This window comes from Polaromonas sp. P1_F6 (assembly GCF_056405695.1).
In genome coordinates this window covers 1187599-1244272 of the sequence record NZ_JBFUBQ010000001.1, presented here as the reverse complement: position 1 = coordinate 1244272, position 56674 = coordinate 1187599, and the positions used below count along the sequence as shown (strand labels likewise).

The window sequence follows — 56674 nt, the reverse complement described above, 5'->3', positions numbered from 1 at the left end:
GCTGAGGATGTCGCGCACGCCGTCGAGCACGGCTTGCACGGTGGTGAAGTCGTCACCGCTTTCGTTCTTTTCGGCCTTCACAAAGGCCGCGGCTTCGTCGGCAGGTACCAGCGACGGGTCGGCAAACAGCTTGTCGGCCAGCGGCTCGATGCCGGCTTCACGCGCAATCTGACCCTTGGTGCGGCGCCTGGGCTTGAAGGGCAGGTAAAGATCTTCGAGGTCCTGCTTGGTGGCGGCAAACTCTATGGCTGCACGCAACTCGGGCGTGAGCTTGCCCTGCTCTTCAATGCTTTTGAGCACGGCTTCGCGTCGCTCTTCCAGCTCGCGCAGGTACCCCAGCCGGTATTCCAGCTCGCGCAACTGGATGTCGTCCAGCCCGCCGGTGGCTTCCTTGCGGTAGCGCGCGATGAAGGGAACCGTGGCGCCGCCGTCAAGCAGCTCGACGGCTGCCTTGATCTGGTGTTCCTGGACTTTAATTTCTGCCGCGATCTGGCGGATGATTTTCTGCATATTGAAAGAGATGTTCGAAAAAGCTCGGAAAAAGAAGCAAAAGAAGGTCGATAAAGGGGCAAATGCCCGCCCGGCGATGCAGCCTGCCCTGGCAGAGAGCCGTTATCGGTGCGCCGAGTACAAACTGACGCCAAGGGTCGGCATTGTCCCACAGCACCAGCGCTGTTTTGCTTCTGATAATGGCCCTTGGCTTAAAGCAATTTCTTACATTTTCAGGGGAGACACACATGCGGACTCGCACGATTTTTTTGGTGGTGGCCATGCTGCTGCTGGCGGGCTTTGTGGCCCTCAATGTCGATGAATTCAGCCGTGTGAGCATGCTCAGCCTGGGCTTTACCACCGTGGAGGTGTCGCTGGGCTTCGTGATGCTGCTCTTGCTGGTGGTTGCCACGGTGGTGTTTCTGGCCTCCACGCTCTACATGCAAAGCACCAACTTGCTGGAAACCCGGCGCTACGCACGCGAGCTGAACACGCAGCGTGAGCTGGCTGACAAGGCCGAGGCCTCGCGTTTTACCGAACTGCGGAGCTACCTGGAGGTGCAGGCCCTGGCCGCACAGCACCGGGAAGCCGCCGCCGCCACTGTGCTGGCCGAACGCTTCTCGCAGCAGCAACAGGCATTGCTGGCGCGGCTGGAGCAGTCGGACAACACCATGGCCGCCCACATGGGCCAGCTCCAGGACAGGCTTGAGCGGCATGGCGGCATTCCGCACCTGGAAAAAGACTCGGAGACCATGCCGCTGGTTTAAGTGCCTGAATACCGGTTGTGCCGCGTCTTTGTTAACCAAGCCCGGCAGGTGTAAGAACCGGCGAAGTCCATCGACCAATGGGGGTCTGCAAATCCACGGAGACCCTCATGCTGCACACCGCGCCCCCACGGCCTTCCCGCCGCAACACCCCGCTGATCATCGCAATCGTCCTGATGGCATCGACGTCCAGCGCGTTGTCCGCACAAAACGCTTGTGCCATCAGCTCAGGGCCGACCATCACGCCGGTTGTTGAGCTGTATACCTCTGAGGGCTGCAGCTCCTGCCCGCCCGCTGACAAATGGGCATCGTCGCTGAAAGGCAGTGGGGCCGTGGTGCAAGCCTTTCATGTCGGCTACTGGGACTACATCGGCTGGGTTGACCGTTTTGCCGCGCCCGCCTACACCAGCCGGCAACGCGAAATAGCGTCCAGGAGCAATCTGCGCAGCATCTATACACCGCAGGCCGTACTCAACGGCAAAGACTGGCCTCGCTGGGGTGGCAGGCCTGCCGACAGCAAGGAACCCGCGCGCGCCAGCATCGTACTCAGGCAACTCGGGCCGGGCCAGTTTGAAGCCAGTGTCACCCCGGTGCCCGCACCGCAGGTGTCACCGTCCTGGTCAGCCTACTGGACCGTCACCGAGCATGGGCACAATTCCAGGGTGAAAGCCGGCGAAAACGCCGGCGAAGTTCTCCAACACGACTTCGTGGTGCGCCAGTACACCCAGGCAGGGGAATACAAAAGCAGTGGAACCGGGCCGCAAAAACTGGCCTTTCGCAGCATAGCCGCGACCCAGGGCCATGAGCGCCAGGTGAATCTCGTGGTGTTCGACCCTCAAACCGGCAAGACCCTGCAGGCCGTCAGCCTTCAATGTGCCGCGTAAAGCACGGCCACTGAAGGACTACCGCCTGGCGCACCGTATAGGCGGGGCAACGCGAGGCCTCGGGCTTGCCGCACAATGGCGCCATGGATTCCCCGCAATCACCGCCCTGCGCTCCTTCGCTGGCCTTGCGGCCGCCCGGGGCCGCCGACTATGCGGCGCTGGCCACCTGGGTCCAGGACGCCAGCACCTGTCTGCGCTGGGCCGGCCCCAAGCTGAAGTTTCCGTTTGAGCCCGAGCGACTCCCGGTACTGCTGGCTGAACCCGGCGCCTTCAGCTTTGTCATAAGCCGGGGGCCGGCAGAGGCGCTGGGCTTTGGGCAGTTCTGGGTGCGTGAGGCAGGTGTTGCCCATCTGGCCCGCATCATCCTGGCGCCCCACGCGCGCGGCCAGGGCCTGGGTTCAATGTTGTGCAGGCTGCTAATGGCCCAAGCGGCTCGTAACACCGGTGCCACAGCTTTCACACTACGCGTGTACCGTGACAACCACCCTGCGCTGACCGTCTACGAAGGCCTCGGCTTTGCAGTGGTGCCTGAGCTTTCGAACGACAGCATTTTTTCCATGCGCAGGGAAGCGCTGAACGGCATGCAGGCGATACAGGCCGAGGGGCGTCCATAGTGCCCTTCGATAAACTGTGGGTCCGTGCTGTTGCGGCCACGTCCCTGCATTCTTTTTTCTTTTCGATCGATGCTTTCACTTTTTCTTAAATGCCTGCTGGGTGCGCTTGCCGTGCTGGTTATTGCCCTTCTTTCCCGGTCGCGCAGCTTTTTCATCGCCGGGCTGGTGCCGCTGTTTCCCACCTTTGCATTGATTGCGCACTACATCGTGGGCAGCGAACGCTCCGCGGCTGACCTTCGTACCACGGCACTGTTTGGCCTGTGGTCGCTCATCCCCTATGCGGTTTATCTGCTGGTGGTGTATTGGCTCAGCGTGCGCGCGACACTGCCCGTCACGCTCGCCTGCGCCACACTGGCCTGGGTGCTTGCAGCGGGTGTGCTGCTGCTCGGCTGGAGCCGTGCCTACCCTTCGGCGCTTTAAGGAAAACAGATATGGGCAAATTCAAAAAAGTGCTGCGGGTCGTTTTGCTTGCGCCTGTCGCGCTGTTTTTGCTGTTTGAAGAATGGGGCTGGGAGCCGCTGGCCGCCGGCTTTGCAGCACTGGGGCGCCTGCCCTGGTGGGGGCGGCTGGAGCGCTGGATCATCCGCTTGCCGCCCTGGGCTGCCCTGCTCGCCTTCAGCGTGCCGGTGCTGGCGCTGATACCGGTGAAGCTGCTGGCGCTTTACCTGTTCGGCCTGGGGCATGTGACTGTCGGCCTGGCGCTGATACTGGCGGCCAAACTCACCGGAACCGCGCTGGCCGCACGCCTCTTTCAGCTGACCCAGCCTGCACTCATGCAAATGCCGTGGTTCGCGCGGCTCTACACCCCCTGGAAAGCCTGGAAGGACAAAATCATGGCCCAGGCCAGGGCGTCGTTGCCATGGCGCATGGCCCGTCGTTTCAAGATGCGGGTCAAGCTGGCAGCTGCGCGGCTCCTGGCCGCGCTGAAAGCCGTATTGTCATGAGCACCAGGCTCACTGAATTCAACCGCCGCCCTTGACCATGTTCGACTTCATCAAGCCACCTTTGTACATTCGCCTGTCGCCTTACCGGCTGACGGTGCGCAATGTGAAAACGGGCGCTTTCATTTCCGAAGTGCCCGAAATTGCGATTTCCCGCAGCCCCAAGCCCAAAGTGCTGGGTGCGGGCAATGACGCTGCCCTGCATAAATCGAGCAAGTCGGCACAGGTCATCAATCCTTTCAGCCACCCGCGCTCCATGGTGTCCGACTTCACCCACGGTGAGCAGGTACTGAAGGCATTCGTCCGGAAACTTCAGGCCAGCCACGTGCTGGCTCCCGCGCCCCGCATGGTGTTCCATCCTCTAGGGGAGCCCGCGGGTGGTTTCACCCAGGTGGAAATACGGGCCCTCCATGAGATGGCCCTGGGGGCCGGCGCTTCAGAAGTCACCATGTGGCAGGGCCCGGAATTGACAGACGAGCAGGTGCTGTCGCGCAGCTACCCTTCCGCGGGACAGGTACTGGAATGACAGCCACCGCCGGCACGGGCATCAGTGACCTGCGCACGCTCACCCGGCAATTCCCCCACCAAGGGCGGCTTGAGCAGATTTTGCTGAGGCCCGCCCGCCGCAGCCCGGTGCTCCGCGTGGCAACTGTGACGGCGCTGGCCGGCCGTGGGCTGGAAGGCGACCGGAGCGCTGCGGCGCCCGCCATTCGCCCGGAAAGCAGCAAGCGCCAGGTCACCCTGATCCAGGCCGAGCACCTGCCTGTGCTGGCGGCGCTGATGCGGCTTGGCACGGTGGATACCGCGAGCCTTAGGCGCAACCTGGTGGTGTCGGGCCTGAACCTGCTGGCTGCGAAATCGCTCTTCAGGGACCAACCCATGGCGCTGCGCATCGGCGATGTGGTGCTGGAAATCACCGGCCCGTGCGAACCCTGTTCGCGCATGGAGGAAGTGCTGGGCCCGGGCGGCTACAACGCCATGCGCGGCCACGGCGGGCTGACGGCGCGTGTGTTGCAGGGCGGTTTACTGCGCGTGGGGGATGCTGTTGCCTGTGAACCCGCCGAACCCGATCAGGAGCCCCAGACCCAGCCGCTATTGATTTAATAGCTGCTTGCGCACGTCCAGTAAGGTCTGCGGGCATTTTTGGCATTATTCGAGGCCTCGAATCCCGCCGCCCAACCGCGCACCAGCACGGGTATTTCGCTTCCCTCATACTTGCTCCTCATCCACTTCTTGGCGCAGCGGCTTTCCATGAACAAAACTTCGGTCGACAAGCAAAAAATCAAATTCCTGTTGCTCGAGGGCATTCACCCCTCCGCAGTGGAAGTTCTCAAGGCGGCAGGCTACTCGCAGATCGAAAGCCTGGCCGGCGCGCTGCCCGATGACGAACTCAAGGCAAAAATCGCCGACGCGCATTTTGTCGGCATCCGTTCCCGCACCCAGCTCACTGCCGATGTGTTTGCCCAGGCCGGCAAGCTGGCGGCGGTCGGCTGCTTTTGCATCGGCACCAACCAGGTCGACCTGAACGCCGCCCGCGAACGCGGCATTGCGGTGTTCAACGCGCCTTTTTCCAACACCCGCTCCGTGGCTGAGCTGGTACTGGCCGAGGCCATTTTGCTGCTGCGCGGCGTGCCCGAGAAAAGCGCCGTGGCGCACCGCGGCGGCTGGCTCAAGTCGGCCGAAAACGCTTACGAAATCCGCGGCAAAACGCTGGGCATCGTGGGCTACGGCTCCATCGGAACGCAGCTGTCAGTGCTGGCCGAAGCGCTGGGCATGCAGGTCGTGTTTTTTGACGTGGTGACCAAGCTGCCGCTGGGTAACGCCCGGCAGGTGGCTCAACTCAAGGATCTGTTGGCCCAGTCCGACGTGGTGAGCCTGCACGTGCCCGAAACCCAGGCCACGCAATGGATGATGGGCGCGGCCGAGATTGCCGCGATGAAGCCCGGCAGCGTGCTGATCAATGCCTCACGCGGCACGGTGGTGGAGATCGAACCGCTGGCCGAGGCGCTGAAGCAGAAAAAGCTGCTGGGTGCGGCGATCGACGTGTTTCCGGTGGAGCCGCGCAGCAACAAGGACATTTTTGAATCACCCCTGCGCGGCCTCGACAACGTGATCTTGACGCCGCACGTGGGCGGCTCGACCATGGAAGCGCAGGAAAACATCGGCATCGAGGTGGCCGAAAAGCTGGTGAAGTACAGCGACAACGGCACCTCGACGTCTTCCGTCAACTTTCCTGAAGTGGCGCTGCCGGCCCACCCAGGCAAGCACCGCCTGCTGCACATTCACCGCAACGTGCCGGGCGTGCTGTCGGAAATCAACAAGGTGTTTGCGGCCAACGGCATCAACATCGCGTCGCAGTACCTGCAGACCAACGAGGCAGTGGGTTACGTGGTGATCGACATCGACGCAGCGCACTCCGATATCGCGCTGGCCAAGCTGGCAGAGGTGCCGGGAACCATCCGCAGCCGGGTTCTGTTTTGAACCGGGCCTGAGCCACGGCGCGCAACCGCTATCAAATATATAGCTGGTTGCGCCCGTCTCTATTGCGTTTCAGCCACTTTTTTCGAGGAAAAGACCAGATTACTGCGCTGCCGGCGGCTGTAAACCCAGCAAGGTGGCCAGAGCCGCCGTTGGCAATGAACCTTCATGTGACACCGTGGCGCCGGTCTGCGCGTGGGTTCCGACGATGGTGGGGATCGAAGCGAAACCCAGTCTGGTCATCAGCTCGGTGTTTTTGGCGACGGCTTCTTTTTGCGCGTCGATATTGCTGGCCGCACTGATGCCGCCGCGCCGGGCCTGCAGCGACGTTTCATGCGCGTCCATGGCAGCCACCGGGTCGCCGGCCGCCAGCAGGGTTGCCCCCTGGGCCGTACTGGCGGCGTTGAGCATGCCAACCGGGATCCAGACAAACCTGGCCTGGGACTTCAGCGGTTTTGCCGCTTCCCACAGGGCGCCGCAGTGCGGGCATTGCGCATCAAAAAACACATACACCGTGCGCTTGCTCATTAAAGCGCCGGCCGAAAAGCCTTTGGCGCCGGCTTCGATGGCAGCCACGGATACCGGTTCGGCGGCAGCCTTTGCCGACGGGCTGCCGGGCGCGGTGCCCGGCGCATCGTTACAGCCGGCAAGCAGCAAGCCAGCCGCGACAACGGCAGCCAGGGAAAGGCGGTTCAGGAATTTGGACATCATCAAAAGCGTTGAATGAAGGAGCGGCAAGGATAGCGCAGCGGCGCTATTTCGACAGCCTGTCGGCCAATTCCCCGGCCAGCATGAAGAACTCCGGCGCGCGCTGCACCGACACGTGGGTGGCGTTCATCGCATACGTGACCCGGGTTTTGACGCCGCGCGCCTGTAGCGCCCTGACATAGGCCTCGCTGAACTGGGGCAAGGTGTTCTCGTCCTTGTTGCCCGCCACCACGCTGATCTGCGTATCCGGGTTGATTTTTTCCGCTTCGGCCAGCGGTGAAAGGCTGCGGCTCCAGGCACCGGACTTGCCCGCAGAGCTGTTGCGCCATTGCCGCCATGCCGGCACATCGCAGGGGCAGGCGGCCAGCAAATAGGCATCAGCGCTGCCCGGAAAACGGCTGGCCAGCAAGGCCGCCATGGCCGCGCCGCCCGAATGGCCGACCAAGAGGATTTTTTTGCCGGGGTTGAGGCTGCGCAGGCTGCCCAGCGCGGCAGCAATGATTTCGGCGTTGCGGGGTGTGTAGTCGTCGTCCCCGGGGCCGGACTCGCCGTCCGATACGCCCAGATCGCTGCGGTAGCCGGGCCGCTGCATCGCCACGGTGACGGCCTGGAGCTTTTCGGCAAGCAAGGCTGCTGTGCCGCTGTCCGCTTTCAACTCCGTGCGCCCGCCATTGTCGCCGTGCAGAAAGACGACCAGTACCTTGGGCGTGATGCGGGACGTCTGGCCAGGCGCCAGCTTGCGGATGACAAGGCATTGCCGGGCGTCCCCTGCCCGTTCAATGCCGTCGGCAAGTTTTCCGTCGGGGCACTTCACCGGTTGTGCCAACGCGCCTGCCCCCGCCAGCCCAAGCAGCAGGCCGGCCCAAGCAAGGCAGCCGCGGCGCATCAGGCTCCGCGCAACGCGGCTTTCAGTTGCTGGCCAATTTCGGGCTTGTCGGCAAACGGATCCGTCGGGTTGCGTGCCTGCAGCACGTCTTCAAGCCGTGTCTGCACGGAGTTGATGGCTTTGGGGTGGCTGTAGATATAGAACCGGTTGGCTGCAATGGCGTCAAACACCAGTTTCGCCACATCGGCGGCGCTCACCTTGCCGGAGCCGACCGCCTTGCCTGTCATGGCCTGCTGGATCATCTGGCTCCTGGTGGGCTTTTCCGCGCCGAGTTCAGCCGGCCGGTTGCGGTGGCTCATGCCGATGCCGGTGGCCACAAAAAACGGGCACAGCACCGAGGCGCCAACCTGATCGGTCACAAGGCCCAGGTCCTGGTACAGGGTTTCGCTGAGCGCCACCACGGCATGTTTGCTCACGTTGTAGACGCCCATGTTCGGCGGGTTCAGCAGCCCGGCCATGCTGGCGGTGTTGACGATGTGGCCTTGCCAGGATGGGTCTTTGGCGGCTGCTTCCAGCATCATCGGCGTGAAGATGCGTACGCCGTGGACCACGCCCATGACGTTGACGCCCAGCACCCATTCCCAGTCTTTGACGCTGTTTTCCCAGATCAGGCCGCCGGATCCGACGCCGGCGTTGTTGAAGACGAAATGCGGCGCGCCGAAGCGCTCGAACACGGCCTTGCCCATGGCCTCCATCTGCGCGGCGCTGGAGACGTCAAGTTTGAAGGACAGCACCTGGGCGCCGGCGGCCTTCATCTCCTCGGTGGCCTTGTCCAACGCGTCCTGCTGCACGTCGACCAGCACCAGGTTCATGCCCAGTTTGGCGCCCAGGCGCGCGCATTCCAGGCCGAAGCCCGAGCCCGCGCCGGTCAGCACTGCGGTTTTACCTTTGAAGTCCGTGATCATTTTGGGGAGTCCTTGATGGCTGGAATGGGAAAATTGTCCGTGAGGCAAGGCGTCTCAGCTGTCACTCTGGGAACTTGAGGCAACTGTTCAGGCAATCCGCAACATCTCGATGTGCGGTATGCCGTCCTCGATGTAGGGCTGGCCGGTATTGGAAAAACCGTGCTGCAGGTAGAACTGCTCAAGCCGTGCCTGTGCGCCTATGCGAATGGGTTGCGGGCCCCAGTGCTGCTGTAAACGGCCAACGGCCTCTTTCATCAGCACATGGCCAACGCCGCCGCCGCGTGCCGAGGCATGCGTGACCACGCGGCCTATGCTGGCCTCCGCAAACTTCACGCCCGCGGCAAAGCAGCGCGCATAGGCCACCAGCCGCCCTTCGCTTGTGCCCAGCAAATGCATGGCCTCCATGTCGGCGCCGTCCATGTCCTGGAAGCTGCAGGCCTGCTCGACCACAAACACCTCGCTGCGAAGCTGCAAGATCTCGTAAAGCTCACGTGTGGTCAGCGCGCCAAAGGGAAGAAAACGCCAGGAAATACCGGTGTTGCTGCTCATGCCGGAGTTGCCGCTTTCAGGGTGTAGCCGATGCGGGGGAAATGCACATGCACGGTGCCGGCACGCGCATCGGTACGGCGCAGCGTGTAATGCATGCGGGTAGCGGCGATCAGCTCGCCCTCGGTGGGCTCCGGTCCAAAACTCTCGCCGCTGACCAGCACCTGGCTGCCCAAGGGAATGCCGTGTTCGTCCTGGAACAGATCGCCCGGCAGCGGCGCAGGGGTGGACGCGGCGGCCAGCGCCACAGCCTCGGCAGAGCTGAATTTTTCAATGCCGCCATGGCCGATGGCGGCCATGCGGTCCATCCATTCCAGCACGGCCGGCGTGAGGTTCAGGATGCCCGCGAGCACCGGTGTTTGCACCCGCGTGAACCACAGCGGGTGGTACATCGCGAAGTCGGCGATGCAGGGAACATCGCCCAATAGAAAAGGCCGATCGTCGAGCATGTCCGAAATCCGCCGCAGATAGGACTTGTAAGCCGCGGCGGCGTCGCTGGCGCGCAGGCGCGGCATGCCGGTGCTCATGGCCTTGCGGTCTTCGCCGAAGGCGCGGGCGGCTTCAGGTGGCGCCTTTTCAAAAATCTGGGCCACGCCCTTGGGCTGCGTGTTGTAGGCCATGGAGGTCCAGAACAGCGTGTTGTCGGCCCAATGCGCCAGCGTGCGCGCCAGGCCCTTGCTGGGTTCCGGGTACACCGAAGGCTCGGGTTGCAGGTGTTCCAGCACGTCGCTGATCAAGGCAGTGTCGCAATAAATGTCGGCGCCGATTTGCAGGATGGGCGTCTTGCGGTAGCCGCCGGTAAGCGCCACCACGTCGGGCTTGGGCATGATCATCGGGATGATGACGGACTTCCAGGGCAGGTTTTTGTAACCCAGCATCAGGCGGGTTTTTTCGGCAAATGGCGATGTGGGGTAGTGGTGAAGAATCAGCTCGCTCATGGGTGTCTCCGGGTGTTCTGGGTGTCTGGAAATTCAGCGGGGCATGGCCCGCGCGATGAGGGTGTCGAAATCGGTACCGGCGCCCAGCGTACCGAAAGCATGGCCCCAGTTGCCTGCAATGCGCGAGTCGCAAAAAGCGCTGAAGACGGCAGCGGGCGCGGTCTGGTACAGCAAGGCGGCCTGCACCGCCAGCGCGACGTCCTGCGCGAGCCGCCGTGCCTCCACTTCAGTCGCCATTTCTTCCACACGTGTGGGCAAGGCAGCGGCCAGCCGGTCCAGCGCCGGGTGCGCGCCTTTTGCGGCGGCCAGTTCCTGGTTCAGGGCCGCCACGGCGTCGGCTTTGCGCAGCGCGCGCAAAAGGTCCAGCGCCATGATGTTGCCCGCGCCTTCCCAGATCGAATTGAGCGGCATTTCGCGGTAAACACGGGCCATGACGCCCTCGCCGCCCTCCTCCACATAACCGTTGCCGCCCAGGCATTCCATCGCCTCCTGGGCGAAATGGCTACCGCGCTTGCAGATCCAGAACTTGGCGACGGGTGTCAACAGGCGCGCCATGGCAGCCTCGTGGGCATCGCCCGTGTGGTCGAAAGCCCGGGCCAGGCGCATTGCAAGCGCGGTCGCGGCTTCGGATTCAAGCGCGAGGTCGGACAGCACGTTCCGCATCAGCGGCTGGTCGATGAGCAGCTTGCCAAAAGCTTTTCGCTGCGAGGTGTGGTTCAGCGCCAGGGCCAGTGCCTGCCGCATCAACCCGCTGGTGCCCAGCGCGCAGTCCAGCCGGGTCATGGTGCCCATTTCGAGGATCTGCGGAATACCGCGGCCTTCGCCCCCGACCAGCCAGGCCTGGGCATCTTCAAATTCCACTTCAGAACTTGCGTTGGCCTTGTTGCCCAGCTTGTCTTTGAGGCGCTGGATGCGTATGGCATTGAGGCCGCCGTCGGGCAGCACGCGTGGCAGGAAAAAGCAGGAAAGGCCACTTTGGGTTTGGGCCAGTACCAGGAAGGCATCGCACATGGGCGCCGAGAAAAACCATTTGTGGCCGGTGATGGCATAACGTTCGCCCCAGCCGTCGCGGCCTGCGGGCTCAGCGCGCGTGGTGTTGGCCCGCACATCGGAGCCGCCCTGCTTTTCCGTCATGCCCATGCCCATGGTGAGGCCGGCCTTGGCCTGCCACAGCTTGAGTTCGGGGTCATAGGCACGGCTCGCCAGCTTGGGGCCCCAGTCGGCGTAGATGGCCGTGTTGCCGCGCAACGCGGGCGTGGCCGCGTAGCTCATGGAGATGGGGCACAGGATGGAGGGCTCGAGCTCGGTGAAGAGCATGAAGCCTGCTGCGCGCTGGACATGAGGAGATGGATTTTCTTCAGACCACGGAGAGCCATGCAGGCCCGAGCCCGTCGCGAGTTTCATGAGCTCGTGATAACTCGGGTGAAACTCCACCTGGTCCACACGACGGCCAAAACGATCATGGCTGTGCAGCGCCGGCCCATGCACATTGGCCAGGCGCGCGTGGGTCTGCATGGCCGTGCTGCCCAGCTTCGCACCGAGCTGCCTCAGCTCGTGCGTGTCCAGCGCTGGCGCATTAAATTTCAGCGCGTCGCGCAGCGGGCGATTGGTGTCAAACAGGTTGTAGTCCGACAGCGCTGCGGGCTGGTTGAAGACTTCATGCGTCATGTCCACCTCCTTTTGACCGCGCCGTGGTCGGGTCAGATCAGCTTGACCAACTGCTTGCCGAAGTTTTTGCCTTTGAGCAACCCGAGGAATGCTTCGGGCGCCGATTCAATCCCCTGCGCCACGCTTTCACGCGGGCGCAGCTTGCCGGTGCCCACCAGCGTGCCGAGTTCCTTGAGCGCTTCGGGCCAGACTTCCATGTGCTCGGCCACGATAAAGCCCTGCAGCTTGAGGCGGCTGGTCAAAATCAGCGCCGGGTAGGCCAACGGCATGGGCCGGCCGTCGTAGCCGGCGATCATGCCGCACAGCGCGATGCGGCCGAAAGCGTTCATGCGCGGCAGCACGGCGTCCAGCACCATGCCGCCCACGTTTTCAAAGTAGCCATCAATGCCATCCGGGCAGGCGTCCTTGAGAGCCTTGGTCAGCGAAGCGGCATCGGCGTGCACTTTGTAATCAATGCAGGCGTCAAAGCCGAGTTCATCGACGGCATATTTGCATTTATCGGGGCCACCGGCAATGCCGACGGCGCGGCAGCCGCGTGCCTTGGCGAGTGCGCCGAACGCGCTCCCCACTGCGCCGGTAGCGGCGCTGACCACCATGGTCTGGCCGGCTTTGGGCTCAATGATTTTCACCAGGCCGTACCAGGCGGTGACACCGGGCATACCGACCGCGCCCAGGTAGTGCGACAGCGGCACGTGCGTGGTGTCCACCTTGCGCAGCGCGCCGGGCTGGTCGGCATTGACCACGCTGTATTCCTGCCAGCCGCCCATGCCGACCACCTTGTCGCCAGGCTGGAATTTGGGCGAGCGGCTTTCCACCACCTCGCCTGCCGTGCCGCCCAGCATGACCTGGCCCAGCGGATGCGGCGCGGCATAGCTCTTGGCATCGCTCATGCGGCCACGCATGTAAGGGTCCAGGCTCAGGTAATGGTGGCGCACCAGCACCTGGCCATCCTGCAGCGGCGGCGTGTCGCTGGACACCAGCATGAAGTTACTGGCGACGGCTTCGCCGGTGGGACGGTTGTCGAGCAGGATTTGCTGGTTGATGGGCATGGAAGTCTCCTGTGTGTTGTCGGGAAAGGCAGATGATTTGCTATTGATTTGATAGCTGCTTGCGCCGGTTTTTATTGGGCTGGGCTGTGATTTAACCAATAACTCGGTTCAATCGGTTGATATGCCGCCGCCGGATAGATCCGGTGCGCCGGTGTTTTGGGCGGCGGTGGCAACCCGCCGCACGTACTTGAAGGTGCCCGTGGAGTGTGCACAGGCGCGGCCTTCCGCGTCATACAGCGTGGCTTCGGTAAACGCCATGGTGGTGCTGCGATGCATGAGCCGCCCCTTGGCTGTAAGCCGGCTGCCGTCACCGGGTGCCGGCCGCATGAAGCTGGTCTTCATCTCGATGGTGACCACGCCCATGTCTTTCTGTACGCTGCGAGCGGCCGTCGCCATGGTCACGTCCAGCAGCGTCATGATGGCGCCGCCGTGCGTCACGGCAAATGAGTTGAGGTGCTCGGGCCTGGGCGCATAACCAATGGCCGAGGCGCCCCCTTCGAACAGTTCGAGCTCGAATCCAAGGTGGTTGACGAAAGGGATGTCAGCGCCGAAATTCATTAACTGTTCCCAACCCTTCACTTGATTAGCCGCCTGTTACCACTGATACACCGCCGTCCACCGCCAACCACTGGCCAGTGATGTGCTTGCCGGCGTCGGACGCATAGAGCACGCACAGGCCCTTCAGATCTTCGTCATCGCCCAGGCGGCCGAGCGGCGCATGCGAGGCGAGTTTTTCTTCGCCCAGCGCTTTCAGCGTGCCCACGGTCATCCGGCTCGGGAAAAAACCCGGGCAGATGGCGTTGACGGTGATGTTGTACTTGCCCCATTCGCAGCCCAGTGCGCGCGTGAAGTTGATGACGGCACCCTTGGAGGTGTTGTAAGCCACCGTGGTCATCTCGCGCGGGTTGCCGCCCAGGCCGGCGATGGAGGCTACGTTGATGATGCGGCCGGACTTGCGGGCGATCATGCTGTGCTTGGCGATGTGCTGGCTCAGGATGAAATAGCCGCGGATGTTGAGGTTCATGACCTTGTCCCAGGCTTCGACCGGGTGGTCTTCCGCGGGTGCGCCCCAGGCGGCGCCGGCATTGTTGACCAGGATGTCGACATGGCCCAGGCGCTTGATGGCCTCGTCGGCCAGCGCCCGGATGTCTTCTTCTTTCGAGCAGTCGGCGGCGATCCAGTCGACGTCGATACCGGCAGCTTTCAACTCGGCAGCGGACTCGATCAGGTCTTCGGCCTTGCGCGAACTCAAAATGACTTTGGCGCCGGCTTCGCCCAGCGCCTGGGCCAGTTGCAGTCCCAGGCCGCGCGAGCCGCCGGTCACGAGTGCGGTTTTGCCTTTGAGGTCGAACAGCTGCTGGATGGTACGGGTCATGAAAGTTGTCTCCTGTTGGATGTCATCGGGCTTGCCGGGTGCCGCATCGGGACTCCGGCAAGGATGGGTTTGCGAATAATCTGTCAGTTTTGGCCGTGGCTTCAATGCCGGGCGCGACGGTCTGCCATATTGGCACAACATCAGGGGCCTTGCAGGCTGCGCTGTCGTCGTGGCGACTTCAGGCCGCTACGAGCCGACGTTGATGCGGGAGCGCACGTAAACCAGCACCGCGCCAACCGCCGCCACAATGCCACCCAGCACCACCATGGACCAGCCGATGGCATCGTCCAGCCGCTGGACCGACAGACCCAATACCAACGTGAGCAGCCCGCCGTAAATCAGGACCCAGATCAGGGTCTGCAAGCGAGCCACGGCCTTGTTGGAAACAGGGTCAGCGGACGGTTTGAAAAAAGCCATTAAAACGCCTCCTCGGGTAAATCGGCACAGGTCAGGTCGCGGGTTTCAACGACCTTGAGCCAGGCGCCGATTTTGGGTAATTCGTAATGATAAAAATAGCGTGTAGCGCCCATCCGTCCTGCGTGATCCGCTATCGAATTAGTAGCAGGCTGCTGCAATGCCAGGCTGGCCAGCGCCACGTCCAGCCAGATCCACGCCAATACGGTGTGGCCGAAGGCCTGCATGTAGGGTACCGCATTGGCCAGCGCCTGGCCGGGTTCGCCCGTGGCCCAGGCCGCCTTGGTGGCGCTGCCCACATGCTGCAATGCCTTGGCCAGTGCGTTGGCATGGGCGGCGAGTTCAGGCACCTGAATCGCCTTTTCAACCGTGGCGTTGATACGCGCTGCCAGCAATTGCAATCCCCTGCCCCCTTCCATCAGCACTTTGCGGCCCAGCAAATCCATGGCCTGGATGCCGTGCGTGCCTTCGTGGATCATGTTCAGGCGGTTGTCGCGCCAGTACTGCTCGACCGGAAAGTCGCGTGTGTAGCCGTAGCCGCCATGCACCTGTATGGCGAGCGAGTTGGCCTCCAGGCACCACTCGCTGGGCCAGCTCTTGGCAATCGGCGTCAGCACCTCGAGCAGCAGGCGCGCGTCGTCGGCAGCCTGCGCCTCGGCGGTGTGGTGTTCGTCAACCAGGCGGGCGCAATACAGCTCCAGCGCCAGCGCGCCCTCGCAATACGCTTTTTGCGCCAGCAGCATGCGCTTGACGTCGGCATGTTCGATGATGCGGATCTGCGGCTGGGAGGCGTCTTTGCCCACGGCACCGGTGCCGTTTTTAGAACCTCCGCCGACGGGCCGGCCCTGCGGCCGGTTTTTGGCGTAATCGAGGCTGGCGTAATAACCCGCCATGCCCAGCATGGTGGCGGCCGTGCCCACACCGATGCGTGCCTCGTTCATCATGTGGAACATGCAGCGCAGGCCTTCATGAGGCTTGCCGACCAGGTAGCCGACCGCGCCGGCCTGGCCATCCACAGGGTATTTGCCTTCGCCGAAATTGAGCAGCGTGTTGGTGGTGCCGCGCCAGCCCAGCTTGTGGTTCAGGCCCGCGAGCGCCACGTCGTTGCGCACGCCGGTGAGTTCGCCTTGGGTATCGACCATTTTCTTGGGCACGATGAAGAGCGAAATGCCGCGCGTGCCGGCGATCAGCTTGCCGTCAGGCCCCGGAATCTTGGCCAGCACCAGGTGGATGATGTTGTCGGTCAGCTCGTGCTCGCCGGCCGAGATCCACATCTTGTTGCCCTTCAGGCGATAACGTGGGCCCAGCGGGTCAGCCTCAAAGCCGTCGCCATCCGGGACCGCACGCGTGGTCACGTCGCTGAGCGAGGAACCGGCCTGCGGTTCGGACAAACACATGGTGCCCGAGAAGCGGCCGGAGAACTCGTTCCTGGCGAAGACTTCCTTCTGCATGTCGGTGCCATGCACCATCAGCAGGTTGGCATTGCCGGTAGTGAGCAGGCCTGAGCCGATGCTGACTGAGGCCATGGCGAAGAAGGCATTGGCCGCCGCTTCCACGGTATAGGGAAGCTGCATGCCGCCGACTTCGTAGTCTTGCGCGGCGCTGAGCATGCCGGAGGCGGCATAGGCCTTCTGCGCGTCGTGTGTGGCCTGCGGCAGGATGACTTTTTCGCCGTCGAAATGCGGCTCCTGTGTGTCCACTATGCGGTTGAAAGGCGCGTATTTTTCGCGCGCGATGCGCTCGCAGGTGTCGAACACCGCGTCGAAAGTCTCGCGCGAATGGTCGGCGAAACGCGCGCGCTGGTTCAGCGACTCGGCGCCCAGCCATCGGTAAAGCAGAAAGTCCAGCGTGGGCCGAAGGCTCATGACGGGCTCCCCGGTACAAGAGCGGGCGGCAAGGCAGGAAACACCTGCCCTTTCTGAAGGAGCAGGGTTTCATTCATGGTGGCTGCCCGGTTTAGAGAACTTCGTAAATGCCGGCTGCGCCCATGCCGCCGCCAATGCACATCGTCACGCAGACGCGCTTGGCGCCGCGGCGCTTGCCTTCGATCAGGGCGTGGCCCGTCAGGCGCTGGCCGGTCACGCCATAAGGGTGACCGACGGCGATGGCGCCGCCGTTGACGTTGAGCTTGTCCATGGGAATACCCAGCTTGTCGGCGCAGTACAGCACTTGCACGGCAAAGGCTTCATTCAGCTCCCACAAATCGATGTCGCTGATCTTCAGGCCCAGCTTGGCCAGTACCTTGGGGATCGCGAAGACCGGGCCAATGCCCATCTCGTCAGGCTCGCAACCGGCAACTGCGAAGCCAAGGAAGCGGCCCAGGGGCTTGAGGCCTTTCTTTTCGGCCAGAGTTTCGTTCATCACAACTACGGCGCCGCCGCCGTCGGAGAACTGGCTGGCATTGCCGGCCGCGATCACGCCGCCAGGAATGGCCGGCTTGATGCCGCTGATGCCTTCCTTGGTCGTGCCTTCGCGGATGCCTTCGTCTTTGCTCACAGTAACTTGTTTGGTGGAGAGGCCCATGACCTTGTCGGCCACGCCGGCTGTCACGGTGATCGGTGCGATCTCGGCTTCAAAGAGGCCTGCAGCGAGAGCTGCGGTTGCTTTTTGCTGGCTCAGTGCGCCGTACTCGTCCATGCGGTCGCGCGAGATGTTGTAGCGTTTGGCGACCTGCTCAGCGGTCTGGAGCATGTTCCAGTAAATCTCGGGCTTGTTCTTGGCAAGCCAGGTTTCCTGCAGCATGTGGGTGTTCATTTCCTGCTGCACGCAGGAAATGCTTTCGACGCCGCCGGCCACGTAGATGTCGGCTTCGCCAGCGATCACGCGCTGGGCCGCCAGGGCGATGGTCTGCAGGCCGGACGAGCAGAAACGGTTGACTGTCATTCCCGATACCGTCACCGGGCAGCCAGCGCGCAGGGCGATCTGGCGTGCGATGTTGGCGCCCGTGGCGCCTTCGGGCGTGGCGCAGCCGATGATCACATCATCGACTTCGGCGGCCTCGATGCCGGCGCGTTTGAGCGCGTGCTCGACGGCATGACCGCCCAGGGTGGCGCCGTGTGTCATGTTGAAGGAGCCCTTCCAGCTCTTGGCCAGGGGGGTGCGTGCGGTGGAAACGATTACTGCTGAAGTCATGGAATTCTCCGGATTCTGGGACGTTGATCTGTGCGGTCTGCTGGGCTTAGGTGGACAGGTTGAAGGTCTTGCCTTCAGCCGCAAGCTTGGCCAGCAGGGGCGCGGGCTTCCAGAATTTGGCGTCGTCCAGCGGGTTCTGCGCGAAGCGGTTCATGCTTTGCACCACATTGAAGAGACCGACCTGGTCGGCGTACAGCATGGGGCCGCCGCGGTAGACCGGGAAGCCATAGCCCATGATGTAGACCATGTCGATGTCGCTGGCCTTGGAGGCAATGCCCTCTTCCAGGATGTGCGCGGCCTCGTTGACCAGCGAATACACCAGGCGCTGTACGATTTCCTCGTCAGAGATCTTGCGCGGTGTGATGCCCAGGCTGGTGCGGTGGTCTTCAATCATCTTGACGACTTCGGCGTTCGGGATCGCATCGCGCTTGCCGGGCACGTAGTCGTACCAGCCGGCGCCGGTTTTCTGGCCGAAGCGGCCTTTTTCGCAAAGAAGGTCAGCGGTCTTGCTGTACTTCATGTCTGGTTTTTCGGTGTAGCGGCGCTTGCGGATCGCCCAGCCGATGTCGTTGCCGGCCAGGTCGCCCATGCGGAACGGGCCCATGGCAAAGCCGAATTTTTCAATCGCCTTGTCGACCTGTTCGGGCGTGCAGCCTTCGTCGAGCAGGAAACCGCCCTGGCGGCCGTACTGCTCGATCATGCGGTTGCCGATAAAGCCGTCGCAGACGCCAGAGATCACGGCCGTCTTCTTGATCTTTTTGCCCATCGTCATCACGGTGGCCAACACGTCCTTGCCGGTCTTGGCGCCGCGCACCACTTCCAGCAGCTTCATCACATTGGCCGGGCTGAAGAAATGCAGGCCGACCACGTCTTGCGGACGCTTGGTGAAGGCGGCGATCTTGTCGACGTCCAGCGTGGAGGTGTTGGAGGCCAGAATGGCGCCCGGTTTCATCACGCGGTCCAGTTCCTTGAAGACCTTTTCCTTGACACCCATCTCTTCAAACACGGCCTCGATCACCAGGTCGGCGTCTTTGAGGTCGTCGTAGCTGAGCGTGGTGCTCAGCAGTCCCATGCGCTGGTCATATTTGTCCTGCTTGAGCTTGCCCTTCTTGACCTGGGCTTCGTAGTTCTTGCTGATGATGCCGAGGCCTTTGTCCAGGGCCTCCTGCTTCATCTCGAGAATCTTGACCGGGATGCCGGCGTTCAGGAAATTCATGGCAATGCCGCCGCCCATGGTGCCTGCGCCGATCACAGCCACCGAATTGATCTCGCGCTTGGGCGTGTCTTCCGGCACGTCGGGGATCTTGGAGGCCGCACGCTCAGCCATGAAGATATGGCGCAGCGCGCGGCTTTCGGGTGTCCACATCAGGTTGATGAAGCACTCGCGCTCAAAAGTCATGCCGTCTTCGAATTTCTTCTTGGTTGCGGCTTCGACCGCATCCACGCACTTCAGCGGCGCGGGGAAGTTTTTCGCCATCCCCTTCACCATGTTGCGGGCGAACTGGAAGTAAGCGTCGCCATTGGGGTGCTTGGCGCGCAGGTCACGCACCAGCGGAAGCGGCCGGGTGTCGGAAATCGATTGGGCAAAGGCCAGGGCTTCCTGGGCCAGCGATTCGGGCGAGGCAGCAAGCTTGTCGAACAGTTTCTGACCGGGGATTTGCGCGAGCAGCTCGCTCTTGACGGGTTCGCCGCTCACGATCATGTTCAGGGCCGGTTCCACGCCGAGCACGCGCGGCAGGCGCTGCGTGCCGCCGGCGCCAGGCAACAGGCCGAGCTTGACTTCAGGCAAGGCCACGTTGGTGCCAGGCGCGGCGATGCGGTAGTGGCAGCCCAGGGCCAGTTCCAGGCCACCGCCCATGCAGACGGAATGGATCGCGGCGACGATGGGCTTGCCGGAATTCTCGACCGCACGGATCACGCTCAGCAGATTGGGTTCGATCAGCGCCTTGGGCGTGCCGAACTCCTTGATGTCGGCGCCGCCCGAAAAGGCTTTGCCTGCACCGGTGATCACGATGGACTTGATGGCGGCGTCGGCGTTGGCCTTCTGGATGTTGTCGGTCAGGCTCAGGCGTGTGGCGTGACCCAGGCCGTTGACGGGTGGGTTGCTCAGTGTGATGAGCGCGACGGGGCCGTGAACTTCGTAAAGGGTGGTCATTGCGTTGCTTCTTTCCTTGATGGAGTTTCAGTTTTCGGTTGTCTCGGCTGGCGCTGCGGCCCGGCACGCGCTGGTCGGGCGCACAAAAAAGTACGACCGTTCTTTTTCCATTGTAGGGGGCGTTTGTGACGGCACAAGTCTCCGGATGGACTGTTCAGTCTATTTTTGTCCCAGCGGCGACATGCCCGGGACAATCCAAACCGTTTGTAGAACCTGTTTACAGCCTAAACGGGGCCGCGTTGGGGTGCAATCGGGATGAGTGGGCCGCTCGGGCACGCCGCATGGGCTAATGCCCATGCAAGAGCCTGGGTGGCTCAATCGCCCGATTTCACCCCAACCCGGAGGGCAAGCGCCTTCTCGGGCGGTCCGCGGCGTTGCGGCGCTAGCCCATAGCTGGGCTATGGGCGTCGCACCGCGCCTTGCATCCCATCCCGAGAAGGGGCTTGCGCGGCCCCGTTTAGGCTGTAAACAGGTTCTCACACTTCCAGCCACTCTTTGCGGATGTAGGCATCGGCCCGCAGGCTGTCGGGTGTGCCGTCAAACACGATGCTGCCGTGGCCCATGACCAGCGCGCGATCGGAAATTGCCATGGCAATCGTCAGTTTCTGCTCGATCAGCAGTACCGAGATGCCCTTGGCCTTCAGCGTTTGCAAATACTGCCCCACCAGCTCAACGATTTTGGGCGCAAGGCCTTCAGTGGGCTCGTCGATGATGATGAGGTCGGGATCGCCCATCAGCGTGCGGCACAGCGTGAGCATCTGCTGCTCGCCGCCCGAGAGCACGCCGGCCTCGGTGTGCTGGCGTTCGCGCAAGCGTGGGAACATCTGGTACATGTCTTCAAACGACCAGCGCGAGCCCTTGCCTGAACCTTTCTGGCCCAGCAACAGGTTCTGGTGCACCGTGAGCTTGGGGAAGATGTCGCGGTTTTCCGGCACATAGCCTATGCCAAGGTGAGCGATCTGGTAGGCCTTCTTGCCGACAATTTCCTGCTTTTTCCAGAGGATGGAGCCCTGGCAGTCGACCAGGCCCATGATGGCCTTGGCCGTAGTGGAGCGCCCCGAGCCGTTGCGGCCCAACAGCGCAACAATCTGGCCGGGTTGCACGTCGAAATGCACGCCATGCAGCACGTGGCTTTTGCCGTAGAAGGCGTGGAGGTTCTGGATATGCAGCATCAGTGGCCTCCTCCATGCGCTTGGGCGTCCGCAACAGAAGAGCCGAGATAGGCCTCTTGCACACGCTGGTCTGCGCGCACGGCTTCCGGCGTGTCGTAGGCGATGATCTCGCCATAGACCACCACCGCGATCTTGTCGGCCAGACCGAACACCACGCCCATGTCGTGCTCCACCGTCAGCAGGGTTTTGCCCACGGTGACTTCCTTGATCAGATTGATGAAGCGGCTGGTCTCCGAGCGGCTCATGCCGGCTGTGGGTTCATCCAGCAGGATCACGTTCGCGCCGCCGGCAATCGTGATGCCGATTTCCAGCGCGCGCTGCTCAGCGTAGGTCAGGTTGGTGGCCAGCACATCACGCTTTTTGTCGAGCTTGATCATGGCCATCAACTCGTCTGCGCGCTCGTTGGCGTCATCCAGGTCGGCCAGGAAGCGGAAGAAGGTGTACTTGTAGCCCAGGCTCCACAGCACGCCGCAGCGCAGGTTTTCAAACACACTGAGCTTGGGGAAGATATTGGTGATCTGGAAGCTGCGCGACAGACCCAGCCGGTTGATTTCAAACGGCTTTTTGCCGTCGATGCGCTGGCTATTGAGCAGCACTTCGCCGCTGGTGGGCTCAAAGCGCCCGCTGATGAGATTGAACAAGGTCGACTTGCCGGCACCGTTGGGGCCGATGATGGCGACGCGCTCGCCGGCCTGTACCTGGAGGTTGGCGCCGCGGATGATTTCGGTCTTGCCGAAGCTCTTGCGCAGGTCTTTGAGCTCAAGCGAATAGTTCATATCAACCTCCCCACCAGCCAGGGCCGCGGAACCGGCTTTGCCGGGCCGCAGGCGCAGCGCCCCAACCACCATGAAAGGGGCAGCGAGCCGCAGGCTCGAAGTGACGAGCGTGGGGGCTCACAGTAATTCCCTTCGCTTGATTTCTTTCTCGATGTCATTTTGTATCTGGCCCCATTGCGTGAGGAATTGCCGGCGCGTGAGCTCGAACAGCCCCAGGCCGGTGACAAGCACAAAGCCGGCGCCCAGCCAGCTGTTGAGGTTGGTGGCGTTGAGGCGCACGCCCATAAAGCCAAGCTCGGGGCCCAGGGCCGCGTTGAGCTGCAGGTGGTAGACCATCTCCACCATGGCGGCCGCGCCGGCGAGCGCTGTGAAGGCCGTTACGGCCAGGCCCAGGTAGCCCACCCACAGCTCCCTGAGCTTGCCGAAGGAGGCTATGCGCAAATTCATCATGATCAGGCTGGCGATGCCGCCGGGCGCATACATCACCATGAACAGGAAGACCAGGCCCACATAGAGCAGCCAGGCCATGGACAGTTCCGACAACAGGATCAGCGCCAGCACCAGCAGGCCGGCGCCGATGATGGGGCCGAAGAAGAAGGTGGCGCCGCCCAGGAAGGTGAACAGCAGCAGGCTGCCTGAGCGCACACCGCTCACCACTTCCGCCGTGACGATTTCCGAATTGATGGCCGCCAGACCGCCACCTATGCCGGCGAAGAAACCGGCAATGATGAAGGCGTAGTAGCGCACGCGCTGCGTGTTGTAGCCGATGAACTCCACGCGCTCGGGGTTGTCGCGCACAGCGTTCAAAATCCGGCCCAGCGGCGTGCGCGTGAAGGCGAACATGGCCGCCGTGCAGATGAAGCAATAAAACGCGATCAGGTAATAAACCTGGATCTGCGGGCCGAAGCTGATGCCGAACACCGGCTTGCCGTAAGCGCGGTTGGTAGTGATGCCGCCCTCCCCGCCGAAAAACTCGGGGAACATCAGCGACATGGCGAACACCAGTTCGCCCACGCCCAGCGTGATCATGGCAAAGGTGGTGCCGGCCTTCTTGGTGGTGACGTAGCCGAACAGCACGGCAAAGAACAGGCCCGACAGGCCACCCACCAGCGGGATCAGCGGCAGCGGGATGTAAAAGCTGCCTTTGGCGGCCAGATTCATCGCGTGCACGGCCAGGAAGGAACCCAGCCCGGCATAGACCGCATGGCCGAAACTGAGCATGCCGCCCTGCCCCAGCAGGATGTTGTAGCTCAGGCAGATGATGACCAGGTAGCCGGCCTGTGACAGCATGGTGAGCGCCAGGCTGCTCTTGAACATCATGGGCGCGGCAATGAGCAGCAGCGCGTACAGCGACCACAGCAGCCAGCGGCCGACGTTGTAGGGTTTGAATTGGTGGTAAGCGGTAGACATGTGGCGATTCATCCTTCCCGTGTACCAAGCAAGCCCTTGGGCCGGAAGATAAGGATCAGCACCAAAAAGAGGAACGGCAGGATGGGCGCCACCTGCGAAATCGTGAGCTTGAGCAGCGGATAGCCAAAGGTCTCGGGCGTCACGGTGTAGCTGAATTTCACCAGCAGTGTCATCAACGACTGGTCCATCTGGATCGCGAAGGTCTGTATCAGGCCTATCAGCAGGGACGCCAGGAAGGCGCCGCTCAGCGAACCCATGCCGCCCACCACCACGACGACGAAGATGATGGCGCCGACCGAGCCGGCCATGGCTGGCTCTGTGATGAAGGTGTTGCCGCCTATGACGCCGGCCAGGCCCGCGAGCGCCGCGCCGCCGCCGAAAACCAGCATGAAGACGCGCGGCACGTTGTGGCCCAGTGCCTCCACGGTTTCAGGATGCGTGAGCGCGGCCTGGATGACCAGGCCTATGCGCGTACGCGTGAGCAGTAGCCAGATGCCGGCCAGCATGGCCAGCGAAATGAACATGATGAAGGCGCGCGATTTCGGGAAGTTGGTACCGAACACCGTGAACAGCGGCCCCTGCAAGCCTTCGGGCAGCACGTAGTTGACGGCCGATCGGCCCCAGACCAGTTGCACAAGTTCCAGCAGCAGGTAAGACAGCCCGAAGGTGACCAGCAACTCGGGCACGTGGCCGAACTTGTGCACCTTGCGCAGGCAAAAGCGCTCGAAAGCCGCACCCATCACAAACACCAGCAGCGGCGCCACCAGCAGCGACCACCAGAAGCCTATGACCTGCGAGGTGCTGTAGGCGATATAGGCGCCGACCATGTAGAAGGACGCGTGCGCGAAATTAAGCACGCCCATCATGCTGAAGATCAGCGTCAGGCCGGAACTGAGCATGAACAGCAGCAAGCCGTAGCTGAGGCCGTTGAGCATCGCGATGGTGAAGGATTCCAGATTCATCGATAAGCGCCTGTTGCAAAAAGCCGGATGAAAAAAGGCCCGAACTCGGATCGGGCCTGTGTCCGTCAGCGGGACGCGGGAATCACCCCGGGCGCTTCATCTGGCACGAGGTAGGCGTGCTGGCCACATAGGGCTCATAGTATTTGACCGGCACAAAGGTGTAGCCGGTGTTCTCGGCATCGTAAGGGTATTTGCCGCCGGCTTTTTCCCATTTGTCGATGTAGAGGCCCTGCTGCAGCTGGTGGTCGGTCTTTCGCATCTCGACATCACCGTTGAAGCTCTTGAAGCGCAGGCCTTCCATGGCCTTGGCCACGACGGCCGGCTCGGTCGATTTTGTCTGCGCCATGGCTTCGGTCAGGATGGTGAAGGCATGGAAGATCGCGCCGGTGTAGAAGTCGTCGTTGAACTTCTTCTTGTAGTCGGCCTGGACCTGCTGGATCTCGCCGCCCATGTTGAGGTGGTTGTAAGACACCATGTAGACCCGCCCGGCCGAAGCTGCGCCCAGCGCGGTCGGCGTGCCGGTGACGCCGGCGTAATACGTGTAGAACTTGACGTTGTTCAGGCCCGCCTCGTTGGCGGCCTTCACCAGCAGCGAGAGGTCGGAACCCCAGTTGCCGGTGATCACGGTGTCGGCACCCGACTGTTTGATCTTGGCGATGTAGGGCGCGAAGTCGCGCACCTGCGCCAGCGGATGCAGGTCCTCGCCGACGATCTGGACGTCGGGGCGCTTGGAGGCCAGGTTGGCCTTGGCGAATTTGGCAACCTGCTGGCCGTGCGAGTAGTTCTGGTTGATCAGGTAGACCTTCTTGATGTCGGGCTGGTCCTTCATGAAGGCCGTCAGGGCCTCCATCTTCATGGAAGTGTCGGCATCGAGCCGGAAGTGCCAGTAGTCGCACTTGCTGTTGGTCAGGTCCGGGTCCACCGCGGCGTAGTTGAGATAGACGACTTCCTTCCCGGGGTTGCGTTCGTTGTATTTGGACAGTGCATCCATGATGGCGAGCGCCGGGCCGGAACCGTTGCCCTGCACCACGTAGCGCGCGCCCTGGTCGATGGCGGACTTCAGCGCATTGGTGGTTTCCTGCGGGCTGAGCTTGTTGTCGATGCCGATGATCTCGAACTTCACGCCGGCCTTGTTCTTCTTGCTGAACTGCTCGGCCAGGAACTGGAAGCCCTTGAGCTGGTTGGTGCCCACGGCCGCCATCAGGCCGGACAGTGGATCAAGCCAGGCGATCTTGACAGTCTGGTTCAGGTTGACGGCACCGGTGGCCGGTGCTGCAACTGCAGCTTTGGCGGGCGCTGCGGCCTTGGCGGGCGCCTGGGCCAGCGCCATGCCGCTGTAAAGCATGGAAGACACCGCCAGGGCGATGCCTGCATGCCGTGCGAAAAATCGGTTCTGGGTTGTCATCCCTTGTCTCCTGAAAATTGTATGAATGCGCGGTGAATCCGCAGAGGGAACCGGCAAAGGTTAGGTCAAATGATGTTGCACTGCGTCAGGGAATGCCCTAGCCGATGTCACGAACGTGACCCCCACGCTCCTCACTTCGTGTGTCGCTGCCCCCCGAGGGGGCCGCTGCGCCTGCGGTCTGGCAAAGCCAGTCCCGCGGCCCCTGCTTGCTTAAGACGGCCTCACTCTATGGCCGAGCTCAGGCTGGTGGCAATTTGTAATCTTTAAGAAGTTCGCGCAGCTTGGTCTTGAGCATCTTGCCGGTGGCGCCCAGGGGGATGGCGTCGACGAAGACGACGTCGTCGGGGATTTGCCATTTGGCGGTCTTGCCGTCGTAGAAGCGCAGCAGCTCGTCGCGCGTGACGTCCATGCCGGGCTTTTTCACGACCGCGATGATGGGGCGTTCATCCCACTTGGGATGGGCCACGCCTATGCAGGCAGCCATGGCGACGGCTGGGTGCGCCACGGCGATGTTCTCGATCTCGATGGAGCTGATCCATTCGCCGCCGGACTTGATCACGTCCTTGCTGCGGTCTGTAATTTGCAGATAACCGTCGGCGTCTATGGTGCCGACGTCGCCCGTCGGGAACCAGCCGTCCACCAGCGGGTCACCGCCCTCACCCTTGAAGTATTCGCGCACAATCCACGGCCCCTTGACGTAAAGGTCGCCAAAGACCTTGCCGTCCCAGGGCAGTTCCTTGCCGTCGGCATTGACGATCTTCATGTCGACGCCGTAGATGGCGCGCCCCTGCTTGAGGCGTATCTTCATTCTTTCTGCTTCCGGCAGTGCGTCGTGCTTGTTCTTGAGCGAGCACAGCGTGCCCAACGGGCTCATCTCGGTCATGCCCCAGGCGTGCAGCACTTCCACACCGTAGTCTTCGCGGAAGGCATTGATCATGGCGGGGGGACAAGCAGAGCCGCCAATGACGGTGCGACGCAGGCTTGAAAATTTCAGCCCGGCAGGCTTCATGTGGGTCAGCAGCATCTGCCAAACGGTGGGCACGCCGGCGGCGTAAGTGACCTTCTCGGCCTCAATCAGCTCGTAAATCGATTTGCCGTCCAGGGCCGGTCCGGGGAACACCAGCTTGGCGCCGGTGAGCGCGGCCGAGTACGGAATGCCCCAGGCATTGACGTGGAACATGGGTACGACGGGCAGGATGGCGTCGCGTGCGGAGATGCTCATGACATCGGGCAGCGCAGCCGCATAGGCGTGCAGCGTGCTGGAGCGGTGGCTGTAGAGCGCGGCTTTGGGATTGCCCGTGGTGCCGCTGGTGTAGCACATGCTGGAGGCGGTGTTTTCGTCAAAACTGGGCCAGGCGTAGTCGGCAGTCTGGGCGCCTATCCAGCTTTCGTAGCTTTGCAGGTTGGGCACGCCGGAATCCGCCGGCAGCTTGTCGGCGTCGCACAGCGCGATGTAGTGCTTGATGGTCGGGCAGCGGGCGTGCACGGCTTGCACCAGTGGCAGAAAGCTCAGGTCAAAGCACAGCACCTGGTCTTCGGCGTGGTTGGCGATCCAGGCGATCTGATCCGGATGCAGGCGCGGGTTGATGGTATGCAGCACCCGGCCAGATCCGCTCACGCCGTAATAAAGCTCCAGGTGCCGGTAGCCGTTCCAGGCCAGCGTGGCAACGCGGTCGCTGAATGCGAGCTTCAGGCCGTCCAGCGCATTGGCAACCCGGCGCGCCCGATGGGCGACATCCTTGTAGGTGTAGCGATGCAGGTCGCCCTCCACGCGGCGCGAGACGATTTCGGCGTCGCCATGATGGCGCTCCGCAAATTCGATCAGGCCGGAAATCAGCAGCGGCTGGCTTTGCATTAACCCAAGCATCGGGAAGTCTCCATTGGTTAAATAGTGTTCAGCAAGTGGGCATCATGCCGCAGCGCACCATGACGGTCATGCGGGATTGCCCGTGAAATCACGGGTTCATGTCAGGTAGGGGACAATTTGCCGATGACCTCTGCAAACCTTCCGGCGCCCGACGATGCAGGCTCCTCTGTCGGCACCTCGCTGACCTGGAGCAACAGCTTCGCCCAACTGGGTGGTGACTTCTACACCCGCTTGCAACCGCAACCCCTGCCAGATCCCTATTGGGTCGGCCGCAGCCGCAGCATGGCGCGCGAACTGGGGCTGGGCGCAGAATGGCTTGAATCGCAGGCTGCCCTGGAAGCCTTGACCGGCAATAGCGTCTTGCCCGGCTCCGAGCCGTTGGCCAGCGTCTACAGCGGTCACCAGTTTGGCGTCTGGGCCGGGCAGCTTGGTGACGGCCGTGCCTTGTTGCTGGGCGAAATCAATACTCCGCGCGGGCCACAGGAAATCCAGCTCAAAGGCGCCGGCAAAACGCCCTACTCCCGCATGGGCGATGGCCGGGCTGTACTGCGCAGCTCGATTCGCGAATTTTTGTGCTCCGAAGCGATGCATGGCCTGGGCATTCCGACCACGCGGGCGCTGTGCGTTACCGGCTCCGACGCGGCCGTGCGGCGCGAGGAGATCGAGACCGCCGCCGTGGTGACCCGCACTGCGCCAAGCTTCATCCGCTTCGGCCACTTCGAGCATTTCAGTTACAACGACCAGCATGCGCAGCTCAAGGTGCTGGCCGACCACGTCATCGACCGGTTTTACCCTGCCTGCCGCGAGGCAAAGCAACCTTATGCGGCGCTGCTGGAGGCCGTCAGCGAAAAGACCGCACACCTTATGGCAGCGTGGCAGGCTGCAGGTTTTTGCCATGGCGTCATGAACACCGACAACATGAGCATCCTGGGGCTGACCATTGACTATGGCCCGTTCCAGTTTCTCGATGCGTTTGATCCTGGCCATATCTGCAACCATTCGGACACCCAGGGCCGCTATGCCTACAACAAGCAGCCCAACATGGCCTACTGGAACCTGTTCTGCCTGGGACAGGCCTTGCTGCCGCTGATTGAAGACCAGGAGCAGGCGCTTGCAGCCCTGGAACCCTACAAAACATTGTTCCCTGAGGCATTGCAGGCCCGAATGCGCAGCAAACTTGGCCTGGCGGACGAGCAACCCGAGGACAAGGCCCTGGTGGACAACACCTTCAAACTGTTGGCCGCCAACAAGGTGGACTACACCATCTTCTGGCGGCGCCTGAATGGTTTCACGGCACAAAGCGGCCATGAACCCCTGCGTGACCTGTTCTTTGACCGGGAATCCTTCAACGCCTGGGCGCTACAGTATTCAGAGCGCCTCGCGCAGGTGGATCAAGGGCTGCGGGCCGATTTGATGCTCAAGAACAACCCGAAATTCGTTCTGCGCAACCATTTGGGTGAAGAAGCCATACGCGCCGCGAAACTAAAAGACTTTTCCGGGGTCGACACCTTGCTTGCCTTGCTGCAGGCCCCATCTGATGAGCACCCGGGGCACGAGAGCTTTGCGGATTTCCCCCCAGACTGGGCCTCGTCCATTGAAATCAGTTGCAGTTCGTAACACCTCCGCCAACTCACGCCAGGAACAGAACATGAGCACCAAGATCCAGAAAACCGACGCCGAGTGGAAGGCCCTGCTGGCAGAAAAAGGCGCTGAGCCTGCGGCCTTTGAAGTCACGCGCCACGCCGCCACCGAGCGCCCCTACACCGGAAAATATGAGGCTGTTTGGGCAGACGGCAGCTATCACTGCATCTGCTGCGGTGCCAAGCTGTTCGAATCGGAAACCAAATTTGATGCCGGCTGCGGCTGGCCCAGCTTCTCAGAGGAAGCCGTGCCGGGTGCGATTGAGGAAATTGTGGACCGCAAGCACGGCATGGTGCGCACCGAAACCGTGTGCGCCAGCTGCGGCGCGCACCTGGGCCATGTGTTTCCTGATGGGCCGTCTCCCACAGGCCTGCGCTACTGCATGAACTCCGCTTCTCTCGATTTCAAGAAGAAGGAATAGCCCCCACGGTCGCTCGCTTCGCGTAGCTCCCTGCCCCCCGAGGGGGCCGCCCGCCTGCGGCCCGGCAAAGCCGGTTCCGCGGCTCATGCTTGCTAATTCGGGACCCAACGCCAGTGAGCTTTTTCGCTTCTTTTACCCCGCGATAATCTGTTTATGAAAATTCTTTTCGACTTTTTGCCGATTGCCCTTTTCTTCGGCATGTTCAAGTACGCCGAAGGCAACAAGAACTGGGCCGCCGCTACAGCCACCGAATGGCTGGGTTTTATGGTTTCCGGGGGAGTGGTGGGTGCGGCAGAAGCGCCCGTGCTGTTGGCCACCGTCGTCGTGATCGTTGCCACGCTGGCCCAGATCCTCTGGCTCAAGGCGCGGAGGAAGAAGGTGGACAAGATGCTATGGGTCAGCTGTGGGTTGGTAACCGTTCTGGGCGCCGCCACCATTTACTTCCATAGCGAAAGCTTTATCAAATGGAAACCAACGCTGCTTTACTGGACCACAGGCAGCGCTCTATTGTTGGGCCAATTGATCTTCAAGAAAAATGGCATACAGGCGATGATGGGCGCGCAGATGAATGCGCCGGATTCAACCTGGCGAGTCGTCAACTACAGTTGGGTTGCGTTTTTTGCAATCATGGGCTTGCTGAACTTATGGATCGCGTTTACGTTTTCCACAAGCACCTGGGTCAACTTCAAGCTTTTCGGTGGCATCGGCTTATTCTTGGTATTCGCGGTTGGACAAGCGTTGTACCTGAGCAAGCATGCCCAAGCGGACACAGCACCATGAACGCCGGCGTTTCCAGCGCCCTTCCCGTGCGCACCCACGAGATCGAGCAGCAGCTCAAGGCGAGGCTTCAGCCCACCCGCCTTGAGGTGCTGGACGAGAGCGCTGCGCATGCCGGGCATTCGGGCGCCAACGCGGAAGGCTACGGTACCCACTTTCGCATCCGCATTGCCAGCCCGCTCTTTACCGGCAAGAGCCGGGTGGCGCGCCACCGGCTTGTGTATGATGCAATGCAAAATTTCATTGATCAGGGCCTCCATGCCCTGGCAATTGAAGTCATCGAGTCACCCTGAATCTGCGCCGATTTGCCCCGGGGATTTCGGCATAGAGCCACGGCAACGTCAGCACACATTGCCAAACGCTTTCAAGCATTACCAAAAGGACTACAAAAACATCATGAAGAAACATCTTTTACTCGGCACCGCCGTAGCGGCACTGCTGGCACTGGGCGCACAGGGCGCCATGGCGCAGAACGTGGCCATCGTCAATGGCAAGGCCGTTCCAAAATCGCGCCTGGACTCACTGGCGCAACAGGTTGCCAAGTCCGGCCGGCCAGTAACGCCTGAGATGGAAGGCCAGCTTCGTGAAGAAGTGATTGCGCGCGAAGTGTTCATGCAGGAAGCGGAAAAGCGGGGCCTGGCTTCCAGCGATGACGTCAAGGTGCAAATGGAACTGGCACGCCAGACCATCCTGATCCGCGAGCTGTTTTCTGACTTCCAGAAGAAGAATCCGGTGACCGATGTCGAGCTGAAGGCCGAATACGACAAATTTGCCGAAGCCAATGGCGGCAAGGAGTACAAGGCCCGCCACATCCTGGTCGAAAAGGAAGCCGAGGCCAAAGAGATCATTGCCAGCCTGAAAAAGGGCGGCAAGTTCGATGACATCGCCAAGAAGAAGTCCAAGGATCCCGGATCCGGTGCCAAGGGCGGCGACCTGGACTGGGCCAACCCCTCCAGTTACGTGCCTGAGTTCACCGAGGCGCTGGTCAAGCTCAATAAGGGCCAGACCACCGATACCCCGGTGAAAACCCAGTTCGGCTATCACGTCATTCGTGTAGACGACATCCGTACGGCCCAGCTCCCCTCCTTCGAGGAAGTGAAGCCGCAGATCGCCCAGCAAATGCAGCAGCAAAAGCTGGCGGCGTTCCAGGAAGAGCTGCGCAAAAAAGCCAAGGTGGAATAAGCCGCGGGGAAGCGGCCTTCGCAAACGCGGCCCATGTGGCCGCGTTTTTATTTCTGTGCTGGGCAAGTGCGACCGGTGACCCCGCCTTAAAAGAGGCGTGTTTCCCGATTGACGGGAGCAGCCGGCACCGCTCCAATGGCTCACACTTTTCTGGAGACCCCATGTCCAAACGCCTTGTTTTCCCTCAATTCGCCGCACAGTCGGGCGTCGCATGAGCAACCCCGATTCTCCTTCCGCCCTGCCCGCACAGGTGCAAGAAGCACTGGACCAAGGCAACAAAGTAGAGGCGGTTAAGCGGCTGCGCAGTCTCACAGGTTTGGGCCTTCAGGAAGCCAAGGATGCGGTGGAAGCCTCGATGTGTGGCGAACCGCCTGCCGCGGGATTTGCGCCAAAGGCATTCGCCGCCGACGCACCTCTGCCCGCGCAGGTGCAGGAAGCGCTGGACCAGGGCAACAAGATAGAGGCGATACGGCGCTTGCGGGACCTGACTGGCTTGGGTCTCAAGGAGGCCAAGGATGCGGTAGATGCCGCGGGCGCCGGACCGCACGCGAGCGAGGGACAGTCCCCGGGTCAGGTGCGCAGCTCCAATGGCACATGGTGGTGGCTTGTTGCGCTGGCCGTGCTGGCGCTGGCTGCTTTTGCGCTGCTGGGTTGCGTCTCTGCGCCGCCGGCTCCCGCGGCCGAATTAGCGCCTTCGGGCAAGCTCAAGGCAGCCATCAACTTCGGCAACCCCATCCTCGCGGTGAAAGATCCCGCCACCGGCGAGCCGCGGGGCGTCTCGGTGGACCTGTCGCGCGAATTGGGCAGGCGTCTCGGTGTACCGGTGGAACTCGTCACCTTCAATTCTGCTGGCAAGGTGGTGGAGGCGGTCAGGGATGCGCAGGTGGACATTGCTTTTGTAGCCATTGACCCGGTGCGCGGTGCCGACATGCTGCAGACGCCGCCCTACGTCATCATCGAAGGTGCTTACCTGGTGAAAAACGACTCACCCATCCGGCGCAATGAAGAGGTGGACCAGGCGGCCAACCGCATTGTGGTCGGCAACGGCAGTGCCTATGACCTCTACCTGACCCGTGAGCTGAAGGCGGCGAAGCTGGTCAAGGCTCCCACCTCACCCGCCGTGACCGATGTGATGATCGCGCAAAACGTGGAAGTGGCGGCGGGAGTCAAGCAGCAACTGGAGTCCGACGCCAAACGCGTGTCGGGCGTGCGCTTGCTGCCGGGACGCTTTATGGTGATCAACCAGGCCATGGGCCTGCCTAGAGGGCGTGATGCCGGTGCGCGTTACCTGGGTGCGTTCGTCGAGGAGATGAAAGCTTCCGGCTTTGTGGCGGCAGCGCTGGCGCGCCATGGCATTGAAGGCGCTGCGGTGGCGCCGCCACACCGGTAAGTCACCAGCGCTCTTCTCTCTGCAAAAGCCAGGCGCGGCTCCAGCCAAGAAGCCCATAAAGGGTGAGTCCAACACCAATGACAGGCAAGAGATAAGGCAGGTTGTGCCTGCGCGGCAAGCCGCGTGCAAGCTCCTGGAATTCCGCAAGCGACAGATTCAAGCCGCGTGCCAGAAAAAAAGACGCCGTCAGGCACAGCATGCCCACCGCGGTCAAAGCCAGGCCGTGACCGGCCTCAAGCAGATTTCTGTCGCCCCAAAGCCAGTCCCACGCAAAAATGCCGCCACCAGCCAGCATTGCCACAGCCCACCAGGACAGGTTACCCAGCCAGGCGAGCAGCGCAACCAGCGCATAGGGAACGACGTAGGAGATGCGCCGTACCGCGTCAACACCCAAGGATCAACCCACCCACTTGCGCGCGTTGTGCCAGAGGTTCATCCACGGGCTGTGCTCGCTGCTATTGCCTGAAGTCCAGCTCTTCTGGATGTTGCGGAACACGCGCTCGGGGTGCGGCATCATGGCCGTGAAGCGGCCGTCAGCCGTGGTCACGGCGGTGAGGCCGCCGGCGCTGCCGTTGGGGTTGGCCGGATAAGCTTCGGTCGGCTTGCCATCGTTGTCGGTAAACCGCATCACGGCAATCGCTTTGGAAGCATCGCCCCGGAAGGCGAAATTGGCATAGCCCTCGCCATGCGCGACGGCGATCGGCAGGCGGCTGCCGGCCATGCCCTGCAGGAAGATGCTGGGGGACTCCAGCACCTCGACCATGCTCAGGCGTGCTTCAAAGCGCTCGCTGCGGTTGGTGGTAAAGCGCGGCCAGGCCTCGGCGCCCGGGATGATGTCGGCCAGCTCGGCAAACATCTGGCAGCCGTTGCACACGCCCAAACCAAAGGTGTCCTGGCGCGCAAAGAACGCCTTGAACTCGTCGGATAGCACCGGGTTGAAGGTCACGGAACGCGCCCAGCCGATGCCGGCGCCCAGGGTGTCGCCGTAGCTGAAACCGCCACAAGCCACGATGCCCTTGAAGTCGGCCAGTCTGGCGCGGCCGGTTTGAAGGTCGGTCATGTGCACATCGCAGGCTTCAAAGCCGGCTTCGGTGAAGACGTAAGCCATTTCCACATGCGAATTGACGCCCTGCTCGCGCAGCACCGCCACGCGTGGCCGCGCCGACAGGTTGAGCGCGGGCGCCGACAGCACTTTGACTGGATCAAACGTCAGTTGCACATGCAGGCCCGGATCGACGGGGTTGCCGGCGGCCGCGTGTTCAGTATTGGCACAGTCGGGGTTGTCGCGCTGCTGGCAGATCTTCCAGCTGACGGCATCCCAGACCTGATGCAGGTCTTGTAATTTGGCCGAGAACACAGCCTTGGTGTCGCGCCAGACCTGGATCTCACCTTTGCCGACTTCGAGCGAGGCATGCTGTGGGCGGGTCTTGCCGATGAAATGGCTGAATTTGGAAAGGCCATGTTCGCGCAGGATCTGCATGACCTCGTTGCGCGCGGACGTCGCCACCTGGATGACAGTGCCCAGCTCTTCGTTGAACAAAGCCTTGAGCGTGAGCTCTTCGCGGCGCGCACCGACCTGGCTTGCCCAGTTCTTGCTGTCGCCGGTGTCCATGCGGCTGTCGGAAATGCCGTCGCCTTCGACCAGCAGCATGTCGATGTTGAGCGACACGCCGACGTTGCCGGCAAAACCCATCTCGCAGACCGCGGCGAACAGGCCGCCGTCGCTGCGGTCGTGGTAGGCCATGAGCCGGCCTTCCCTGCGCAGCGCATTGATCGCATTGACGAGGTTGACCAGGTCTTTCGGATCGTCCAGGTCGGGCACGTCGCCCTCTTCCTTGTCCAGCGTTTGCGCGAGGATGGAGCCGCCCATGCGGTTCTGGCCTTTGCCCAGGTCGATCAGGATCAGGGTGCTGTCGGCTTCATCACGGTTCAGTTGCGGCGTGAGTGTGCCGCGCACATCGGGCAGCGTGGCGAAGGCGCTCACGATCAGCGAGACTGGCGAAGTGACCTTCTTGCTGTCAGCGCCGTCGCTCCACACGGTGCGCATCGACAACGAATCCTTGCCGACGGGGATCGACACGCCCAGAGCCGGGCAAAGCTCCATGCCCACAGCCTTGACGGTTTCATACAGAGCCGCATCCTGGCCGGGCTCGCCACAGGCGGCCATCCAGTTGGCAGACAGTTTGATGCGGGGCAACTCAATCGGTGCCGCCAGCAGGTTGGTGATGGCTTCGGCGACAGCCATGCGGCCTGAAGCAGCTGCGTTGACGGTGGCCAGCGGCGTGCGTTCGCCCATGCTCATGGCTTCGCCGGCAAAACCGCTGTAGTCGGCCAGCGTAACGGCGCAATCGGCCACCGGCACCTGCCAGGGGCCAACCATCTGGTCGCGGTGCGTGAGGCCGCTCACGGTGCGGTCGCCGATGGTGATCAGGAAGCGCTTGGAGGCGACGGTCGGGTGGCTAAGCACCGCAATCGCGCTTTTCTGCAGGTCCACACCGGTCAGGTCTATAGGCTTGACGATGTGCTTGACGGATTTCACGTCACGGTGCATCTTGGGCGGCTTGCCCAAGAGGACATTCATGGGCATATCCACGGGAGGTGCGGCCTCCTTGTCTGACAGCACCAGTTGCTTCTCTTCGGTAGCCACACCGATCACAGCAAACGGGCAACGCTCGCGTTCGCAAAAAGCCTGGAACTGCGAAAGTGATTCGGGCGCAATCGCCATCACGTAACGCTCCTGGCTTTCATTGCTCCAGATTTCCTTGGGCGAAAGGCCGCTTTCTTCCAGTGGCACGGCACGCAAATCAAACTTCGCACCTCGCCCGRCGTCATTCACCAGCTCAGGAAAGGCATTGGACAAACCGCCGGCGCCCACGTCGTGGATCGCCAGGATGGGGTTGGCCCCGCCCAACTGGGCACACTGGTTGATGACTTCCTGGGCGCGGCGTTCGATTTCAGGGTTACCGCGCTGCACCGAGTCAAAGTCAAGCTGGGCCGCGTTGGCCCCCGAGGCCATGGAACTGGCCGCGCTGCCGCCCATGCCGATGCGCATGCCGGGGCCACCCAGCTGGATGAGCAGGGTGCCGGCCGGGAACAAAATCTTTTTGGTCAGTGCCGCGTCGATCGTGCCGACGCCACCCGCAATCATGATGGGCTTGTGGTAGCCCCAGCGCTGGCCGCCTACGGTTTGCTCGTATTCGCGGAAGTAGCCGTTGAGGTTGGGCCGGCCGAACTCGTTGTTGAAGGCCGCGCCGCCCAGCGGACCTTCCGTCATGATCTGCAGCGGGCTGGCGATGTGCTCGGGCTTGCCATAGGACGTGGCGGCGTCGTCAAACAGCCTGGACACGGTGAAACCTGTCAGGCCCGCCTTTGGCTTGGAGCCGCGGCCGGTCGCGCCTTCGTCGCGAATCTCGCCGCCCGCGCCGGTAGAAGCGCCCGGAAACGGTGAGATGGCCGTGGGATGGTTGTGCGTCTCGACTTTCATCAGCACATGCATCAACACGTCATCCGTGGCGCTATAAGTTTGATAGCTGCTCGCGCTTTCTCCTGTTGGGCTAGAGGCCAATTTGGCATTATTTTTGGCATAAAACCGCTGGGTTTTATAACCTTCCATGACCGAGGCGTTGTCCGAATAAGCCACTACGGTGTGCTGGGGATGCAGTTTTTCGGTGTTGCGGATCATGCCGAACAGGCTTTTCTCCTGCGCAACGCCGTCAATCGTGAAGTCGGCGTTGAAGATCTTGTGGCGGCAGTGCTCGCTGTTGGCCTGGGCGAACATCATGAGCTCAACGTCGGTCGGGTTGCGTTTGAGCTGGGTGAAGGCGTTGACCAGGTAGTCGATTTCATCGGCTGCCAGCGCCAGGCCAAATTCGGCATTGGCGGCTTCCAGGGCCGCTTTGCCACCGGCCAGCACGTCGATGGTCTGTAGCGGTGCGCCTTGCAATTCGGTGAAGAGGCCGGCAGCCTGCGCGCGATCCAACATCACGCTTTCAGTCATGCGGTCGTGCAGCAGGCCGGCGACCTGCTCGCGCTGGGCATCCGTCAGGGCGGTTTTGCTGAAAAACCCCGATTTCAGCGTAACGCGGTACTCGGTGATGCGCTCAACACGCTTGACGGCCAGGCCACAGTTGTGGGCGATATCGGTGGCTTTTGAAGCCCAGGGCGAAACCGTGCCGAAGCGCGGAGAAACGATGAAAACCAGGGCGTCATCGGCCTTGCCGGCAGAAGCGGGGCAAGGGTCGCCATAGGTGAGTAGCGCGGCAAGCTGGGTCCGGGCGGCGTCTGAAGGGGGTGATTCAGTCGCTACCAGGTGCACAAACCGGGCGCTGATGCCCACGATCTTGTCGTGGATGGCTTGCAGACGGGGAAGGAGTTGCTGGACGCGGAAATCGCTGAGGGCGCTGATCCCGTGGGTTTCGCCCTCAAAAGTCGTCAGGTGCAGGGTCACGGTAGCGGTGGCCTTGTAATGGGAGGTGGGCAGCGCATGGCTGTTGGGTTTAACGGGCTAGCGTTAACCCGTAATTTTATCAGCGACTGAAGGCCTTCCCCGGTTTGCTGCCGGTGCGCCCGGGCACTTTTGCGATCCATTCGGGCCAAAGCCAAAGCCCCTCGGTCCCATGCTGAAAATGCATGTGCCCGGGAGCGGTGGGATAATCAGGGCCATGAGTATTACTTACAAAGATGCCGCAGGAATTGAAGGCATGCGCCTGGCGGGAAGGCTTGCTTCCGAGGTTCTGGACTACCTCACCCCCTTCGTGAAGCCGGGCGTCACCACCAATGAAATAGACCGGCTGGCCCATGACTACATGACCCAGGTCCAGGGCACCATTCCGGCCACCCTGGGTTACGGCCCTCCCGGTTATGTGCCTTATCCCAAGTCGCTGTGCACTTCCATCAACCACCAGGTCTGCCATGGCATTCCCAACGACAAACCGTTGAAAAAAGGCGACATTGTCAATATTGACGTGACTGTCATCACCAAGGACGGCTGGCACGGCGACAACAGCCGCATGTACCTGGTGGGCGAAGCTTCCATTGCGGCCAAGCGGCTCTGCCATGTGACCTATGAAGCCATGTGGCAGGGCATCATGCGCGTCAAGCCCGGGGTCAGGCTGGGCGATATCGGCTTTGCGATCCAGACTTTTGCCGAAAAACAGGGGTTTTCCGTGGTTCGCGAGTTTTGCGGCCATGGAATTGGCCAGAAATTCCACGAAGAACCGCAAGTGCTGCACTACGGCCGCCCCGGCACACTCGAAGAGCTCACACCGGGCATGACCTTCACCATCGAACCCATGATCAATGCCGGCAAGCGCGACATCAAGGATGGCCCCGAGAAAGACGGCTGGAGCATCGTGACGCGCGACCACTCCCTGTCCGCCCAGTGGGAACACACCATTTTGGTGACCGAAACCGGCTATGAGGTACTGACCCTGTCCGCCGGCAGCCCGCCCATCCCTGCGTTTGTTCCGCAAAGCAGCCCTGCCCAAGTCGCTGTCAGTGCCTGAGCCAGGCGCACAGTGGCGCCCCGCGCACTTTCCGACCCTGCGAGCGCCGCGATGATCGAGCTGGCCCCGGTCCGCGAGCAGTACAAAGCGGGGAAAGCTGCCCTCCTCGCCACACTGGCCGCCAGCGGCGCCTCGTCCCGCGGCATCCACAGCCTGCTGCAAAAATTCGCCCGCCATGCTGACGCGACCCTGCAGCTGCTCTGGCAGCGCGCCGGCTTTCCGGCTTCAGCCTGCCTGGTGGCCGCAGGAGGGTTCGGCCGCGGCGAGCTGTTTCCCCATTCGGATGTAGACGTGCTGCTGCTGTTGCCGGACAGCGCCAACATCGATGGCGACCCGGCCCTCAAGGCCAAGGTGGAGAGCTTCATCGGCGCCTGCTGGGATGTAGGCCTGGAAATTGGCTCCAGCGTACGGACAATTTCCGGCTGTGTCGAAGAAGCGGCCAAAGACGTCACGGTGCAAACCTCGCTGCTCGAAGCCCGCCTGGTCGCCGGGTCCAAAAAGAATTTTCTGCAGCTGCAAAACCGGCTGGCTGTCGTGCTGGATCCGCAGGCCTTTTACGTGGCCAAGACGCTGGAGCTGCGCCAACGCCACAACAAATTCGAAAATACGCCCTACTCGCTCGAACCCAACTGCAAGGAATCCCCGGGTGGACTGCGCGACCTGCAGGTGATTTTGTGGGTGGCGCGCGCCGCCGGCCTGGGTAAATCATGGGACGACCTGGCCCGCAACGGCCTGGCCACGCCTTTCGAGGTGCGGCAGATCAAGGCCAACGAAGCGCTGCTAAGCCTGATACGCGCCCGCCTGCACCTGATCGCCGGGCGGCGCGAGGACCGCCTGGTGTTCGACCTGCAGACCGCCGTGGCCGAGTCCTTCGGCTATTCCGCCGAGGCCGACGACGGCAGCAAGCTGCCGCGCCGCGCCAGCGAGGCGGTGATGAAGCGCTACTACTGGGCTGCCAAGGCCGTGACCCAGCTCAACCAGATCCTGCTGCTCAATATCGAGGAGCGGCTCAACCCCAACACCTACCCGCTGCGGCCCATCAACGAACGTTTTTTCGACAAGGCCGGCATGCTGGAGGTGGTCAGCGACGACCTGTATGCGCGCGAACCGCACGCCATCCTCGAAACCTTTTTGGTGTTCGAGACCACCGTGGGCATCAAGGGCCTGTCGGCGCGCACCCTGCGCGCGCTCTACAACGCACGCGGGCTGATGAACAGCAGGTTCCGCAGCGACCCGGTCAACCGCGACACCTTCCGGCGCATCCTGCAGCAGCCCGAGGGCATCACGCATGCCATGCGGCTGATGAACCAGACATCAGTGCTGGGCCGCTACCTCTGGATCTTCCGCAAGATTGTCGGGCAGATGCAGCACGACCTGTTCCACGTCTACACGGTGGACCAGCACATCCTGATGGTGCTGCGCAACGTGCGGCGTTTCTTCATGGCCGAGCACTCGCACGAATACCCTATGTGCTCGCAGCTCGCGGCCGGCTGGGACAAGCCCTGGATTCTTTACATCGCCGCGCTGTTCCACGACATCGCCAAGGGCCGCGGCGGCGACCACTCCGAGCTGGGCTGCAAGGACGTGCGCGTTTTTTGCCGCCAGCATGGCATTAGCGCCGAGGACTCAAAACTCATCGAATTCCTGGTGGGCGAACATCTGAGCATGAGCCGCATCGCCCAGAAGGAAGACCTGAGCAACCCTGAAGTGATCGCTGCATTCGCCAAACGCGTGGGCAATGAGCGTTACCTGACAGCGCTCTACCTGCTGACGGTGGCCGACATCCGCGGCACCAGCCCCAAAGTCTGGAACGCCTGGAAAGGCAAGCTGCTGGAAGACTTGTACCGCTACACGCTGCGCGTGCTGGGTGGCCGCGCGCCCGACGCGGATGCCGAAGTGGAGGCCCGCAAGCGCGAAGCCCTGACCACGCTGGCCCTGCACGCCGAACCTTTCGAGGCACACAAGGCACTGTGGGATACGCTGGATGTCAGCTATTTCATGCGCCATGAGGCCTCCGACATCGCCTGGCATGCGCGCCAGCTCTCACGACACGTGGGCAAGGCCAAGGCGATCGTCCGCGCGCGCCGTTCGTCGGCAGGTGAAGGCATGCAGGTGCTGGTTTACACGCCCGACGCGCCCGACCTGTTTGCGCGCATCTGCGGCTACTTTGACGAAGCCGGCTTCAGCATCCTGGACGCCAAGATCCACACGGCGAAGAATGGCTATGCGCTGGACACCTTCCAGGTGGTCAGCCCCACGCTGGCCGACCACTACCGCGAACTGGCGGCCATGGTGGAGGCCGAACTGGATCGCACCATCGAGAACCCCGGACCTCTGCCGCCTCCGAGTAAAGGCCGTGTGTCGCGCCGGGTCAAGAGTTTCCCGATCGCTCCGCGCGTGGACCTGCGACCCGATGAAAAAGCCCAGCGCTGGTTGCTCAGCGTATCGGCCAGCGACCGGGTCGGGCTGCTCTACCGCATCGCACGGGTGCTGGCCCGTCACCGCATCAACCTGCAGCTCGCCAAGGTCAGCACCCTGGGCGAGCGCGTGGAAGATACATTTTTGATCGATGGACCGGAGCTGCAGCACAACAAGGCACAGATCGCGATCGAGACGGAGCTCCTGGAAGCGCTCAATACCTGAAGCTTCAGGCGACTGGTTTCCGCAGGTATTGCAACAGACGCCCCTTGTAGCTGCCGCCGGCCGGCAATTTGGTCACGCGCGTCTCAGTGCGCGAATAGCCCAGTGCATCCATTTTTCGATTGAAGCTGGCCCGGTTGCCGCGGTCCGGATCGACAATCAGCACTTCGGTGTGCGGCAGCGCATGCAGCTCGATGAACTGCGACAACACCTCCGGCTGGCCACGGTCATACAGCACATCGCTGCCGATGATCAGGTCAAAGCGTTCCAGCAGCGGATTGGCGCGCGACCAGTTGCCCGTCTGATATTTCATTGCAGGCAAGTGGTTGAGTTTGAGGTTTTCCAGCAGAAATTGCGCCGCCAGCGGATGACAGTCGCTCGCCGTGATGTCGCCACCGCGGCGATGCACAACAAGGCTGGCTAGCGCCAGGCCGCAACCGAGCTCCAGAATGCGCTTGCCTTCCAGTTCAAAGGTCAGCATGGCATGGGCCAGCACACGGCCCGAGGGCCAGAGCAAACCGAATATAGGCCAAGCCGACGAGGAAATGCCTTCGCGTTCAGCCTCGCCGAGGGGATCATGGAATTGCTGGCGGTCCAGCAAGGAACGCAGTTGCAGGTCGTCGCCGCTGCCGCTCACGGTTTCAAATTTCAGCTGGTAGGGAGGTGGCGAAGCAGCTCCGGTGATGGAAACTGCTCCCGAGACGGGAGCGTGCGACATCCGGAAGTTTTCCTTGCGTACAACACGCTCTGGCGGGGCGAAATAGCCCTCGATCAGCCTCAGTGTACCCTTCGACGTTCCCGCGGTCAGTCGTCGTCCGACGCGTCCAGTCCGGGGAAAAGCACCTCGGTAAAGCCAAACTGGCTGAAGTCGCGGATGCGCATGGGATAAAGCTTGCCAATCAGGTGATCACACTCATGCTGCACCACTCGCGCGTGAAAACCGTCCACCGAACGCTCAATCGCATCACCGTACTGGTCAAAGCCGCTGTAGCGAATTCGCGAAAGGCGCGGGACCAGGCCGCGCAGACCGGGTACGGAAAGGCAGCCTTCCCAGCCGCCCTCTTCTTCAGGCCCCAGGGGCGTGATCAAAGGGTTCAGCAAGACGGTGCGGGGCACTACCGGTGCATCGGGATAGCGTGGGTTGACCGTGTCAGTCCCAAAAATGACCAACTGCAGGTCGACCCCAATCTGTGGGGCTGCCAGGCCGGCACCGTTGACAGCGCGCATGGTATCGAACATGTCGGCAATGAGCAGGTGCAGCTCGTCGGTGTCGAAGGCGGTCACGGGCTGAGCCACGCGCAGCAGCCGCGGGTCGCCCATTTTGAGGATTTCGCGAATGGTCATGCGCCAATTATCGTGGCGCAGGGCCTTATCGGGGAAGTTTTAGCGCCAATGCCGATAGCCCCAACCCCGGTAATAGCCGGGCGCGGGAACCACCACCACGGGGGCCGGCTCCACGTAGACAGGGCGGGCCGGGTAAACAGCCACCGGACGTGGGGCAATCGGCGCCACCACGCAGCCAGACAGCAAAACAGCCAGACCGGCGGCCCCTGTCAAGGCAGATAAACGTTTGTAATTCATGAAAAACTCCTGTGTGTACAGGTCTTTTCAACGTCTGGCGTAGCCGCCTGGCGTGACGTCCGGCGTGCAAACCCCGGTAACGCCATGTAAGGCGCGTCGGTGATGCACTACTCCGTGGTGCTGGCGCTCCAGTAAGCCTGGCTGACCGCAGGCAACTCACCGAGCTGCCGGACAAGGCGGTCCATCGCGGGGCCGTCCACCGCAATGGCGACCAGCGTCGCCTGGATTTTCACGCTTTCCTCGCCGAAGGCGGACACTTTGAGGTCGTTGGTCGGATAGTGCAGCTCCTCCAGCGATTTCTCCAGGGCACCCAGCACCTCTTTTTGATGCCCCCCGCTCGTGACCACATAGACCGAGTTGGTTACCTCGGCCGACTGCACGTCCAGTGGCAAGCGGTTGATCTGGTTGACGATGGGCCTCAGCAAGGTATTGGCCGCCAGCACGAACAGCGTGGCAATGCCTGCCTGCACCACCAGGTCAGCGCCCGCGCAGGCGCCCACAGCACCCGAGCACCACAAGGTGGCGGCCGTGTTGAGCCCGCGCACATTGCCTTCCTCGCGCATGATCACGCCGGCACCCAGAAAGCCGATGCCCGAAACCACATAGGCCACCACATGCACTGCGCCCTGCGCGCCGGTCAGCCGATTCGCCATGTCGACAAAAATCGCGGCGCCTACGGCCACCAATACGTTGGTGCGAAGTCCTGCGGTGCGTTGCCGGTACTGGCGCTCAAAACCGATCAAGGCGCCAAAGACGAACGCCGAAGACAGGCTCAGGAGCGAGTCCAGGAGGTCCGCAGAGTTGAGGTTTTCGAATGCCTGCATGGGTGTGTTGCCTCCCGTGAGCCTGAAACTATCCGGGTGGGCCAGCCAGCAGGGCCAGCAAGGCCGCTTCGTCGATGACCGGAACACCCAGTGTTTGGGCCTTGACCAGCTTGCTGCCAGCCTCTTCGCCGGCCACCACGTAGTCGGTTTTTTTACTGACAGAGCCAGCCACCTTGCCGCCTGCGGCCTCCACCCTGTCCTTGGCCTCGTCGCGGCTCAAGGTGGGTAATGTGCCGGTGATGACAAAAGTCTTGCCCGACAACGGCTGGGGCGCCCGGGCAGCTGGTTCGCCCTCCTCCCAGGCCACGCCACAGGCGCGCAGTTGCTCGACCACTTCGCGGTTGTGCGCCTGCTCAAAGAAGGTGCGAATACTCTGCGCCACGATCGGCCCCACATCGCTGACTTCCAGCAGTTGCTCTTCGGTGGCATCCATGATGGCGTCCAGCTTGCCGAAATGGCGCGCCAGCTCCTTGGCCGTCGCCTCGCCGACGTGCCGTATGCCCAGGCCGAACAAAAAGCGAGGCAAAGTTGTCTGCTTGGACTTTTCAAGCGCTTCCAGCAAGTTGTTGGCAGACTTCTCCGCCATGCGGTCCAGGCTGGCGAGCGCCGTCAGGCCCAGTTTGTAGAGATCGGGCAAGGTACGGATCACGTTGGCATCAACCAGCTGCTCGACCAGCTTGTCGCCCAGGCCTTCGACTTCGACGGCGCGCCGGTGTGCGTAATGCAGGATGGCTTCCTTGCGCTGGGCACCGCAGAAAAGTCCGCCGGTGCAGCGGTAATCGGCTTCACCTTCTTCTCGCACGGCGTCGGAGCCGCAAACCGGGCATTTGTGCGGCATGGTGAATTGCGGCGCATCCTGCACCCGCTTGTCGAGCAGCACGCTGACGACTTCGGGTATCACGTCACCCGCGCGGCGCACGATCACGGTATCGCCCACGCGCACGTCCTTGCGGCGCGCTTCATCTTCGTTGTGCAGCGTGGCGTTGGTCACGGTGACACCGCCCACAAATACCGGTGCCAGCTTGGCAACCGGCGTCAGCTTGCCTGTGCGGCCCACCTGCACCTCAATGGCCAGCACGGTGGTGAGCTGCTCCTGCGCCGGGTATTTGTGCGCCACGGCCCAGCGCGGCTCGCGCGTGACAAAGCCCATTTTTTTCTGCAGCGCCAGGCTGTTGACCTTGTAGACCACACCGTCAATGTCGTAAGGCAGGCTGTCGCGCTGCTTGCCCATGGTCTGGTGGAATGCTATTAATTCAGGAGCGCCTTGCGCAAGCTGCGTTTGGGCTGCGACCGGAAAACCCCATGATTTGAGTGTTAGCAGGAGCTGAAAATGGGTTTCGAACGCCGGACCGCCCTCTTCCGGCGGAGAGATATCCCCCAAACCGTAAGCAAAAAAACTCAAGCGCCGCCGCGCGGCCAACGTTGGATCCAGCTGGCGCACGCCGCCAGCTGCGGCGTTGCGCGGATTGACGAAGGTTTTTTCACCCTTGGCGCCTTGCGCGATCTTCTCGCGCTGCTTCTCGTTGAGCGCTTCGAAGTCGGCGCGGCGCATGTAAACCTCGCCGCGCACTTCCATGACCGGCGGGGCGTCGGCAGGCAAACGAAGCGGGATCTGGTTGATGGTCCGGATGTTCTGCGTCACGTCTTCACCAACTTCACCGTCACCGCGCGTGGCGGCCTGCACCAGCACACCGTTTTCATAACGCAGGCTCATGGCCAGGCCGTCGAACTTGAGTTCGGCGACATATTCGACAGGCGGGTCGGATTCCGCCAGGCCCAATTCCTTGCGCACGCGGGTGTCGAAATTCTGGGCGCCTGTGGCTTCCGTGTCGGTTTCGGTGCGAATGCTGAGCATGGGCACCTTGTGGCGCACGCTGGCAAACTGATCCAGCGGCTTGCCGCCTACCCGCTGGGTCGGTGAATCGGGTGTCAGCAGTTCCGGATGAGCCGCCTCAATCGCCTGCAACTCCTTGAACAGCTTGTCGTACTCGCTGTCAGGAATCGTGGGCTCATCAAGCACGTAATAGCGATGTGCATGGGCATGCAACTCGGCGCGCAAGGCGGCAGCACGCCCCGCAACAGAAGCCGGTTGCGGCGAGGGTTCGGGCTGCGCAAACAGGTCTTTGGTGGCCATGAAAAAGATCGGAAACGGGCGAAAAGCCCGGGAAAATCAAGAGAAAAGCCGGCGCCCTAGCACCGAGCCCGCCGACAGATCGCGGCTGTCCAGCGTGTCATAAAGCTGTTCCAGGTCGGCGTGGATGACTTCCATTGCCTCGGGCCGGATCAGATTGCCGTTGTCGTCGATGATCACACCGTCCATGTTGGCAGCCAGGGACAGCGCGGCTTCGCACATGCGAGCAAAGGGCTGCTCGGAGCGGGAAACCTGTGGAACGTCGAGCGACAGCGTCAGTTCACGCAGCGCCGTCTGCTCCGGGTCTTCTGCCATGGCGGCCTGTGTGTCGAAGGCCAGCCCCAGGATGGGGGCCTGCCCCTGCTGGTTCGCCGGCAATACCATGCGCCCGGGAATGGAGCCGGGAACGAAGCCCAGCCGCGCCGCACTTTGGTGGACATAACCCGGGCTCCAGGCGGTGTTGACGGCGCGCAGGGTAAAGCTCAGCTGTGCGTCATGGCCGCTGGCAAACTGGTCGAGTTCGCGGGCTCGCGCCACCTCGTCCAGCATTTCCGGAAATTCCGGCTCACCGCCCACCGCATCGGCAAACGCCTGCGCCTTCATCACGAATTCAGAGTATTCAATCTGGTTGAGCGCACCGGTGCGGTTGGCCAGCTGCACGCCGCACTGAAAGGCGCTGTAACGATGCCCTGCTGTGGGAAATTCCCATTCGCCGGTAATGATGCTCAGGCCTTCAACGCCGAAAGGCTTGCTGCCGGCCCGGCGCGTGCTGGGCATGGCGGCAAGCGCGGCTTCGCCCGACACCATGCCCTCAATCACCACGGGCGCAACGGCATCAATCAGCACGTCAAGACCTGGCTTTCTGTCGGACGCATTCATCGTGGCGAGCGAGGCCAGCGATGCCAGGCCAGAATCCACGTCAAAGCTGGGTTCCAGCCGTTCAGCAGCGGCACCTTCGCCACTTTGTGCGGGTGCAAGCTCTTGCTCGGGTGCGGGGGCTTCCGGTGTGGCCTGCTTGGGCAGGTTCCTGCGCGACGACCAGGCGCTGTGTGCCACCACACCGGCCAGCACCAGCCCGCCCACCACCGCCAGACTGATCTGCAAAGTGCTCATTTTGGGGTCAGGCTGCTTCTGCGAAACCGATGGCGGCTTCCATGTCCACCGCCACGATGCGTGAAACGCCCTGCTCCTGCATGGTCACGCCGATCAGCTGTTCGGCCATTTCCATGGCGATCTTGTTGTGGCTGATGAAGAGGAACTGCGTTTCCTTGCTCATGGAGCGCACCAGCTTGGCGTAGCGCTCGGTGTTGGCGTCGTCCAGCGGCGCGTCGACCTCATCGAGCAAACAGAAAGGCGCGGGGTTGAGCTGGAAGATCGCAAACACCAGGGCGATGGCTGTGAGCGCCTTTTCTCCGCCTGACAGCAGGTGAATGGTCTGGTTCTTTTTGCCGGGCGGCTGGGCGATCACCTGTACCCCGGCATCGAGGATTTCCTCGCCTGTCATCATGAGCTTGGCGTTGCCGCCGCCAAAGAGTTCGGGGAACATGCGGCCAAAATGGCCGTTCACCGTCTCGAAGGTGCTCGAGAGCAGGTCGCGCGTTTCGATATCGATCTTCTTGATCGCATCTTCCAGCGTGGTCATGGCTTCATTCAGGTCGGCGGACTGCGCGTCGAGGAACTGCTTGCGTTCCCGCGCCGTGCTCAGCTCGTCGAGCGCGGCCAGGTTGACGGCGCCCAGCGACTGGATTTCGCGATTGATGCGGTCAATTTCGCCTTGCAGGCCGGTCAGTCGCACATTGCCGGACTGGATGGATTGCTCCACCGCAGCCAGGTCGGCCTGCGCGTCGGCCAGCAACTGCGCGTATTGCTCAAAGCCCAGACGCGCGGCCTGCTCTTTCAGCTGGAACTCGGTGATGCGCTGGCGCAGCGGGTCAAGCTCGCGCTCCAGTTGCAGGCGCCGCTCGTCGCTGGCGCGCAGCTTGCTGGTCAGGTCGTCGTACTGGCTGCGTTTGGCGCCCAGGTCGGCTTCACGCTCAAGCTTCACGCTCAGTGCGCTTTGCAGGCCGGCCTGCGCGGCGGCGTCTGTCAGGCGCGTGAGCTCTTCACGGGCTTGCGCTTCTTCACTGGCGATGGAGCTGGCTTGCTGGGCCGCAATGTCGATGGAACGGGTCAGCTCTTCGCGGCGGGAGGCCAGGCTGCGCAACGCAAACGTGGCTTCCTGCGCCTGGCGCTCCAGCGTACGCTGCTGCTCACGTGATTCGCCCAGCTTGCGCTCGGTTTCGATCACGCGGTCGTCCAGCTGCGCATGGCGTTCCTGGCTGTCGGCCAGTTGCATGTCCAGCTCTTCAAAGCGGCCTTCGGCGGTAACCTTGCGCTCCTGCAGTTCGCCGAGCTGCGCTTCGATTTCGGCCATGTCGGCCTGGATCTGCTCGCTGCGCGCCCGGGTCTGCTCGGCCAGTTGCGTCAGGCGCAGCACTTCGACCTGCAGCTCATGGGTACGGCTCTGGCCTTCGGCGGTTTCGCGGCGTGCCGTGGCCAGGCGCTGGGCGGCGTCGGCATAGGCGGCTTCGGCGCGTATCAGCGCGGAGCGGGCCTCTTCGCTGATCAGCGCCTGGGCCTTGAGCTGCTTGTCGAGGTTTTCGATCTCCTGGGCGCGGGCCAGCAAGCCGGCCTGTTCGGAATCCTGGGCGTAAAAGCTCACGCTGTGGTGCGTGACGGCATGGCCGCTTTGCACATAAATCACTTCGCCGGCCTGCAGCTTGTCGCGCGCGGCCAGGGCGTCGTCCAGGCCTTGGGCCGTATAGCAGCCCTGCAGCCAGTCACCCAGCAATGCCGACTGGCCGGCATCATTGAGGCGCAGCAGTTCGGTCAGTGGTTTGAGGTTGATCGCAGCGTTGGTGCGTGCGGGCGCGGCGGCGCTGGGCGGCGAATAAAACGAGAGCTTGGCCGGCGGCGTGTCGCGGCCATCGGTGCCGGCAAAACCGCGCACCATGTCGAGCCGGCTGACTTCGAGTGCGCCCAGGCGCTCACGCAGTGCAGCTTCAAGCGCGTTTTCCCAGCCTTGTTCGATGTGGATGCGGCTCCACAGGCCTTGCAGGCCATCGAGGCCGTGCTTGGCCAGCCAGGGCTTGAGCTTGCCGTCAGTCTTGACCTTTTCTTGCAAGGCCTTGAGCGCTTCCATGCGTGCCGACAGGTCGGCCCGCTTGGCGGATTCGGTGTTGACGGTGTGCTGCAGCGTGCGGCGTTCTTCGTCGAGCTGCGGCACGCTATCGGTCAGCTCGTGCAGGCGGGCCTCGGCTTCAGCTTGGGCTTCTTGCGCGGCGGTGAACTGTGTGTTCAGGTTGGCCAGGCGCGCTTCGTCGGGTGCGTTCAGCGCGTTGCGGTCTGCCGTGAGCTTTTCCAGCCGCAACCCCAGGCTGCGCGACTGCTCTTCGATGTTGCGCTGGTCGGCGGCCAACACCTGGATTTGCTGCTGCACCTGGCCGACGCTGGCGCGCTGCTCATTGGCCTTGGCTTGTGCCTGACGCAGGGCGTCTTCGAGGGCGGGCAGCTGGGTCTGATGCTCTTCTGTTTGCGCAGCCAGCAGCTCGGCTTTTTCCTCGGCTTCAATGGCTTGCGCAGCCAGGTTTTCCGTCTCAACGGCGGCGTCTTCCTTGCGCGTGGCCCATTGGGCGGTTTGTTCTTTCAACTGGGCCAGGCGTTGCTCGACGCGCTGGCGGCCGTCGACCACGAAGCGGATCTCGGCCTCCAGGCGGCCGACTTCAGCGCTGGCCTCGTACAGCTTGCCCTGGGCCTGGTTGACCTGGTCGCCGGCCGAGTAATGCGCCTGGCGAATGGTTTCCAGGTCGGCCTCGATGTGGCGCAGGTCGGCCACGCGGCTTTCCAGGTCGTTCACGGCCTTTTCGGCGTCGGCCTTGACCTTGGACTGGTCGGCTTCGCTTTCGGCGCGTTTGAGGAACCACAGCTGGTGCTGCTTCAGGCTCGCGTCGGCATTCAGCGCGTTGTAGCGCATGGCGACCTCGGCCTGCTTTTCAAGCCGGTCCAGGTTGGCGTTCAGCTCGCGCAGGATGTCTTCGACGCGGGTCAGGTTTTCGCGGGTGTCCGACAGGCGGTTTGCGGTCTCGCGGCGACGCTCTTTGTACTTGGAGACACCGGCGGCTTCTTCGAGGAAAAGACGCAGCTCTTCGGGTTTGGACTCGATGATTCGGCTGATGGTGCCCTGGCCGATGATGGCGTAGGCGCGCGGGCCCAGGCCGGTGCCCAGAAACACGTCCTGCACGTCGCGGCGGCGCACCGGCTGGTTGTTGATGTAGTAGCTGGAGGTGCCGTCGCGCGTCAGCACGCGCTTGACGGCGATCTCGACAAACTGGCCCCACTGGCCGCCGGCGCGGTGGTCGGCGTTGTCAAACACCAGTTCCACACTGGAGCGGCTGGCGGGCTTGCGTGTGGTGGTGCCGTTGAAGATGACGTCCTGCATGGACTCGCCGCGCAGCTCGGAGGCCTTGCTTTCGCCCAGCACCCAGCGCACCGCGTCCATGATGTTGGACTTGCCGCAACCGTTGGGACCCACCACACCGACCAGTTGGCCCGGCAGTACGAAATTGGTGGGCTCTGCGAATGATTTGAAACCAGATAGCTTGATCGAATTGAGACGCACGGCTGTCCCTGTTTTTTTGACCTGAGCCAGGGCCTGTTAACCCTAACTCGTTGATTTTTATAGCGTTTTACGGCAAAACGCTGACACACGCCGTGTACCACTTTCAGTAGCGCACGGTCCGCCATGTTACCCGAGCGGGACGCAGATTTTGCCGGGAAAAAGGCCCTTGACCGGCCCGGCGTGAAACACTTTGCTTCGCACGGCGGCGGTCTGTCAGGGTGATGCCCGGCCCTGCGCTGCCTGAAAATGGCTGGGTACCGGGGAAATTTAGATTGAATTGGCCTGGAGCCCAATAAGAACAGGCGCGAGAAGCTATTAATTTGATAGCAATCAGATCGGGGCGTGACAAGCCGCAACCCAGACCGGCGGCGGGTCTGCAAGGCGAGGCTGGATAATCAGGGCATGAATCCCCTGCTTTCACGCCTCCAGCCCTACCCGTTTGAACGGTTGCGCCAGTTGCACGCCGATGTCACCCCCAACCCGGCCTATAAACCCATCAGCCTTGGCATAGGCGAACCCCGCCATGCCACGCCCCAGCTCATCAAGGATGCGTTGACAGCCAGCCTGGGCGGCCTGGCCAGTTACCCCGGTACGCTGGGGGAGCCGAAGCTGCGCCAGGCCATGACCGACTGGCTGGCCCGCCGCTATGGCCTGAAACTGGACCCGGCCACACAAGTCCTGCCGGTCAACGGCTCGCGCGAGGCGCTGTTTTCACTGGCGCAAACCGTGCTGGACGCCAGCAAACCGGGTGCCACCGTGGTCTGCCCGAATCCGTTCTATCAAATTTATGAAGGCGCAGCCCTGCTGGCGGGCGCCCAGACCTGGTTTGCGCCCAGCGACCCGGCGCGCAACTTCGGCATCGACTGGGCGGCCGTGCCGACTGAGGTATGGGCCAAAACCCAGTTGGTGTTCGTCTGTTCGCCCGGCAACCCCACCGGTTCGGTGATGTCGCTGCCTGAATGGAAGCTGCTGTTTGAGCTCAGTGATCGCTACGGCTTTGTCATCGCCTCCGACGAGTGCTACAGCGAGATCTATTTCCGCGAGGGTGACGATGGAGGAGCGCCGCTGGGCGGCCTGCAGGCGGCTTCCCAGCTGGGCCGGCATGACTTCAAAAACCTGATTTCCCTTACCAGCCTCTCCAAGCGCAGCAACGTGCCCGGCCTGCGCAGCGGCTTTGTGGCCGGCGATGCGGCGCTGATCAAGCCGTTTTTGCTCTACCGTACCTACCACGGCAGCGCCATGAGTCCCATCGTGCAGGCGGCCAGCATCGCCGCATGGAACGACGAGCAGCACGTGGTGGACAACCGCGCCATGTACCGCGAAAAATTCACCAAAGTCACGCCCCTGCTGTCGGCGGTGATGGACGTCGCCCTGCCCGATGCAGGCTTTTACCTGTGGGCCGGAATCCCCGAGGCATTCAGGGGTTCGGACACCGCGTTTTCGCGCGAGCTGCTCGCTCTTTACAATGTCGTGGTGTTGCCGGGCAGTTACCTGGCACGCGATGCGCAGGGCTACAACCCCGGCGCCGGCAGAATCCGCATGGCGCTGGTGGCAGAAACGGCCGAATGCGTGGAGGCCGCAGAGCGCATCGTCCAGTTCATCCAATCCAAAGTTCACTGAAAAACCATTCTCATGACTCAAGCCAACCTGCAAGCGCTCCAGCAAACCATTGACGCCGCCTGGGAAGACCGCGCCAACCTGTCGCCCAAGTCGGCGCCCAAGGACATCCTGGAGGCAGTGGAGCAAACGATTTCCCAGCTGAACAATGGCTCGCTGCGCGTGGCCACCCGCGAAAGCGTGGGTGTGTGGACGACGCACCAGTGGATCAAGAAAGCGGTGCTGCTGAGCTTTCGCCTGAAAGACAACGAACTCATGCGTGCCGGCGACCTCGGCTTTTTCGACAAGGTCAAAACCAAATTTGCACACCTGAGCGAAGCCGAAATGCGCGAAACTGGTGTGCGCGTGGTGCCCCCCGCCGTGGCCCGCCGCGGCAGCTTCATCGCCAAGGGCGCGATCCTGATGCCCAGCTACGTCAACATCGGCGCATGGGTTGGCGAAGGCACCATGGTCGACACCTGGGCCACCGTGGGCAGCTGCGCACAGGTCGGCAACAACGTGCACCTTTCCGGCGGCGTCGGCCTGGGCGGCGTGCTGGAGCCTTTGCAGGCCAACCCCACCATCATTGAAGACAACTGCTTTATCGGCGCACGCTCTGAAGTGGTCGAAGGCGTGATCGTCGAAGAAAATTCGGTGATCTCTATGGGTGTCTACATCGGCCAGAGCACGCCGATTTACGACCGCGAAGCCGACACCGTCACCTACGGCCGTATTCCTGCAGGCTCCGTCGTGGTGTCGGGTAACCTGCCAAAGGCCGGCGGCAAGTACAGCATGTACTGCGCGGTGATCGTCAAGCGCGTGGACGCAAAAACCCGTTCCACCACCAGCCTGAACGATTTACTCCGCGACTAGACATGGCCCCCACGCTTCTCGCTTCGCGTAGTGCGCTGCCCCCCGAGGGGGCCGCTGCGCCTGCGGCCCGGCAAAGCCGGTTCCGCGGCCCCTGCTGGCGAGGAACCGTAAGTCGGGTGGCCAACGTTGTATTTCATTTCAATCAAGAGGGTGGACTATGAGCACGATGGAAAGAATCCTGCGTTTGATGGTGGACAAGAAGGCGTCTGACGTCTACCTGTCGGCCCATTCGCCCGCCCTGATCAAGATCAATGGCCAGGCCATCCCGATCAATGCGCAGATCCTGCCGCCGGAGGCACCGCGCAACCTGCTGGCCGAGGTATTGCCGCCCGAGCGCATCGAAGAGATGGAGGAAATGGGTGAGCTCAACATGGCGTTGCCGATTGCCGGCCTGGGCAACTTCCGTATCAGCGGATTCAAGCAGCGCAGCACCTACGCCGCCGTGATCCGCTACATCCCCAGCGAAATCCCGCCACTGGAAAGCCTGAACGTGCCGCCCATCCTGGCCGACCTGATCATGGAAAAGCGCGGCCTGCTGCTGATGGTGGGTTCCACCGGCGCCGGCAAAAGCACCACGCTGGCCTCCATGATCGATCTGCGCAACGAGACAACGCTGGGTCACATCCTCACCATCGAAGACCCGGTCGAATTTTTGTTCACCAACAAGAAGTCTGTCGTGAATCAGCGGGAGGTCGGCAGCGATACACAATCGCTGCAAGTAGCGCTGAAAAATGCGTTGCGCCAGGCGCCTGACGTCATCCTGATCGGTGAAATCCGCGACCGCGAAACCATGTCGGCGGCCATTGCCTATGCGCAGTCGGGCCATTTGTGCCTGGCGACCATGCACGCCAACAACAGCTACCAAGCGCTGAACCGGATCCTGAGCTTTTACCCGGTGGAAGTGCGCAGCACCATGCTGGGTGATCTGGGTGCCGCGCTCAAGGCCATCGTGTCGCAGCGCCTGCTGCGCACCCAGGACGGCGGCCGAACGCCGGCGGTGGAAGTCATGCTCAACACCAAGCTGATCTCCGAGTTGATCGAAAAAGGCGATTTTTCAGGCGTCAAGGAAGCGATGGAAAAATCCATGGCCGAAGGCTCACAGACCTTCGAGCAGGACATCGCCAAGCTGATCGTGGCCGGCACCGTCACACGCAAGGAAGGTGTTCTCTACGCCGACTCGCCGACCAACCTGATGTGGCGGCTGGAAAATGACTTTGCCATCAAGGCCAAGACACTGGAGCCTGAAGAGGACCCGGATGACGAACCGTCCTTTACGGAAATCACGCTGGACGTGAAACACTAAAAACACGGCCGCGCTCGTTTTCGGGCCGGTGTTAACAGGCCCTAAACGACATGTCCCGAACCCTGCATCTGGCCGAACAGCTGATTTCCCGCCCCTCCGTCACGCCTGACGACGCCGACTGCCAGGCCATGCTGATCGCCCGGCTGGCGCCGCTGGGTTTTCAATGTGAAACCATCGTCAGTGGCCCCGCCGACTTCCGCGTCACCAACCTGTGGGCTAAACGCGAAGGGAAATTGAAGGACTTTAGGCCTGCAGACCAGTCAGGACGAGCGCAAGCAGCTCCTGAATTGATAGCAAATGGCGCTGAAACCACGCCTGCCAAAACACTGGTATTCGCCGGCCACACCGACGTGGTGCCCACCGGCCCCCTCGACCAGTGGCACAGCCACCCGTTCACCCCCAGCCATCGTGATGGACAAATGTATGGCCGTGGCGCCGCCGACATGAAAACGTCGATTGCGGCCATGGTGGTTGCGGTCGAGGAATTCCTGGCCGCCCACCCGGATCCGGCCTTGTCGATCGCCTTCCTGATCACCAGCGACGAGGAAGGCCCCGCCGTGGACGGCACGGTCATGGTCTGCGAGCAGCTGAAAGCGCGCGGCGAAACGCTGGACTATTGCATCGTGGGCGAACCCACCTCGGTCGAGCGCCTGGGCGACATGATCAAGAACGGCCGCCGTGGCACCATGAGCGGCAAGCTCACTGTCAAGGGCGTGCAGGGCCATATTGCCTACCCGCACCTGGCCAAAAACCCCATCCACCTGTTTGCACCTGCGCTGGCCGAACTGGTGGCCACCGAGTGGGACAAAGGCAATGCCTTCTTCCCGGCCACGAGCTGGCAAGTCTCCAACATCCACGGTGGCACCGGCGCGTCCAACGTCATTCCGGGCGAACTGGTGGTGGACTTCAATTTCCGCTTCTGCACCGAATCCACGCCGGAGAGCCTGCAGCAACGCCTGCAGGCCGTGCTCAGCCGGCACCAGCTGGAATATGACCTGAAATGGACCCTGGGCGGTCTCCCCTTTCTGACCACTCCAGGCACACTGGTGGATGCGGTGCGTGGAGCGATCCAGGCTGAAACCGGCCTGAAAACCGAACTATCCACCACGGGAGGTACGAGTGACGGCCGCTTTATCGCCAAAATCTGCCCGCAGGTCATTGAATTCGGTCCCCTCAACGCTTCGATCCACAAGATCAACGAGCATGTTCTGGTGAGCTCACTCGATCCGCTCAAAAACATCTACAAAGGTGTTCTGGAACGGCTGGCGGCAGCATGACGAGCCCGGCAACTCCTGCTGCACCGCTGACGGTGCTGGCGCTGGTCGAGCAAATGGCCGCCAGGCTGGAAGCGGCAGGCCTGCACTTTTCAGACGGATTCGGGCAAGGCACGACCAACGCCTTCGACGAGGCCGCGTGGCTGGTGCTGTGGAAGCTTGGGTTGCCACTGGACGACCTGGATTCTGTAGAGAATCGGCCGGTAACACAAGAGGAACATGCGCAAGCAGCTATGCTTTTGGAAGCACGCATCAGCACCCGCAAGCCGGCGGCTTACCTGACGAACGAAGCCTGGCTGATGGGCGTGCCCTTTTATGTCGATGAGCGTGTGATCATTCCACGCTCCCTCATTGCCGAGCTGCTGGCCGACGCCAGCATAGACCCCTGGCTGGGCGAGCACACCCACCGCGTGCTTGACCTCTGCACCGGTAACGGCAGCCTCGCGGTGCTGGCGGCCATGACCTACCCTGATGTGTTGGTGGACGCCGCCGACATCAGCCTGGACGCCCTGGAGGTGGCCCGTATCAATGTGGACCGTCATCACCTGGACGGCCGCATCACGCTGATCGAATCTGACGGCATGGCTGCCTGCGCGGGCCTGTATGACCTGGTTTTGTGCAACCCGCCCTATGTGAACGCTGCCAGCATGGCAGCCCTTCCGGCCGAGTTCCGGGCTGAACCCGGCCTGGCACTGGACGGTAACCGGCACGGCGGCACCGATGGCATGGACTTCATTCGAGACCTTTTTCAAAGCGCCGCACGCCATATGAGCGAAAATGCTGTGCTGGTGCTGGAAATCGGCAATGAGCGCGAGAATTTTGAGCGCGCTTTCCCGACGCTTGAACCGCTGTGGTTCGAAACCAGCTCGGGCGCCGACCAGGTCTTGCTGCTGACGCGCGAACAACTGGCCTGAAGGCCAGGCTGGCGCTCAGCCCCGGCCTGAATGACTGGCGCAGCGCTTGCTTGGCAAGCGTGTGCGACGCCCCGCCACCCCGAATACTTTTCCTGAAGCTTTAATTAAATGATTACCCTTAAAAACGTCGTGCTGCGCCGCGGCGCCAAAGTGATTCTGGATGGCGCGTCCGTCACCCTCAACCCCGGCGAAAACGTTGGCCTGGTGGGGCGTAACGGCGCGGGCAAATCCTCTTTGTTCGCGATGCTCAACGGAACGCTGCATGAAGACGGCGGCGAATTTTCGATTCCTACGCAGTGGCGCATGGCGCAGGTTGCGCAGGACATGCCCGAAACCGAGCAAAGCGCCACCGACTACGTGATCGAAGGCGACGTGGTGCTGATGGCCGCACAAGCCGAGGTGGCGGCCGCCGAAGAAAGCGGTGACGG

General features: G+C 62.3%; 52 protein-coding genes and 1 pseudogene (2 of these 53 running past the window's edge). 23 read left to right on the top strand and 30 right to left on the bottom strand.

Annotation, left to right across the window (positions count from 1 at the left end; genetic code table 11):
- Together AC1DY9_RS05810 and AC1DY9_RS05805 are read right to left on the bottom strand one after the other, a co-directional pair.
- Positions 1-510, bottom strand: partial view of a Tex family protein gene (locus tag AC1DY9_RS05810; RefSeq protein ID WP_477666014.1) — the beginning only. 1854 nt of this gene lie to the left of the window's left edge; 510 of the gene's 2364 nt are visible here — the first part of the coding sequence; its start codon is at positions 508-510; its stop codon lies beyond the left edge, outside the window.
- Entirely contained in the window at positions 473-772 is a 300-nt protein-coding gene (locus AC1DY9_RS05805; RefSeq protein WP_457280878.1) for a hypothetical protein, read from the bottom strand. Before AC1DY9_RS05805 ends, AC1DY9_RS05810 begins: the two co-directional genes overlap by 38 nt.
- On the opposite strand from AC1DY9_RS05805, the gene AC1DY9_RS05800 reads away from it, so the two are divergent.
- The 8 genes from AC1DY9_RS05800 to serA all read left to right on the top strand — a co-directional run bounded on the left by AC1DY9_RS05800 (position 738) and on the right by serA (position 6173).
- A complete protein-coding gene (locus AC1DY9_RS05800) occupies positions 738-1256 on the top strand; it encodes a hypothetical protein (RefSeq protein WP_457280877.1) in 519 nt (172 codons plus the stop codon). The two genes, AC1DY9_RS05805 and AC1DY9_RS05800, sit on opposite strands and share 35 nt — an antisense overlap.
- A gap of 107 nt (positions 1257-1363) precedes the next feature.
- Positions 1364-2137: a DUF1223 domain-containing protein gene (locus AC1DY9_RS05795; RefSeq protein WP_477666013.1), complete on the top strand. Its 774-nt coding sequence runs from the start codon at positions 1364-1366 to the stop codon at positions 2135-2137.
- Between the two features lie 83 nt (positions 2138-2220).
- Positions 2221-2751, top strand: coding sequence for a GNAT family N-acetyltransferase (locus AC1DY9_RS05790; protein ID WP_477666012.1), 531 nt, complete (start codon positions 2221-2223; stop codon positions 2749-2751).
- Between the two features lie 69 nt (positions 2752-2820).
- Positions 2821-3171: a GlpM family protein gene (locus tag AC1DY9_RS05785; RefSeq protein WP_457280874.1), complete on the top strand. Its 351-nt coding sequence runs from the start codon at positions 2821-2823 to the stop codon at positions 3169-3171.
- Between the two features lie 11 nt (positions 3172-3182).
- The gene (locus AC1DY9_RS05780; RefSeq protein ID WP_477666011.1) at positions 3183-3695 is read left to right on the top strand and encodes a hypothetical protein; all 513 of its coding nucleotides are present in this window, start codon (positions 3183-3185) and stop codon (positions 3693-3695) included.
- Positions 3696-3732: 37 nt separating this feature from the next.
- Positions 3733-4218: a rod shape-determining protein gene (locus AC1DY9_RS05775; protein ID WP_457280872.1), complete on the top strand. Its 486-nt coding sequence runs from the start codon at positions 3733-3735 to the stop codon at positions 4216-4218.
- Positions 4215-4796, top strand: coding sequence for an MOSC domain-containing protein (locus AC1DY9_RS05770; RefSeq protein WP_477666010.1), 582 nt, complete (start codon positions 4215-4217; stop codon positions 4794-4796). Before AC1DY9_RS05775 ends, AC1DY9_RS05770 begins: the two co-directional genes overlap by 4 nt.
- A gap of 147 nt (positions 4797-4943) precedes the next feature.
- Positions 4944-6173, top strand: coding sequence for a phosphoglycerate dehydrogenase (gene serA, locus AC1DY9_RS05765; protein WP_457280870.1), 1230 nt, complete (start codon positions 4944-4946; stop codon positions 6171-6173).
- A gap of 99 nt (positions 6174-6272) precedes the next feature.
- Here the strand turns inward: serA and AC1DY9_RS05760 are convergent, their stop codons facing one another.
- From AC1DY9_RS05760 to AC1DY9_RS05670, 19 genes are all read right to left on the bottom strand, one after another.
- Positions 6273-6881 carry a thioredoxin fold domain-containing protein gene (locus tag AC1DY9_RS05760; protein WP_477666009.1) on the bottom strand — a complete coding sequence of 203 codons (609 nt, stop codon included), beginning with the start codon at positions 6879-6881 and terminating at the stop codon, positions 6273-6275.
- A gap of 43 nt (positions 6882-6924) precedes the next feature.
- Complete coding sequence (locus AC1DY9_RS05755) at positions 6925-7764, bottom strand: alpha/beta hydrolase family protein (RefSeq protein WP_477666008.1); 840 nt, start codon at positions 7762-7764, stop codon at positions 6925-6927.
- Positions 7764-8669, bottom strand: coding sequence for an SDR family oxidoreductase (locus tag AC1DY9_RS05750; protein WP_477666007.1), 906 nt, complete (start codon positions 8667-8669; stop codon positions 7764-7766). Before AC1DY9_RS05750 ends, AC1DY9_RS05755 begins: the two co-directional genes overlap by 1 nt.
- 87 nt (positions 8670-8756) lie before the next feature.
- Complete coding sequence (locus AC1DY9_RS05745) at positions 8757-9218, bottom strand: GNAT family N-acetyltransferase (protein WP_457280866.1); 462 nt, start codon at positions 9216-9218, stop codon at positions 8757-8759.
- On the bottom strand, positions 9215-10153 hold the full coding sequence (locus AC1DY9_RS05740) for a glutathione S-transferase family protein (RefSeq protein ID WP_477666006.1): 939 nt from the start codon (positions 10151-10153) through the stop codon (positions 9215-9217). The genes AC1DY9_RS05745 and AC1DY9_RS05740 overlap by 4 nt, the downstream gene beginning before the upstream one ends.
- Positions 10154-10186: 33 nt before the next feature.
- A complete protein-coding gene (locus AC1DY9_RS05735) occupies positions 10187-11827 on the bottom strand; it encodes an isovaleryl-CoA dehydrogenase (RefSeq protein WP_477666005.1) in 1641 nt (546 codons plus the stop codon).
- A gap of 26 nt (positions 11828-11853) precedes the next feature.
- Positions 11854-12870: an NADP-dependent oxidoreductase gene (locus AC1DY9_RS05730; protein WP_457280863.1), complete on the bottom strand. Its 1017-nt coding sequence runs from the start codon at positions 12868-12870 to the stop codon at positions 11854-11856.
- A 108-nt stretch (positions 12871-12978) separates the two neighbouring features.
- Positions 12979-13428: a PaaI family thioesterase gene (locus tag AC1DY9_RS05725; protein WP_457280862.1), complete on the bottom strand. Its 450-nt coding sequence runs from the start codon at positions 13426-13428 to the stop codon at positions 12979-12981.
- 25 nt (positions 13429-13453) lie between these two features.
- On the bottom strand, positions 13454-14245 hold the full coding sequence (locus tag AC1DY9_RS05720) for an SDR family oxidoreductase (RefSeq protein WP_477648415.1): 792 nt from the start codon (positions 14243-14245) through the stop codon (positions 13454-13456).
- A gap of 186 nt (positions 14246-14431) precedes the next feature.
- Complete coding sequence (locus AC1DY9_RS05715) at positions 14432-14662, bottom strand: hypothetical protein (protein WP_457280860.1); 231 nt, start codon at positions 14660-14662, stop codon at positions 14432-14434.
- On the bottom strand, positions 14662-16524 hold the full coding sequence (locus AC1DY9_RS05710) for an acyl-CoA dehydrogenase (RefSeq protein ID WP_477666004.1): 1863 nt from the start codon (positions 16522-16524) through the stop codon (positions 14662-14664). The genes AC1DY9_RS05715 and AC1DY9_RS05710 overlap by 1 nt, the downstream gene beginning before the upstream one ends.
- 91 nt (positions 16525-16615) lie before the next feature.
- Complete coding sequence (locus tag AC1DY9_RS05705) at positions 16616-17791, bottom strand: acetyl-CoA C-acyltransferase (protein WP_457280858.1); 1176 nt, start codon at positions 17789-17791, stop codon at positions 16616-16618.
- A 46-nt stretch (positions 17792-17837) separates the two neighbouring features.
- Positions 17838-19946, bottom strand: coding sequence for a 3-hydroxyacyl-CoA dehydrogenase NAD-binding domain-containing protein (locus AC1DY9_RS05700; protein WP_477666003.1), 2109 nt, complete (start codon positions 19944-19946; stop codon positions 17838-17840).
- A gap of 476 nt (positions 19947-20422) precedes the next feature.
- The gene (locus tag AC1DY9_RS05695) at positions 20423-21118 is read right to left on the bottom strand and encodes an ABC transporter ATP-binding protein (RefSeq protein WP_074574254.1); all 696 of its coding nucleotides are present in this window, start codon (positions 21116-21118) and stop codon (positions 20423-20425) included.
- The gene (locus tag AC1DY9_RS05690) at positions 21118-21894 is read right to left on the bottom strand and encodes an ABC transporter ATP-binding protein (RefSeq protein WP_457280856.1); all 777 of its coding nucleotides are present in this window, start codon (positions 21892-21894) and stop codon (positions 21118-21120) included. Before AC1DY9_RS05690 ends, AC1DY9_RS05695 begins: the two co-directional genes overlap by 1 nt.
- A 117-nt stretch (positions 21895-22011) precedes the next feature.
- Positions 22012-23304: a branched-chain amino acid ABC transporter permease gene (locus AC1DY9_RS05685; RefSeq protein WP_457280855.1), complete on the bottom strand. Its 1293-nt coding sequence runs from the start codon at positions 23302-23304 to the stop codon at positions 22012-22014.
- 8 nt (positions 23305-23312) lie between these two features.
- Positions 23313-24266: a branched-chain amino acid ABC transporter permease gene (locus tag AC1DY9_RS05680; protein WP_477666002.1), complete on the bottom strand. Its 954-nt coding sequence runs from the start codon at positions 24264-24266 to the stop codon at positions 23313-23315.
- Between the two features lie 82 nt (positions 24267-24348).
- Complete coding sequence (locus AC1DY9_RS05675) at positions 24349-25596, bottom strand: branched-chain amino acid ABC transporter substrate-binding protein (RefSeq protein WP_477666042.1); 1248 nt, start codon at positions 25594-25596, stop codon at positions 24349-24351.
- 313 nt (positions 25597-25909) lie between these two features.
- The gene (locus AC1DY9_RS05670; RefSeq protein ID WP_477666001.1) at positions 25910-27538 is read right to left on the bottom strand and encodes a 3-(methylthio)propionyl-CoA ligase; all 1629 of its coding nucleotides are present in this window, start codon (positions 27536-27538) and stop codon (positions 25910-25912) included.
- Positions 27539-27661: 123 nt separating this feature from the next.
- Between AC1DY9_RS05670 and AC1DY9_RS05665 the strand changes: the two genes are divergently transcribed.
- The 7 genes and pseudogenes from AC1DY9_RS05665 (at position 27662) to AC1DY9_RS05635 (ending at position 32949) form a co-directional block, all read left to right on the top strand.
- Positions 27662-29155, top strand: coding sequence for a protein adenylyltransferase SelO (locus AC1DY9_RS05665; RefSeq protein WP_477666000.1), 1494 nt, complete (start codon positions 27662-27664; stop codon positions 29153-29155).
- Positions 29156-29186: 31 nt separating this feature from the next.
- Entirely contained in the window at positions 29187-29600 is a 414-nt protein-coding gene (gene msrB / locus AC1DY9_RS05660) for a peptide-methionine (R)-S-oxide reductase MsrB (RefSeq protein ID WP_457280851.1), read from the top strand.
- Between the two features lie 153 nt (positions 29601-29753).
- A complete protein-coding gene (locus AC1DY9_RS05655) occupies positions 29754-30380 on the top strand; it encodes a septation protein A (protein WP_477665999.1) in 627 nt (208 codons plus the stop codon).
- On the top strand, positions 30377-30670 hold the full coding sequence (locus tag AC1DY9_RS05650; protein WP_477665998.1) for a BolA family protein: 294 nt from the start codon (positions 30377-30379) through the stop codon (positions 30668-30670). Before AC1DY9_RS05655 ends, AC1DY9_RS05650 begins: the two co-directional genes overlap by 4 nt.
- A 103-nt stretch (positions 30671-30773) precedes the next feature.
- On the top strand, positions 30774-31559 hold the full coding sequence (locus tag AC1DY9_RS05645) for a peptidylprolyl isomerase (protein ID WP_457280848.1): 786 nt from the start codon (positions 30774-30776) through the stop codon (positions 31557-31559).
- Between the two features lie 211 nt (positions 31560-31770).
- Positions 31771-32082: pseudogene (locus tag AC1DY9_RS05640) on the top strand (ribosomal protein L7/L12); the annotation flags it as partial.
- A gap of 120 nt (positions 32083-32202) precedes the next feature.
- Positions 32203-32949, top strand: coding sequence for an ABC transporter substrate-binding protein (locus tag AC1DY9_RS05635; protein ID WP_477666041.1), 747 nt, complete (start codon positions 32203-32205; stop codon positions 32947-32949).
- 1 nt (position 32950) lies between these two features.
- Here the strand turns inward: AC1DY9_RS05635 and AC1DY9_RS05630 are convergent, their stop codons facing one another.
- Both AC1DY9_RS05630 and purL read right to left on the bottom strand, forming a co-directional pair.
- Positions 32951-33343 carry a hypothetical protein gene (locus AC1DY9_RS05630; RefSeq protein ID WP_477665997.1) on the bottom strand — a complete coding sequence of 131 codons (393 nt, stop codon included), beginning with the start codon at positions 33341-33343 and terminating at the stop codon, positions 32951-32953.
- A gap of 3 nt (positions 33344-33346) precedes the next feature.
- The gene (gene purL, locus AC1DY9_RS05625) at positions 33347-37396 is read right to left on the bottom strand and encodes a phosphoribosylformylglycinamidine synthase (protein ID WP_477665996.1); all 4050 of its coding nucleotides are present in this window, start codon (positions 37394-37396) and stop codon (positions 33347-33349) included.
- 214 nt (positions 37397-37610) lie between these two features.
- Here purL and map point away from each other — a divergent pair, with 214 nt between their 5' ends.
- Both map and AC1DY9_RS05615 read left to right on the top strand, forming a co-directional pair.
- Positions 37611-38453 carry a type I methionyl aminopeptidase gene (map, locus tag AC1DY9_RS05620; RefSeq protein ID WP_477648399.1) on the top strand — a complete coding sequence of 281 codons (843 nt, stop codon included), beginning with the start codon at positions 37611-37613 and terminating at the stop codon, positions 38451-38453.
- 51 nt (positions 38454-38504) lie between these two features.
- Positions 38505-41096 carry a [protein-PII] uridylyltransferase gene (locus tag AC1DY9_RS05615; protein WP_477665995.1) on the top strand — a complete coding sequence of 864 codons (2592 nt, stop codon included), beginning with the start codon at positions 38505-38507 and terminating at the stop codon, positions 41094-41096.
- 4 nt (positions 41097-41100) lie between these two features.
- Here AC1DY9_RS05615 and AC1DY9_RS05610 read toward each other — a convergent pair whose 3' ends face one another.
- The 7 genes from AC1DY9_RS05610 to smc form a co-directional block, all read right to left on the bottom strand.
- A complete protein-coding gene (locus AC1DY9_RS05610; protein ID WP_477665994.1) occupies positions 41101-41811 on the bottom strand; it encodes a class I SAM-dependent methyltransferase in 711 nt (236 codons plus the stop codon).
- An 86-nt stretch (positions 41812-41897) separates the two neighbouring features.
- Complete coding sequence (def, locus tag AC1DY9_RS05605) at positions 41898-42437, bottom strand: peptide deformylase (protein ID WP_457280842.1); 540 nt, start codon at positions 42435-42437, stop codon at positions 41898-41900.
- Positions 42438-42476: 39 nt separating this feature from the next.
- Positions 42477-42674, bottom strand: coding sequence for a hypothetical protein (locus AC1DY9_RS05600; RefSeq protein WP_477665993.1), 198 nt, complete (start codon positions 42672-42674; stop codon positions 42477-42479).
- A gap of 107 nt (positions 42675-42781) precedes the next feature.
- Positions 42782-43498 carry an MgtC/SapB family protein gene (locus AC1DY9_RS05595; RefSeq protein WP_457280840.1) on the bottom strand — a complete coding sequence of 239 codons (717 nt, stop codon included), beginning with the start codon at positions 43496-43498 and terminating at the stop codon, positions 42782-42784.
- Between the two features lie 28 nt (positions 43499-43526).
- On the bottom strand, positions 43527-45632 hold the full coding sequence (gene ligA, locus AC1DY9_RS05590; protein WP_477665992.1) for an NAD-dependent DNA ligase LigA: 2106 nt from the start codon (positions 45630-45632) through the stop codon (positions 43527-43529).
- 36 nt (positions 45633-45668) lie between these two features.
- Entirely contained in the window at positions 45669-46742 is a 1074-nt protein-coding gene (locus tag AC1DY9_RS05585; RefSeq protein WP_477665991.1) for a cell division protein ZipA C-terminal FtsZ-binding domain-containing protein, read from the bottom strand.
- A 7-nt stretch (positions 46743-46749) separates the two neighbouring features.
- Complete coding sequence (gene smc, locus AC1DY9_RS05580) at positions 46750-50286, bottom strand: chromosome segregation protein SMC (protein ID WP_457280837.1); 3537 nt, start codon at positions 50284-50286, stop codon at positions 46750-46752.
- Between the two features lie 402 nt (positions 50287-50688).
- Here smc and dapC point away from each other — a divergent pair, with 402 nt between their 5' ends.
- The 6 genes from dapC to AC1DY9_RS05550 form a co-directional block, all read left to right on the top strand.
- Positions 50689-51906 (top strand): succinyldiaminopimelate transaminase, encoded by a 1218-nt coding sequence (dapC, locus tag AC1DY9_RS05575; RefSeq protein WP_477665990.1) that lies wholly within the window; start codon positions 50689-50691, stop codon positions 51904-51906.
- Positions 51907-51918: 12 nt separating this feature from the next.
- Entirely contained in the window at positions 51919-52755 is an 837-nt protein-coding gene (gene dapD / locus AC1DY9_RS05570; protein ID WP_457280835.1) for a 2,3,4,5-tetrahydropyridine-2,6-dicarboxylate N-succinyltransferase, read from the top strand.
- A gap of 157 nt (positions 52756-52912) precedes the next feature.
- Positions 52913-54058: a PilT/PilU family type 4a pilus ATPase gene (locus tag AC1DY9_RS05565; RefSeq protein WP_431096336.1), complete on the top strand. Its 1146-nt coding sequence runs from the start codon at positions 52913-52915 to the stop codon at positions 54056-54058.
- 50 nt (positions 54059-54108) lie between these two features.
- A complete protein-coding gene (gene dapE, locus AC1DY9_RS05560) occupies positions 54109-55335 on the top strand; it encodes a succinyl-diaminopimelate desuccinylase (RefSeq protein WP_477665989.1) in 1227 nt (408 codons plus the stop codon).
- Positions 55332-56246 (top strand): 50S ribosomal protein L3 N(5)-glutamine methyltransferase, encoded by a 915-nt coding sequence (prmB, locus tag AC1DY9_RS05555; protein ID WP_457280833.1) that lies wholly within the window; start codon positions 55332-55334, stop codon positions 56244-56246. The genes dapE and prmB overlap by 4 nt, the downstream gene beginning before the upstream one ends.
- A gap of 108 nt (positions 56247-56354) precedes the next feature.
- Positions 56355-56674 carry the beginning of an ABC-F family ATP-binding cassette domain-containing protein gene (locus AC1DY9_RS05550; protein ID WP_477665988.1) on the top strand. 1693 nt of this gene lie beyond the right edge of the window, so 320 of the gene's 2013 nt are visible here — the first part of the coding sequence; its start codon is at positions 56355-56357; the stop codon falls past the right edge of the window.

Bases quoted from the DNA above. Each gene is read 5' to 3' on its own strand.
- AC1DY9_RS05800 (WP_457280877.1), top strand. From the start codon at position 738: ATGCGGACTCGCACGATTTTTTTGGTGGTGGCCATGCTGCTGCTGGCG.
- AC1DY9_RS05805 (WP_457280878.1), bottom strand. From the start codon at position 772: ATGGCCACCACCAAAAAAATCGTGCGAGTCCGCATGTGTGTCTCCCCT.
- AC1DY9_RS05795 (WP_477666013.1), top strand. From the start codon at position 1,364: ATGCTGCACACCGCGCCCCCACGGCCTTCCCGCCGCAACACCCCGCTG.
- AC1DY9_RS05790 (WP_477666012.1), top strand. From the start codon at position 2,221: ATGGATTCCCCGCAATCACCGCCCTGCGCTCCTTCGCTGGCCTTGCGG.
- AC1DY9_RS05785 (WP_457280874.1), top strand. From the start codon at position 2,821: ATGCTTTCACTTTTTCTTAAATGCCTGCTGGGTGCGCTTGCCGTGCTG.
- AC1DY9_RS05780 (WP_477666011.1), top strand. From the start codon at position 3,183: ATGGGCAAATTCAAAAAAGTGCTGCGGGTCGTTTTGCTTGCGCCTGTC.
- AC1DY9_RS05775 (WP_457280872.1), top strand. From the start codon at position 3,733: ATGTTCGACTTCATCAAGCCACCTTTGTACATTCGCCTGTCGCCTTAC.
- AC1DY9_RS05770 (WP_477666010.1), top strand. From the start codon at position 4,215: ATGACAGCCACCGCCGGCACGGGCATCAGTGACCTGCGCACGCTCACC.
- serA (WP_457280870.1), top strand. From the start codon at position 4,944: ATGAACAAAACTTCGGTCGACAAGCAAAAAATCAAATTCCTGTTGCTC.
- AC1DY9_RS05760 (WP_477666009.1), bottom strand. From the start codon at position 6,881: ATGATGTCCAAATTCCTGAACCGCCTTTCCCTGGCTGCCGTTGTCGCG.
- AC1DY9_RS05755 (WP_477666008.1), bottom strand. From the start codon at position 7,764: ATGCGCCGCGGCTGCCTTGCTTGGGCCGGCCTGCTGCTTGGGCTGGCG.
- AC1DY9_RS05750 (WP_477666007.1), bottom strand. From the start codon at position 8,669: ATGATCACGGACTTCAAAGGTAAAACCGCAGTGCTGACCGGCGCGGGC.
- AC1DY9_RS05745 (WP_457280866.1), bottom strand. From the start codon at position 9,218: ATGAGCAGCAACACCGGTATTTCCTGGCGTTTTCTTCCCTTTGGCGCG.
- AC1DY9_RS05740 (WP_477666006.1), bottom strand. From the start codon at position 10,153: ATGAGCGAGCTGATTCTTCACCACTACCCCACATCGCCATTTGCCGAA.
- AC1DY9_RS05730 (WP_457280863.1), bottom strand. From the start codon at position 12,870: ATGCCCATCAACCAGCAAATCCTGCTCGACAACCGTCCCACCGGCGAA.
- AC1DY9_RS05725 (WP_457280862.1), bottom strand. From the start codon at position 13,428: ATGAATTTCGGCGCTGACATCCCTTTCGTCAACCACCTTGGATTCGAG.
- AC1DY9_RS05720 (WP_477648415.1), bottom strand. From the start codon at position 14,245: ATGACCCGTACCATCCAGCAGCTGTTCGACCTCAAAGGCAAAACCGCA.
- AC1DY9_RS05715 (WP_457280860.1), bottom strand. From the start codon at position 14,662: ATGGCTTTTTTCAAACCGTCCGCTGACCCTGTTTCCAACAAGGCCGTG.
- AC1DY9_RS05710 (WP_477666004.1), bottom strand. From the start codon at position 16,524: ATGAGCCTTCGGCCCACGCTGGACTTTCTGCTTTACCGATGGCTGGGC.
- AC1DY9_RS05705 (WP_457280858.1), bottom strand. From the start codon at position 17,791: ATGACTTCAGCAGTAATCGTTTCCACCGCACGCACCCCCCTGGCCAAG.
- AC1DY9_RS05700 (WP_477666003.1), bottom strand. From the start codon at position 19,946: ATGACCACCCTTTACGAAGTTCACGGCCCCGTCGCGCTCATCACACTG.
- AC1DY9_RS05695 (WP_074574254.1), bottom strand. From the start codon at position 21,118: ATGCTGCATATCCAGAACCTCCACGCCTTCTACGGCAAAAGCCACGTG.
- AC1DY9_RS05690 (WP_457280856.1), bottom strand. From the start codon at position 21,894: ATGAACTATTCGCTTGAGCTCAAAGACCTGCGCAAGAGCTTCGGCAAG.
- AC1DY9_RS05685 (WP_457280855.1), bottom strand. From the start codon at position 23,304: ATGTCTACCGCTTACCACCAATTCAAACCCTACAACGTCGGCCGCTGG.
- AC1DY9_RS05680 (WP_477666002.1), bottom strand. From the start codon at position 24,266: ATGAATCTGGAATCCTTCACCATCGCGATGCTCAACGGCCTCAGCTAC.
- AC1DY9_RS05675 (WP_477666042.1), bottom strand. From the start codon at position 25,596: ATGGCGCTGGCCCAGGCGCCCGCCAAGGCCGCAGCGCCCGCCAAAGCT.
- AC1DY9_RS05670 (WP_477666001.1), bottom strand. From the start codon at position 27,538: ATGCTTGGGTTAATGCAAAGCCAGCCGCTGCTGATTTCCGGCCTGATC.
- AC1DY9_RS05665 (WP_477666000.1), top strand. From the start codon at position 27,662: ATGACCTCTGCAAACCTTCCGGCGCCCGACGATGCAGGCTCCTCTGTC.
- msrB (WP_457280851.1), top strand. From the start codon at position 29,187: ATGAGCACCAAGATCCAGAAAACCGACGCCGAGTGGAAGGCCCTGCTG.
- AC1DY9_RS05655 (WP_477665999.1), top strand. From the start codon at position 29,754: ATGAAAATTCTTTTCGACTTTTTGCCGATTGCCCTTTTCTTCGGCATG.
- AC1DY9_RS05650 (WP_477665998.1), top strand. From the start codon at position 30,377: ATGAACGCCGGCGTTTCCAGCGCCCTTCCCGTGCGCACCCACGAGATC.
- AC1DY9_RS05645 (WP_457280848.1), top strand. From the start codon at position 30,774: ATGAAGAAACATCTTTTACTCGGCACCGCCGTAGCGGCACTGCTGGCA.
- map (WP_477648399.1), top strand. From the start codon at position 37,611: ATGAGTATTACTTACAAAGATGCCGCAGGAATTGAAGGCATGCGCCTG.
- AC1DY9_RS05615 (WP_477665995.1), top strand. From the start codon at position 38,505: ATGATCGAGCTGGCCCCGGTCCGCGAGCAGTACAAAGCGGGGAAAGCT.
- AC1DY9_RS05610 (WP_477665994.1), bottom strand. From the start codon at position 41,811: ATGTCGCACGCTCCCGTCTCGGGAGCAGTTTCCATCACCGGAGCTGCT.
- def (WP_457280842.1), bottom strand. From the start codon at position 42,437: ATGACCATTCGCGAAATCCTCAAAATGGGCGACCCGCGGCTGCTGCGC.
- AC1DY9_RS05600 (WP_477665993.1), bottom strand. From the start codon at position 42,674: ATGAATTACAAACGTTTATCTGCCTTGACAGGGGCCGCCGGTCTGGCT.
- AC1DY9_RS05595 (WP_457280840.1), bottom strand. From the start codon at position 43,498: ATGCAGGCATTCGAAAACCTCAACTCTGCGGACCTCCTGGACTCGCTC.
- ligA (WP_477665992.1), bottom strand. From the start codon at position 45,632: ATGGCCACCAAAGACCTGTTTGCGCAGCCCGAACCCTCGCCGCAACCG.
- AC1DY9_RS05585 (WP_477665991.1), bottom strand. From the start codon at position 46,742: ATGAGCACTTTGCAGATCAGTCTGGCGGTGGTGGGCGGGCTGGTGCTG.
- dapC (WP_477665990.1), top strand. From the start codon at position 50,689: ATGAATCCCCTGCTTTCACGCCTCCAGCCCTACCCGTTTGAACGGTTG.
- dapD (WP_457280835.1), top strand. From the start codon at position 51,919: ATGACTCAAGCCAACCTGCAAGCGCTCCAGCAAACCATTGACGCCGCC.
- AC1DY9_RS05565 (WP_431096336.1), top strand. From the start codon at position 52,913: ATGAGCACGATGGAAAGAATCCTGCGTTTGATGGTGGACAAGAAGGCG.
- dapE (WP_477665989.1), top strand. From the start codon at position 54,109: ATGTCCCGAACCCTGCATCTGGCCGAACAGCTGATTTCCCGCCCCTCC.
- prmB (WP_457280833.1), top strand. From the start codon at position 55,332: ATGACGAGCCCGGCAACTCCTGCTGCACCGCTGACGGTGCTGGCGCTG.